This window comes from Agromyces sp. NPDC058136 (assembly GCF_042884375.1).
Lineage (GTDB): Bacteria > Actinomycetota > Actinomycetes > Actinomycetales > Microbacteriaceae > Agromyces.
Genome location: NZ_JBHVUA010000001.1, coordinates 566,756 through 621,057 on the forward strand (window position 1 = coordinate 566,756; position 54,302 = coordinate 621,057).

The window sequence follows — 54,302 nt, forward strand, 5'->3', positions numbered from 1 at the left end:
CACGGGCTCGCCGATGGGCAACGCCTGCGCGGTGATCGCCCGCCACGAGACGAGCGCGCGCGGCTACTACGCGGGCGTCCTCGCCCGCTTCACGCCGACCGCGCGGGGCTACGACCTCGACGCGCCGATCCTCATCCGCACCGCCTACCTCGACGCCGCAGGCACGGTGCGGGTGCCAGTCGGTGCGACGCTCGTGCGTCACTCCGACCCCGACGGCGAGGTGGCCGAGACGCACGCGAAGGCGGCCGGGGTGCTCACCGCGATCGGCGCGCTCCCCCGCCAGGATGCCTCGCGGCGGGCGCCGCACGATGGCGAGACGGCAGGCGACGGCTCAGGGGCATCCGCGACGCACCCGCTGCTCACCGCCCGCAACGCGCAGCTCGCCGCCTTCTGGAGCACCCCGCAGCCGGCCGCCGCGCCGCGCGGGGCGCGGGCCCTCGTGGTCGACGCGGGCGACGACTTCACGACGATGCTGGCCCACCAGCTGCGCCACCTCGGGCTCGACGCGCGCATCGTGCCGTGGCCCGCGGCCCCGACGGTCACCGAGGCGGAGCTCGTCGTCTTCGGCCCCGGCCCCGGCGACCCGCGCGACCGCACCGACCCGCGCATGGCACGCCTGCACGAGCTCATCGCCGCGCGGCTCGAGCAGGGCGCCCCGCTCCTCGCGGTGTGCCTCAGCCATCAGGTGCTCGCCCGTCTCGCGGGGCTCGCGGTCGCGCCGCTCGCGACGCCGCGTCAGGGCGTGCAGCGCCGGGTCGACGTGTTCGGCGAGGACGCGACGATCGGCTACTACAACACCTTCTCGGCGTTCGACGCGGGCCTCACCGCGACGCCGCGCCACGGCTTCGAGATCGCCGCGGAGCAACGCACCGGCGCGGTGCACGCCCTGCGCGGGCCGGGCGTCGCCTCGGTGCAGGGGCACCTCGAGTCGGTGCTCTCGATCGACGGGCTCGCGACGCTCGAACGGCTCGTCGACGGGGTGCTCGGGACCGTCGCTCAGCCGAGCGCGATGAGCGCGCGCAACTGCTCGTCGTCGAGCGCGCGGTCGGCGTAGATGCGCCGTTCGAGTGCGGCGGCGCCGGTGCTTCCCCCACCGGTGCCGCCCCCGCTCCACCGCAGCTCGAGTCCGAGCCGCTCGAGCACACGGATCGAGGCGGGGTTGCCGACGAGCACCCGCGCGGTGAGCGTGCGAGCCGGCGCCGCCTCACCCGCCGCGGCGAGCACGGCTGCGGCGGCCTCGCTCGCGTACCCCGAGCCCCAGGCCGCGGGCGCGAAGCGGTAGCCGAGGTTCAGCATGCCGCCGTCGATCGCGGTGGCGGCGGCGGTACCGAGCACCGTGGCGGCGGACGCGCCGAGGCGCCGCGCCTCGGCGTCGTTGCGACGCACGACCCAGGTCCCGACGCCCGCCGCGCGCCAGCTCCGCGCCGACCGTTCGAGCATGGCGGCCGTCGTCGCCGCGTCGAGGTGGCGCCCGCTCGGCAGATGCCGCCACGTGTCGGGGTCGGCGTAGATGGCGTGCACTTCGGCGAGATCACGCTCGACGAGCGGTTCGAGTCGGAGCCGCTCGGTGTCGATCGGTCCGGCGCTCGCCGCGATCACGATGCCGCTGCGTGAGCCGGAGCGACCCGCCCGCCGAGTTCCGCCCACTCCTCGGCGAGGATCGCGTAGGTGTACCCGTCGATCCAGCCGAGTTCGGCGTGCCACGAGTCGCGCACCCCGTGCTGCTCGCGCCGCATGCCGAGCTTCTCCATCACCTTCCACGAGGCGGTGTTGTCGGCGTAGCAGCCCGCGGTGACCCGGTGCACGCCGAGCTCGCCGAAGGCGAGGTCGAGGAGGGCGCGGGCGATGACGGTCGCGTAGCCTCGGCCGGCGTGCGCCGGAGCGATGCCGTAGCCGATGCCCGCCTCGACCCCGGTGTAGTTCGCGGGGTCGCCGTGGGTCTGCCCCATCGCGTCGGTCACCCACAGCGAGCCGGTGCCGACGACCTCGTCGCCGAGCACCGCGATCGCGGAGTGGTCGCGCGGGTCGTCGATGCCGCCGAGCCACGTGTTCGTGAACGCCTCGGGCTCGACGACGGTGCGGAGGAGCCATCTCGTCACCTCGGGCCGGTTGCGCCAGACCAGCACCTCGTCGAGCAGTTCGCGCGTCGGCAGCCGGAGTTCGAGCGGGCCGGCAGGGCGGGGCCACGTCACCTCGGGAGTCGTCATCGCCCCAGCCTGTCAGAACGCGCGCCACCGCGGGCGCCGTCACATGCCGTCGCCGTCACGTCGGCGTCAGGTCGCCGTCAGGTCGTCGTCACTTCACGAGTCGCGAGCGCAGCCGGTCGGCGAGCGGCTTGCCGCCCGTCTGGCAGCCCGGGCAGTACTGGAACGTCGAATCGGCGAACACCACCTGCCGGATCGTGTCGCCGCACACCTCGCACGTCTCGCCGTTGCGCCCGTGCACGCGCATCGCGCGCCGCTTGGCGTCCTTCAGCTCGGCGGGCGGGCGGCCGGATGCCACGGCGACCGCCTCGGCGAGGGTGTCGCGCATCGCGCGGTACAGCCCCTCGAGCTGTGCGGGGTCGAGCTTCGCGGCCAGGAGGTACGGCGAGAGCTTCGCCGCGTGCAGGATCTCGTCGGAGTAGGCGTTGCCGATGCCCGCGAACACCGACTGGTCGCGCAGCACCCCCTTGATCTGCGTGCGGCGCCCCTCGAGGATGCGGGCGAAGTCGTCGAGGGTGAAGTCGTCGGCGGTCGGGTCGGGCCCGAGGCGGGCGATGCCGGGCACCTCGTCGACGCTGCGGACGACGTACACGGCGAGCGACTTCTTCGTGCCGGCCTCGGTGAGGTCGAAGCCCGAGTCGTCGTCGAAGCGCACCCGCAGCGCGAGCGGCGAACGGCCGGGCTTCACCGGGGTGGTCGGCACCGCGTCGTACCAGCGCAGCCACCCCGCGCGGGCGAGGTGGAACACGAGGTGCAGCCCGCCCGTGTCGAGGTCGACGAACTTGCCGTGGCGCCGCACCGCCTCGATGCGCTCGCCCTCGAGCGAGGCGAGCGGCGGGTCGAAGGTCTTGAGCGCCGAGATCGCGGCGACCCTGAGCGAGGCGAAGGCGCGGCCCGTCAGCCGCTCGTCGAGGAATGCGGCGAGCGCCTGCACTTCGGGAAGCTCGGGCACAGTGGCATCCTGTCACCGACGGCCGACAAGCGCACGCGCCGGGTGCCCCCGCACCCGGCGCGTGCCGCCCTCCTCGCTTACTCGGCCGCGAAGTCGAGGGCGGAGTCGGCGACGGCGATGACCGACCAGGTGCCGCCCTCGGCGTCGGTGAACTCGTAGGCCGGCACGACGAGCACGCTGCCGTCGGGCTGCCACTGCGTCGTGAGCCCGAGCCGCGCCTCGACGATCTCGACCTCGTTGACCGGCCAGGACACCTTCGCGCCGTTGCCGGGGGTCGCGGGCGGCGCGGTCGGCGGCACCCACTCCTCGACGACGGCGTCGCCGCCCTCGCGCGCCGCGAACGGCATCGCCGTCATCTGCGCGCCGAACCGCGGGTCGGAGAGCCGTTCGAAGCCCTCCTGCTCGCTCACGATCGGGTAGTCGCCGATCCCGATGATCTCGGCGAGCTGCCCGGATGCGCTGACGACGCCGCCCTCGGCGAGCTCGAGCGACCAGCCCCGGTCGAGGCGCTGCCCGTCGATGACCGGCCACGCCTGCGCGTAGCGGGTCGGCGAGCCCTCCCAGGTCTCGGAGGAGAACTCGAACGCGGCGGGGTCGGCACCGGTGGCGGCGATGAGCGAACGCAGGGCGTCGACCGCGGCCGCCTCGCCCGGCGCCGTGCCGCTCGGCTCGCACGGTTCGATCGGGTCGACGGGTGCGACGGGCTCGGTGCCCTCGGTGGTCGCCTCGCCGACGAAGGGCACCACCTCGCAGTTCCACGGGTTCGCGGCCGGGTCGTTGAACCAGAATCCGAGCGTGCCGTCGAGGCTCACCGAGAGCGACGGCGCAGTGCCGTCCTGCGGGCCGACGACCCAGTTGCCGTCGCGCAGCACGGGCTCGCCCTCGACGCCGAGCTCCGCGGCGAGCGCGGCGATCCGCGCCTCGGTGCCCGATGCGCTCGAGTCGTAGGCGTAGCCGCCGGCGGTGCCCGCCTGGCTCGAGAGCCCCGATGCGCTGAAGACGTTGCGCCCCCAGCCGTACGGGGCGATCATCGAGTCCATCGCGCCGCCCATCATCTTCTGGTCGAACCCGGTCGCCATCTCGGGCGCGCCGGCCGAGGCGTCGATCGCGGCGCCGTTCGCGGCACCGTTCGCCCCGTTGACCCCCTGCAGCGAGATCGGCGGCGCCGCGCTCGAGGCGAGGTTCGAGGCGCTCGTCGAGCTCCCGGCCCAGAACCCGACGGCGCCGACGATCGCGACCGATGCGGCGGCCGCCGCGATCGGCAGCCAGCGCGGCCGTCGGCGGGCGCGCTCGGCGCCGAGGTCGGCGACCGGGGCCGCGGTCTCTGCGGCGACGGGCGATGCGGTCGAGCTCTCGGATGCCACGGGCTGGACCTCGCCCGTCGCCCGCGCCACCACCTCGTCGGCGAACCCGGCGCGCGGTTCGACGCCGTCGGCGGGGTCGGCGGCGCGCAGCAGCTCGACGGGGTCGGTCTCGCGCCCGTCGGCACGCTCGTGCGGCTCGACGTCGTCGTGTTCGCGGTTCATCTCGATCGCCTCCGTGATGCGGTGTCAGCTGCACGCTGCGGATGACGCGTGCCTCTGAGATGGATGTGTGCGGAGCATCCGGAACCTTGCACCGACCGACCGATCAGAAGGTGAGTCGCTCGCCCCACGCCTCGCGCAGCCGCTTACGGGCGCGCGAGAGGGCGGCGTCGGCGCCCGAGCGGGAGATGCCGAGCACGGCTGCGAGCTCTTCGCCGTCGAGCCCCTCCCACGCGTGCAGCAGCAGGATTCGACGGTCGCGCTCGCCGACGCTCTCGAGCGCCCCGCGCAGTTCGGCGTCGAAGAGCGCGCTGAGCTCGGGGTCCGCGGCGACGCGGGCGGTGCGGCCGTCTTCGGGCACCTCCTCCACCGGGAGGTCGACGTGCTTGCGACGATGGTTCGCGAGCGTGAACCCGGCCGTGCGGTAGAGCCATGGCAGCACGGCCTCGCGGGGCACGTCGTCGCGGCGGCGCCACGCGGTCGTGAACACCTCGGCCGCGAGGTCCTCGGCGTCCTGCCGGGGGCCGCGTCGGGCGAAGTAGCGCACGAGCGCCCTCGAGTGCTCGTGCACGATCGCCGTGAACCACACGTGCTCGTCGTGCTCGCCGGCGGTGGCGGGCTCGTCTGCGGCGGGCTCGTCGGACGGCGCGCCCATCGCCACCTCCTCGCTCGCCTCGTCGTCGGCGGCGGCACTGGCTCTCGCGATCGTCACACCCTGCCTGTGTCGCCGATGGGGCGAGTCTTGCACGCGCGTCCGATTTCTTCGCGAGCGCCACGACGAGACGGATGCCACGGGGACTCCCCGTGACATCCGCCCGTCTCCCCTGTTCCCCCATCACACCTCGGGAGGTGCGACGCTCCCTTCGGTGCGGGTAACGCGCTCGCCCGCGACGGGGTCGGCGACCGAGCGGGTCTCCATGACGCTGCGCCGGCGGCGCACGGCGAACACGATGCCGAGCACCGTGACGATCGCCCCAGCCACCATCAGGATGATTCCGACGAGGCCGAGATCGATCCACTCGACCGTGATGTTCAGGGCGTACGCGAGTACGGCCCCGATCGCGATGAGCAGGATTCCGAAGCCGATGCTCATGGGGTCTCCTTCCTCGTTCGCACGACGATCACGCGATCAGCGTGCGTCGTCGACGGCGTCCTTGACCTTCTCGGCGGCTTGCTTGACGTCGGCCTTCATCTGATCGGCCTTGCCCTCGGCTTCGAGCTTCTCGTTGTCGGTGAGCTTTCCGACGCCTTCCTTCACCTTGCCGGTCATCCGTTCGGCGGCGTTTCCCAGGTCTTCGGTTCCCATCGGGTCCTCCTCGTGGGTCGATGTCGCTCAGCGCGATGCGGTCGCATCGCGTCATGCCTCAACGGTAGGCAGGGCGTTCCGCGCCCCTCAACGGGTTGACAAGGTCGCGGTCGGGATGCCTCGCGCGCGCGGCGCGCGCCCATGCCGCCCGCAGCGAACGGCCGATCATCGCGGTTTTCCGCAACTTGGATGCAACGGCGGGGCCGCCGGGTTAGGGTCGTGCCATGCGTATCGACGAGCGGAACGGAACCCGGGTGCTGATCCTGGCGGGCGAGGGGCCCGCCGTCTCCACTCCCGACGATGCGGCCGACCTCGTCGGCGACGCGTGGGCGCACGCCGCGACGGTCGTCGCGGTGCCCGTCGAACGGCTCGACCCCGCGTTCTTCGACCTCGCGAGCGGCGTGGCGGGCGGGATCACGCAGAAGCTCGTCAACTACCGACTGCGGCTCGCGATCGTCGGCGACATCGCCGAGCACGTCGAGGCGAGCCGCTCGCTGCGCGACTTCGTGTGGGAGTCGAACCGCGGCACGCAGGTGTGGTTCGTGCCCGACGAGGCGTCGCTCGCCGCGAAGCTCGGCTAACGACCCAGACTGAACCCCGGTTCTGCGACTGAAGTCGGCCCGGACTGAGTTCAGTCACAGATTCGGGGTTCAGCCATCGGAGCGCCGCGGGCGACCGTGCTCGGGCGGTTCGGCGGATCCGCTGCGGCCGCGCCGAGCGGATGTCGGTGGGTGCTGAGACACTCTCAGCATGGAGGTCGTCGAACTGCGACAGACCCGCGAGCTGCGGGTCGGTGACACGCTCGTGAGCGCAAGCGACCGCACCTACGAGGTGACGAAGCTCACCCGGGTGGGCCGTGGCATCCGCGTGCAGTACCTCACGCCCGAGGGCCACGCCGGCCGGTTCACCGCGGCACCCGAGGCGATCAGCCGTGTGCGCGTCGGCGGCGTGCCGCTCGCGGCCGCCTGACGGCGCGGCGCCCGACCTCCCGAACGTCCCCGCGCGGCCCTATGATCGCGACGTGGACCCGATCACCGCCCGCGCCGCCCTGCGCCTCGATCCCGCTGCGAAGCTGACCGCCGCGCAGGTCGACGCCGCCCACCATGCCGCCGTCTGGGCGCACCATCCCTCGCGCTACGTCGACCGCGCCGAACGCGCGGCCGCAGTGAACTGGGTGCATCAGCTCGACGCCGCCCGGGCGGTGCTGCTCGCCGAGTCCGCCGGCGCGACGGCGGAGGCTCCGGCGAACGAGGTGTCGGCGACTTCAGCGGGCTCGGCGACGACCGTCTGGACGCCGCCCTCGGGGTGGGCGACCGCGGTGGCCGCCGGCACCGGCTCGCCCGCGGGCTCCGCCGCCCCCGGCGCCCCGACGGCCGGCCCCGTCGCGATGCCGCAGGCCGCACCGGTGCCGAACCGCAGCCACCGCGGCGCGTGGATCGCCGGCATCGCCGGAGCCTGCGTGCTGCTCATCGGTCTCGTCGTCGGCATCGGCTTCGGGGTGGTCGCCCTCGGCGAGCGGCTCGCCGCCGAGGGCGAGGAGTTCGCCTCGGAGGAGCTGCCGGACTCCCAGACCTACACCGCCGAGGAGATGGGCTTCAACTTCCCCGCCGCGCTCGAGGTCTACTACGACGACCGATACGCGGCCGAGTGCCCGAGCGAGTTCGAGTACGGCTGCTGGCAGATGGCGCTCCTCCCCGAAGAGAGCTGCACTCGCGGCTGGGTGAGCTTGAGCTTCATGGACGAGGACGGTGAGCTGGTGGACACCGAAGAACACGAATACGAGCTCACCGCGGGCGAGCGCACGCTCCTCGTGTTCGGCGGCGACGACTACTACGAGGCGTGGATCGACGACGTCGTGTGCCTCGACCTGCGCCCGGCCGACTCGAATGCGAGCACGCAGACCGGTCAGGCGCGCTCCTTCAGCGGCAGCACCTCGCCGGCCGTCTGACACGTCGGGCAGTACTCGGCGGTCGTGCTCGCGAACGAGAACTCGCGCACGGTGCCGCCGCACACGGGGCAGGTCTCGCCCGCGCGGCCGTGCACGCGCATCGCCGCGACCTTCTCGGCCTTGAGCCGGTCGATCGGCACCCCGCGCCGTGCGGCGACCGCGTCGCGGACGACCCCCGTCGTCGCGGTGAAGAACCGGTCGAGCTCCGCCGCATCGAGCGTCGAGGCGTGCACGACGGGCGAGAGCTTCGCCGTGTGCAGGATCTCGTCGGAGTAGGCGTTGCCGATGCCCGCGAGCGACTCCTGCTCCTGCAGGATCGCCTTCAGCTGCTTGCGGCGCCCGACGACCGCCGCATCGAAGTCGGCCCTGGTGAACGTCGGGTCGGCCGGATCGGGCCCGAGCTTCGCCACCGCAGGCACCTCGCGCGGTTCGTCGACGACCCACACGCCGAGCGACACCCAGTCGCCCGCATCGGTGAGTTCGAGGGCGAGCCCGTCGAAATCGAGCGTCGCGAGCACGGCGGGCGGCGGGGCCTGATCGTCGCCCGGCACGGGCGGCGCGGATGACTCGGGCGGCGGTGCGCCCGCGGCATCCGGCCCGCCCGCGACCCACCGCGCCCAGCCGTGGCGACCGAGCGAGACGACCAGGTGCCCGGCTGCGCCGAACGCGAGGTCGAGCAGTTTGCCGTGGCGGGCGACGCCCGTGACGGCCTCGCCGACGAGTGACTCGGGCGGTCTCGCCCGCGTCTTCTCGACACGGAACTCGACGACGTCGACGCCCGTCAGCGCCCGACCGCGGAGCCGGGTGTCGAGTTCGTCGGCCAGTGCCTGCACTTCGGGAGACTCGGGCATGCGCACATGTTCGCACACCCCGCCGACGGCGTCAGCCCGCGAAAGAGATCACGAGCGCCGTCGAGCGCGAACCCGGGTCGCGCGCCTCGCGGGCGGAGCGGATCTCGCGGTAACGGTCGCCGTACTTGGCGGTCAGCGCGGCGTCCAGCACGGTGCGCACCTCCTCGGCGTCGTCGACGCGGGCGATCGCGTCGAGGTGCGACGCGTCCTCGGCGAACGCCCCACGCACATCCGAGGCTACGAGCGCGACCCGCTCGGTGTGCGCGAGCCGCTTGACCTTGCCCGAACCGGCGACCGTGGTCACGAGCAGGCGTTCGCCGTCCCGCACGATCCAGACCGGGGTGTGCACCGCGTCGCCGCTGCGACGGAACGTCGTGAGCCGCACGTAGTGCGCGTCACCGAGGGCGAGGAACTCCTCCCGGAGCCCGAGTGCCCCGCTCATGCCTCCGCCACCCGTCCGCCCTCGACGTGCCAGCGCCGATCGAGCTGCACGTGCTCGAGCATGCGGCGGTCGTGGGTGACGAGGAGCAGCGTGCCCTCGTAGCCCTCGAGCGCCTGCTCGAGCTGCTCGATCGCGGGCAGGTCGAGGTGGTTCGTCGGTTCGTCGAGCACGAGCACGTTGACGCCGCGCGCCTGCAGCAGCGCCATTCCCGCACGCGTGCGCTCACCCGGCGAGAGCTCGTCGACCGGGCGCAGCACGTGGTCGGCCTTGAGGCCGAACTTCGCGAGCAGGGTGCGCACCTCGCCCGAGCTGAGCTCGGGCACGAGCAGCTCGAACGCGTCGGCGAGGGGCGCGCGCCCGGCCAGCTGCGAACGCGCCTGGTCGATCTCGCCGATCGCGACCGAGGAGCCGAGGCTCGCCCGCCCGCCGTCGGGGGCGATGCGACCGAGGAGGAGCCCGAGGAGCGTCGACTTGCCGGCGCCGTTCGGCCCGGTGATGCCGATCCGGTCGCCCGCCTGCACCTGCAGGGTGACCGGCCCGAGCGTGAAGTCGCCGCGGGTGACCGTGGCGGCGTCGAGGGTCGCGACGACCGCCGACGAGCGGGGCGCCTGCCCGATGGTGAACTCGAGCTTCCACTCCTTGCGCGGCTCCTCGACCTCCTCGAGGCGGGCGATGCGGCTCTCCATCTGGCGCACCTTCTGCGCCTGCTTCTCGCTCGACTCGGTCGCGGCCTTGCGGCGGATCTTGTCGTTGTCGGGCGACTTCTTCATGGCGTTGCGCACGCCCTGGCTCGACCATTCGCGCTGCACGCGGGCACGCGAGACGAGGTCGGCCTTCTTGGCGGCGAACTCCTCGTAGTCCTCGCGGGCGTGGCGGCGCACCGTCGCGCGCTCCTCGAGATAGGCGTCGTAACCGCCGCCGTAGATCCGGTTCGAGTGCTGGGCGAGGTCGAGCTCGAGCACCTTCGTCACGGTGCGGGCGAGGAACTCGCGGTCGTGGCTCACGAGCACGACGCCGCCCCGGAGGCCTGCCACGAAGGACTCGAGCCGGGCGAGCCCGTCGAGGTCGAGGTCGTTCGTGGGCTCGTCGAGCAGCACGATGTCGAACCGCGAGGAGATGAGGGCGGCGAGCCCCACCCGGGCGGCCTGCCCGCCCGAGAGGCCGGTCATGAGGGAGTCGGGGGTGACGGCATGCGCGTCGCCCTCGCCGTCGCCGACCGCGAGCCCGAGTTCGGCGAGCACGGCGGGCAGCCGCTCGTCGAGATCGGCCGCGCCCGAGGCGAGCCAGCGTTCGAGGGCGACCGAGTACTCCTCGCCCGGGTCCACCCCGGCGGGCGGTTCGGCGAGCGCGAGCAGTTCGGCCGCGGCATCCAGACGGGCGGATGCCTCGGCGCAGCCGGTGCGCCGAGCGACGTACTGCGCGATCGTCTCGCCCTCGACGCGCTCGTGCTCCTGCGGCAGCCAGCCGACGAAGGCGTCCGACGGCGCAAGGGAGACGGTGCCGGCGAGCGGTGTGACCGCCCCGCCGAGGATGCCGAGGAGCGTCGACTTGCCCGCCCCGTTCGCGCCGACGACGCCGACCACGTCGCCCGGTGCGACCGTGAGGTCGAGCTCGTCGAACAGCGTGCGATGGGCGTATCCGCCGGCGAGGCCCTGGGCCACGAGTGTTGCAGTCACCGGACAACCCTAGCCAGCGCGGGCTGGGAGGACGGTCCCGCCTACGCGCGGGCGACGCCGGCGATGTGGGTGTTGAAGGGCAGGAACGGCGTGTGCACGCGGTAGCGCTCGACCTGGAGGTCGGCGAACCCCGCGTCGCGGAGCGAGCGCTCGAGGTCGCGCTCGCACGAGCAGCCCTCGAACGTCCAGGCCCATGGACGACGGAGCAAGCGCTGCGCCGCGCGCGTCGGCGTGCCCTCCTCGGCCGCGACGTGCTCGACGAAGCGATAGCCGCCGCCGGGCCGGAGGATCCGGCGGATCTCGGCGAGCACGACGGCCGGGTCGGCGACGGTGCAAAGCACGAGCGACGAGATCACGGTGTCGACGCTCGCGTCGGGCAGGCCGGTGTGCTCGGCGGTGCGGTCGCGGAGATCGAGCTGCACGCCGTGGCGGAGTGCGGCACGGCGCAGCGGCGCGTGCATGGCGTGGTTCGGCTCGATCGCGACGAGGGTGCCGCCGGCGGGCAGGTAACGGAGGTTGGCGCCCGCGCCCGAGCCGAGTTCGACGACCTCGTGCGGAAGGTCGGCGTACGCCGCGCGCTTGTGCGAGCCGAGGCTGCGCTCGAGGGTCGGGTCCATCACTCGGAAGAACGCGGCGTTGAACCGCCCGCGAACGGGGTGTTGCTCGAACTCGCCGTCGGGCGGAGCCTCGCCCTCGGTGTGGGTGTGGGTGTGGGTGTCGGTGTCGGTCATGGCCCCAGACTCGTCGGACCGGCCCGTGGACGCAGGCGTGGAACCACCCCTGTTCATCCCTTCGCCCGCGTCGAGAACCACGCCGCGATCTGGGCCCGCGAGCGGAATCCGAGCCGGAGCAGGATGCGTTCGACGTGCCCCTCGGCAGATCGCTCGTCGATGCCGAGTCGTGCCGCGACCTGCCGGTTCGTCAGTCCCTCGCTGACGAGTGCGGCGACCTCGACCTGCCGCGGGGTGAGCACCCGGGCGGCCCGGCGCGATGCGCGCAGGCCCAGGAACCGTCGGACCTGCGCGACGACGCTCGCCGAGTCTCCCTCGTAGGGCAGGTGCGACCGCCCCTCCAGCACGACGAGCCGGGAGTCAGGGATGCCGCGGGCGAGCGCCTCGCCCTGGGCGAGGGGCGCTGCACGGTCCTGGCGACGGTGGATGACGAGCGTCGGAGCCGCGACCCGTGGCAGCAGGTCGGCGACGTCGATCCGGTAACCCATCGCGAGCAGGGCCCTGGCCGTGGCGGCGTCGGAACTCGCGCGCTGGTACGCGGCGAACCGCTCGCGCGAGGCGCTGGGTGCATCCGGGGCGAAGATGTCGGTGAGCACGTCGGAGGCGAGGCCCCAGTGGGCGTCGATGAGTCCGAGCACGTGCGCCTGCACCGCGGGCGACGAGACCTCGGCGCCGGTCGCCCATCCCCCGTAGAGCACGAGGCGTCGGACGGTGCTCGGACGGGCGGCCGCCCACGCGACGGCCACCGGTGCCCCCATCGACACGCCCACGAGGTCGAACGGCTCAGGGCCGAGCGAGCCGACGACGACGTCGAGCTGCTCGAGCTCGCATTCCATCGACGGCGGCCGCGACGCCGGGCCCGAGAGTCCGCATCCTGCCCGGTCGTACCGCACGAGTCGCCCGCCCTCGGCGAGGCTCTCGAGGTAGGCCCGCTCCTCGGGCAGCTCCCAGCTCAGCGCGAGGTGGCTGAGCCATCCGCCCACGTACACGATCGGTCGGCCTGCACCGATGGTCGCGACCGCGAGTTCGGTGCCGTCGGCCATCGTCGGACGATCGATGTGCTGCTGCACGGCTCCATTATCGCGGCGGTGCCGGCCTGCGCCAGAGGTACGGCGTCGTCGTCGAGACCTTGACGAGTCCGGAGCGTTCGAGGATGGGACGGGAGAACTCCGTCGAGTCGCTGTGGATCAGCGTCTTGCCCCGTTCGAGCGCCGACCGCGCACGTGCCGCGGTGAGTGCACGGTAGATGCCCTTTCCACGCCAGGGCTCGAGCGTCGCACCGCCCCAGATACCGGCGAAGTCGGTGCCCGCGACCGGCTCGAGGCGTCCGGCGCTCACGATCTCGCCGTCGGCCGTCTCGGCGACCCAGAGCTCCATGCCGTCGTCGAGCGCGAGCCTGCGGAGGAGCGCGTCGGCCATGTGCTCCGAGACGGGGTCGCCGAATGCCTCGTCCTGCATGGCGCTCATCGCGCGCACGTCGGGCTCGTCGGTGACGCGTCGCACGGTCACTCCGGCGGGCAGGGGGACGTCGGCGATCAGGGCGGACGCCTCGCCGAGCATGATCGACTCGGGCTCGTCGGCCTCGAGCCCGTTCGCCGACAGCGCGTCGTGCAGGCCGGGCGCCCGGTCGTGGCCGCGGGTCTTCCACTCGAACCGGGTGATCTCGGGTGAGCTCGCGTAATGGGCCACCGCACCGGCGACGAGCTCGGCGATGGCGCCGGCATCCGCCCCTCCGAGGTCGCGATACGTGACGAACCCGCGGCCGCCCGCGAAGGTCACGAGCCGAAGCGGCCCGAGACGTTCGACCGCGATCGCGCTCGGAGTCTCGGCATCCGTGCGCAACTGGTCGTCGTACGCCTGCAGCAGGCGCGCTCGGTCGGCCGTCGTGTCGACGGTCATGCGAACACGGGCGCGAGGAAGCGGCGCTCGTACCGGCGGATGCACTTCGTCTCGACGGCGAAGCTGTACGCCTCGATGCACTCGGCGTCGTCGGCCGACGCGAGACGGTACTGCTCGTAGTCCGCGAGCGACGGGAACGTGAACAGGGCGAACGCCTCGTCGCTGTCGCCCTCGCTCGGCAGGAAGTAGCCGTGGTGCGTGCCCCCGAGACGGTTGACGAGCCGGATCCAGCGTTCGCCGTACTCGCGGAACTCGGCGAGCTTGTCGGGGTCGATCTCGTAGCGCAGGTGCACGGTGACAGGGTTGCTCATCCGAGACATCCTGCTGCATGCAAGGCGCCGCTCGCGAGCGCCGCTACGCATACCGACACAGACATATGCGATCGCATACGGTTGCCGGATGCTGCGTCGTCTCGTCTCCAGTGTCTACTGGGCTCTCAGCCGGTGGACCCTCGCGGGCGAGCCGGCCCCCACCCGCCCCACGGTGCTCGTCGGCGCCCCGCACACCTCCAACTGGGACTTCGTGCTCATGCTCGCCATCGCGTGGCGGAAGGGCATCGATGTGCGCTGGCTCGGCAAGAAGAGCCTGTTCACGGGTTGGCGCGGCCCGATCATGCGCGGTCTCGGCGGCATCGCGGTCGACCGCTCCGACCCGAGCCGCGTCGTCGGCGAGGTCGTCGAGCGGATCCGCGCCGGCGAGGTCTTCGGACTCGTCGTCACCCCCGACGGCACGCGCGGCGCGCACGAGTACTGGAAGTCGGGCTTCTACCGCATCGCCCGCGAGACCGGCATGCCGGTCACGCTCGGCTACGTCGACCGCACGACGATGACGACGGGCCTCGGCCCGACCATCGAGCTCACGGGCGATGTCGCCGCCGATATGGATGTGATCAGGGCGTTCTACGCCGACAAGGCGGGCGTTCGACCCGAGCAGCGCGTCGAGCCGCGCCTCCGCGAGGAGCAGCGCACCACCGACTGACGCGGCACCCGGGCCGCCCAGCCCGTTCCATTCTTTGCGCCCACTGTGTATCGTTTCTCGATAGATGACTACCGTTTATCGATAGGAACGCCATGCAACGGCCCACCATCCTCGCGCTCAAGGCGCTCATCGCACTGATGCTCGTCCTGCTCGTCTCGTGCCAGCTTTTCCTCGTGCCAGGCGCTGCCCGCCGGCTCGCGAGCGACTACCCCGAGCTCGCGAAGCTCGAGGTGCCCGGCATCGTCGTGGCCGTGCTCTTCCTCGTGTGCGTCGAGGTCGTGATGCTCTGCGTGTGGCGCCTGCTCTCGATGGTCGGCGCGCAGAACATCTTCACCACCGACGCGTTCCGCTGGGTCGACGTCATCCTCGGCGCGATCATCGTCGCGACGCTGCTCATCGCCGCCGCATGGGTGCTGCTGTTCACGGCCGAGGTCGCGAACCCCTCCGTGCAACTGCTCTGCGCGCTCGGCGTGGTCGTCGGCTCGGGCCTGGCCCTGCTCGTCGGCGTGATGCGCGGCCTGCTGAAGAACGCCGCCCAGTTGCAGCACGACCTCTCCGAGGTGGTCTGATGGCGATCGTCATCGATCTCGACGTGCAGCTCGCGAAGCGCAAGATGTCGGTCGCCGACCTCGCGGCCGCGATCGACATCACCCCGGTGAACGTCTCGGTGCTGAAGAACGGGCGCGCGAAGGCGGTGCGCTTCTCGACGCTCGACGCCATCTGCCGTGTGCTCGAATGCCAGCCGGGCGACATCCTGCGCTGGGTGCCCGACACGGCCGAGACCGCATCGGCTCCCGAATCGGAGGTCTCGGCATGACGCTCCCCCTGCCTTCCGCGACCCGCGCGTGGAGCGATGCCGCCGTCGACTACCTGCTCGACGCGTCGGCGTGCCCGGTCTGCGCCCGCGACCGGCTGCGCGACGGGCGGTGCCCGAACTGCGGGGCGACGATCGACGCGGCGCTCGGCGCCGAGCTCGCGTCCGCGTCATCGCACGCCGCCGCAGCGATCCGCGATCGGCAGGCGGTCGTCGAGCGGGTTCCCGTCCCGGTGGCCGCCACGCTGACGACGGCGGATGCCCCGGCGGCGCTGCCGACCGCAGGGGTCGGCGCCGTGGCATCCGCACCGGTCGCGACGCCCGCGTCGAGCGCCGCTCGACCCGCCCCCGCCACCGCGACCGCCGCACGACCCGAGTCGACCGCCACGGTGCAGTCGGTGCTCGCGGTCGCGGGCGCCGGGCTCCTCGCGGTCGCGGCGGTCGTGTTCGCGTTCTTCAATCCCGACCTCCGCGACGTCGGTGCGCGCAGCGCGATCATGGGGGCGGCGACGCTCGTGTTCCTCGGCGGCGCCTGGTGGCTGGCGCGCAAGCGGCTGCGCTTCTCGGCCGAGTCGGTCGGCGGGCTCGGGCTCGTCTTCGTGGCGCTCGACATCGCCTCATTCGTGGAGCTCACCGCCGCAGTGCCGAACGCCTGGCTCCCGGTGGCGATCGGCACGGCCGTCGGCGCGGTCACGATGGCCGCCCTCGGGCTGTTCGCCCGCATCCGCATCTGGGTGTGGGCATCGCTCACGGCGCTCGCGACCGTGCCGGCCATGTTCGGCTACGCGGGTGAGACCGCCGGTTGGGCGCTCGTCGGCCACCTCTCCGCAGCATTCGCCGCCTTCGCGCTCATCGTGTTCGCCCGCCGTGCCGCCGGCCGGTTCGACGGCGCGCTCACCGCCGAGCAGCGCACGCTGACCGCCGTGCAGATCACCGCTGCGGCGCTCGCGGTGCTCGTGCTGCCGTTCGTCGCGGTCCCGACGGAGGCGCTGCGCTGGCTCCTCGCCTCGGGCACGTTCGCGGCCGTCACGGTGCTCGGCGTGCTCTCGGCGCGCCACCCGGCACGCCGCTTCTGGAGTCTCGCGGCCGGATTCACCGGGGTCGTCGCGCTCGCGGTGCTGCCGTTCGCCACGGGCATCGGCGAGCGCCTGCCCGACTTCTGGATGTTCGCGGTGCTCGTCGCGGCGGCCCAGCTCGGCCTCGTCGGGGCGTGGGTGCTCGCGCCCCGGCTGCGTGCGGTCGCCGCGGCCCAGTGGAGCGTGGGCGCGCTGTTCGCGGCGGCCGGCTCGCTCATGATCCCGGTGGTCGCCGCGACCCTCACCGTGTTCAGCACGATCGTCGGCACCGTGGTCGATACACCTGCCACCGTCACGGTGCTCGGCACCAGCGACGACATGCTCGGTGCTGCGGTGGCCTGCGCGGCCGCAGCCGCCGGTCAGGCGGTCCTCTCGGCGGTCGTCGCCCGGCGACGTCTGCGCGCCCCGTCGGCAGCCGCGCCGGTGTCGCTCGCGCGCCTCGTCGTCGACGGCCCGTTCGGCACCATCGCCGCAGTGCTCGCCGTGCTCGCGTGGCTGCTGCTGGCGTGCCTCCCGACGCTCACGCTCGGTGCGCGCATCGGGCTCGTGCTGGCCCTCGCGCTCGCGGTCGCCGCACTCGAGCGATTCGTCGCGGTGCTGCGACCGGGCACCGCGGTCGGCGGCGCGCTGTTCGGCGGCGCGCATCTGGCGCTCGTCCTCGGGGCGCTCCTGGCCGGCACGGATGCCACCACGCAACCCTGGGCCGGCCTCGCCCTGCTCGTCGGGGTCGCCGCCCTCGCACTCGTCGCGTCGCCGCGCCTGCGGTTCCTCTACGTCGGCGCGGGGTTCGCCTACGCGCTCACGGTGGTCGCGACCGTGCTCGGCACCACGGAGCTCGCCGGGATCGCGCAGTGGTGCCTCACGACCGCCGTCGGCCTCCTCGTCGCGATCGTCGCCACCTTCCTCCCGCGGGTCGGCGCACGCTCGTGGTGGGCGCTGCTCGCGGTCGCCGCCGTGCCGTTCGGGATCGGCATCGTGCAGGTCGTGTTCGAACGCAGCGGCTGGACGGCGCTGTCGACCGGACTCATGCTGCTGCTCGCGATCACGCTCGTCATCACGCGCCGCCCCGGGCTCGGGATCGCGCTGCGCACGGCGGCGGCCGCGCTCGTCGTGCCGAGCGCCGCAGTGGTCGCGGTCTGCCTCGGGGCCGAGGTGCTCTCGGCGAGCGCCTCGCCGGTCGTGCTGCCCGTCATCGCCGCACTCGTCGCCGTCGTGCTGCCCGCGACCGCCGCGATCGGGCGCGCGCTCGCGCGTCACGGCGTCGGCGCCGTGGCATCCCGCGCCGCCCGCATCGCCATCGAGGTCTCGAGCCTCGCGACCGCGGCGATCGCGGTGCTGCTCTCGCTCGTGCGCAGCGCCGCCGGACTCGAGACGACGTTCATCGTCTTCGTGCTGCTCGGGCTCGGTGCGACGGCGCTCGCCGTCGTGCAGCACCGCCGGCTCGGTTGGTGGCTCGCCGGTGCGAGCTTCACCGGGGCGCTGTGGAGCGTGTGGGGGCTCGCGGGCGTCACCGAGGTGGAGGCGTACCTCGTGCCGCCCGGGCTCGCCGCCGCGCTCGTGGGCGCGTGGCTCACGGTGCGCGGTGCGCGCGGGGTCGCGCTCGTGGCATCCGGCCTGCTCGTCGCGATCGTGCCGACGCTCGCGGTGCTCGCCATCTCGGTGCTCTCGATCGCCGAGGGCGACGGCGCCTCGCTCGCCGCCGACGTGCGCGGCTGGGCGCTCATCGGCGCGGCCTGGCTGCTCGTCGGTCTCGGCCTGCTGCTCGGGCGCGGCGATGCGGGCGGTGCGGCCGCGCTCGCGGGCGCGGGCGGGCGGGCGGCTCGCGCTGCGCGGCTCGGGATGCTGCGGCCGACGCTCTTCGCGACCGCGATCGTCGCCGCGGTGGGCGCAGCCCTGCAGGGCGCTCGACTCGGCATCGACGGGATGCCCTCGTCGCCACTGCCGGGCGTTCCGCTTGCGCTCGTCTGCGCCGGCGTGGGCCTGCTCGGCGGCGCGGCCGCGTTCATCGCGGGGCGGGCGCTGCCCTCCCGCTCTCGCTGGCTGACGGCGCCCGCGTTCGCGATCCTCGCGTTCGCGGCGTGGCCGGCGATCCGCGCCGAGTGGCCCGAGATCTGGTCGATGTGGGCGCTCATGCTGGCACTGCTCGCGGTCATGCTGCTCGCGGCCGTGCGCTCGGTGCTCGCCCGCACGACGCTGCCGCCCGTATGGTTCCTGTTCGCGCTCGCCTTCGTCACCGCGGTCGTCGCGTGGAGCCCGCGCGAGCTGCGCGTCGAATGGTTCTCGGTGCCGCTCGGGGTGCTGCTGCTCGCGGCGGGGGCGGTCGCGCTGCGGCGGAGCGGCGAGAGCCCCGCGACCGGCGACTCCGGTGCCGGCACTTCGGATGCCGCAGTGTCCTTCTGGACCCGGCTGACGGCGTGGCCCGCCGCGTCCCGCGGATCGTGGGCGCTGCTCGCGCCCGGCCTCGTGGTGCTGCTCTCCGCGTCGATCGCGGCGACGTTCACCGACCCGCAGACCTGGCGGGCGATCCTCGTGATCCTGTTCGCGCTCACCGCGATCCTCGTCGGCTCGGCACGGAAGCTCGCGGCGCCGTTCCTCATCGGCATCGTCGTGCTGCCGATCGAGAACGTCGTCGTCTTCGCCGTGCAGATCGGCCGCGGCATCGAGTCGATGCCGTGGTGGATCACGCTCGCCGTCGTGGGCGCGGTGCTGCTCATCATCGCCGTCACCACCGAGCGCCGCACGGGCGCGCAGCAGGGCATCGCGGCGCGGCTCGGCGACCTGCGGTAGCTCAGGCGTCGCGGCGGCGGGCGAGGATCGACGCGAGCGGGCGGACGCCGGGATCGATGCGCGTGCGGGTCTCGACGATCTCGAAACCCGCCGCCCGCAGCGCAGCCTGCATCTGGTCGACGGGCCAGAACCACGCGGTGACCACCGCGTGGTCGAAGGGTTCGACGAGCGCTCCCTCGAAGAATCCGAGCAGCAGCGTCGCCCCTGGGCGCAGGCACCGGGCGAATTCGTCGAGGATCGCCGGGACGCCGTCGGGTTCGGTGTGGATCACCGAGAACCATGCGAGCAGGCCACCGAGCGAAGCATCCGCGACCGGCAGCGAGGCGAGTTCACCGACGCGGAACCCGACCTCGGGAAATCGCCGCGTCGCATCGTCGACGAACTCCGGGACGAGGTCGATGCCGATGACCTCGGCGCCTCGTTCGTGCAGGAACTGCGTCCAGTGGCCGGGCCCGCACCCGGCGTCGACGACCGGGCCGTCGACCGTGGCCGCCCACTGCGCGATCAGCTCGCGATCCTGCTCGGCCAACAGGTCGACCGCGCCGAGCAGCGCCGTGTACTCGGCCGCACGCGCCGCGTAGCGCTCGCGCACCGTCTGCACCGTCATCGCTCGGGTCGCGGGGTGCCGCGGGTGCCCGTCATCCCGCCGCTCGCCTTCTCGAACAGGGTGCCGCTCATTCTGCGAGCGTAGCCCGGCGTGCGGGCGACTCGCCCGCGTCCTCGACGGAGAACGCGTAACCTGAGGTGACCGCGAGTCGCGCGGACTGACGAAGGGCTCCCCGTGAAGATCGCCGATCTCCGACGATTCGTCGCCGTCGCCGAGGAGCTGCACTTCCCGCGCGCAGCCGAACGCCTCGGCATCCCGCTCGCCTCGCTCTACACCTCGATCGACAAGCTCGAGGCCGAGATCGGGCATCCGCTGTTCACGAAGAGCCCGACGAAGCTCACCGCCGTGGGCGCTGCCCTCCTCCCCGAAGCGGAGGCGCAGATCGCCGCGGCGCCCCCGCCGGTCGAGAAGTCGGCCGTGAAGACGGGCGGCAAGGCGAAGGCGTCGAAGGGCAAGGGGCGCGCGCCCATCGTGAAGGGGCAGCCGAAGCCCTACAAGAAGCGTCAGGGGCGCTGAGCTCAGGCCTTCACCCGGCACCGCGCATTCAGCTTTCTCACCGCATCCGCACAGCATCACCCCACGCGGCCCCGATACCGTCAGGCAAGACAGATCGGAGAACCCGGACGTGATTGCGAGCGACGACCCCGCCCTCGGCCTCACCCTGAGCGGCGGCGCCGCCTTCGGTGCCGCACACGTCGGTGTCCTCCACGAACTCGAGGACCGTGGCATCCGCCCCGATATCGCCGTCGGAACGAGCTCGGGCGCGCTCATCGCCGCGGCCTACGCCGCCGGTTTCGACGCGGCGGAGATCGAGCGCGTCGCCCTCGCGTTCAAGTGGCGCGAGATCGCCCGCTGGTCGTTCGCCCCGCGGCTCGCCCTCCTCGACTCGCGTGCGATCGAGGACGCCGTGCAGCGCGTGTTCGGCTGCGACCCCCTGATCGAAGACCTCCCCCGTCGCTTCGGCGCGGTCGCGACCGACCTCCGCACCCGCAAGGTGGTGACGATCGACCGCGGGCCGCTGAGCGTCGCGCTGCGATCGACGATCGCGATCCCGGGCCTCCTCGCACCCGTGCGCCGCGAGGGTGCACTGCTCGCCGACGGCGGCATGCTCGACAACGTGCCCGTCAACGCCGCGCGCGAGCTCGGCGCCGACCGGGTCGTCGTCGTACGCCTGCACGCGAAGTTCGAGAACGTGCGCATGATGCGCACCGTCAACCGCACCGCCGACCTCGTGCGCGACCCCTCGATCGTGCTCGTCCAGCCCGAGATGGAGGGCATGGCGCAGTGGACGATGTCGGACGCGCCGCGCCTCATCGCCGAAGGCCGACGCGCCGCGGCCGTCGCGCTCGACGAAGCAGCCGTGCTCGCGGCCGTCTGACGCGCGCTCAGCCCTCCCAGTCGCGCCGCAGCAGGCCGTACACCCACGAGTCGGAGACGTCGCCGTTCACGATGCAGTCCTCCCGCAGGGTGCCCTCGCGAAGGAAGCCGAGCTTCTCGAGCACCCGGGCCGACGCCACGTTGCGGGTGTCGGTCTCGGACTGCACCCGATTGAGGTCGAGCGCGTCGAAGGCCCACCCGAGGATGGCGCGCGCCGACTCCGTCGCGTAGCCGTGACCCCACGCCTCCTGGTTCAGGCAGTAGCCGAGGGAGGCGCTCCGGAAGTCGGGGTTCCAGCTGTTGAAGGTGGCCCAGCCGATGAACGTCCCGTCGTCGGTGCGTTCGATCGCGACACGCGCGCCGCTGCCCTCCTCCTCCATCCGGCGGCAGCCGTCCATGAAGCGCGCGATCGACGCGCGGTCGGTCCACGGCGGCGAGTCCCAGTAGCGCAGCACGTCGGCGTCGCTGTTCAGCGCGAAGAGCGGTTCGGCGTCGTCGGCCGTGAACGGGCGAAGGCGCAGGCGATCGGTTTCCAGGGTGGGTGTGGGCAGGGCCATCCGGCCATCCTTGCAGGTGGTGTCGTTCGCACGGTCGGATGCCACGCGCCGCAGGCGCCCGCCCTCGTTCAGACCTCGGCGAGGAACGCCTTCACCCGCTCCATCAGCAGCGCCGCCGACTCGGGGTCGTAGGCGTCGAGCGAGGAGTCGGCGAAGAGGTGCTGGTCGCCGGGGTAGACGAACAGTTCGGCGTCGCTCGTCGATGCGACGAGTTCGCGCGCGGCCGGCAGGTCTTCGTCGAAGAACTCGTCGCCCTCCTTGCCGTGGATCTGCACCGGCACCCCCTCCGGCCACGCTCCCCCGAACTCCTCGACCGGAATGCAGGAGTAGATCAGCAGCGCCCCGCGAGCACCCGGCCGGGTCTGTGCGAGGCGCTGTGCGATCGTGACCCCGAACGAGAACCCGGCGTAGACGAACCCCGGCCCGAGTTCCTCCGCCGCGGCCGCGCCGCGCTCGCGGATCGCCTCGAACCCGGTCTCGCGGGCGAACGCGAAGCCCTCCTCGATGCTGTCGAAGGTGCGGCCGTCGAACAGGTCGGGCGCGTGCACGGTGTGGCCGGCCTGCCGCAGCTCGTCGGCGAAGGCGCGCACGCCGTCGGTCAGCCCCTGGATGTGGTGGAACAGCAGAACTTCGGCCATGTCAGCGGCGTCCCTCTCCGATTGATCGACTATTCTGGATCATTCGACGATGCTAGTCTGTTCGGTCATGGCGGACAACCCTCCCGGCTACGAACTCGCCGATCGGATGGCGCTGACCGAGCCCGGCCAGGTGAAGGCCGTCGGCCACCCGCTCCGCACCACGATCCTGCAACTCCTCCACGAGCGGGCCGCGACCGTCACCGAACTGGCTGCCGCCGTCGAACGGCCCAAGAGCACGGTCGCGCACCACGTCGACGTGCTCGCCCGCAACGGGCTGCTCCGGGTCGTGCGCACGCGGAAGGTGCGGGCGATCGAGGAGCGCTTCTACGGGCGCACCGCTCGCCTGTTCTACGTGGCCGCCGAGACGGCATCCACCGGCGGCGAAGTCACCGGCGACTTCAACGACTTCGAGGTCGCCGCGCGCGAGTCGGCGGCGGCGTTCGAGCAGGGGCGCCTCTGGGGCTTCATCCGGCACGCCCGCATCTCAGAGGATCAGGCCTCCGAGTTCTGGGCTCGCATGGCTGCACTCGTAGAGGAGTTCGACCGGCTGCCCCGCTCTGGCGAAACCGTCTACGGCTTCGCGATCGGCGTCTACCCCACCGACTATCCGGCGTTGCCGGCGTCTGACTGAGCGCTCGCCGCCACCGGGTTCGCACCCCCGTCGACCGCGACCGTGCCGAAGGGCATCCGGGCCCCCGTCCTGCAGAACGCAGTCGCGTCGCCTGACGGCGGAGCCGCCTGCTACTCAGCCTCGAAATCAGAGTCGAGCTCGGGTGTGCGCCTGACGCGGATGAGCTGCCGGATGAACTGCACCTCCATCGCCGCCGCGCCGATCGCGACGACGAAGAACATGGGATCCTTCGCGATGCCGGCGCTCGCAGCGCCGAGGAGGATGCACGCGCAGATGATGATGTTCCACCATGCCTGAACGCGTCGGCCGCGGCCGGTCGTGACCCAGCCGATCGCGGAGTCGAGTCGACTCACCGAGTCGCTCCCGTGAGCGAGGCGATGACCATGGCGACGCCTGCGCAGACGATGACCGCGCCGCCGAACGCCATCAGCGCCGGCGACTGCGTGCGTTCGGTGAGCTTGATCCCCTGCTGCTCACGCTGCTTCCGCGCTGCCGCAGAGATGGCCTCCCGCTTCACGATGAACATCACGCCGAACGGGACGGCGAACAGACCCCCTACGAGAGTTGCGATCTGGTCTTCGGTCACGTCGGAATGCTACGGCATCATGACCGTCCAAGTGGGCCGCGCTGAGACGGAACTCCCGACATCTCCTCCGCTTGCCGTCGCGCGGCATCTCGGACTCCGCGGATCGATTCGTCCTCCTCGGCCTCGGCGTCGAGCCACCGAGCCAACAGCAGGCGATCGCGTTGGTCGCCGATGGCGTCCTGCAGCGCCGCGCCTGCGGCGGCGGCCTGTTCGTCGCCGATCGCTTCGGCGAGGTATCGCAGCGCCCGCGCGTGCTTGCGGACCTCGTGCCGAACCTCCCACACGTCGAGCCCGTCGACGGCCCCGCGTACGGCTTCGAGTCGGTCGACGAGCTTGCGGTACTTCGACCCGTCGAGGTAGTCGACCACATCGCGATGGGCGCGTCGTCGCGCTCGCTTGACCGTCTTCACCAACTGTCGGGGCGCTGCGTCCGACCCTCCGTCGTCGCCGAGCTCCGCCAGCAGCCGCTCCAGCAACCCCTGGCGCACTTCGAGGTCCCGAACCGCACCGAGCACGTCTCCGTAGCGCTCGAGGCCGGCCATCGCCTTCTCGGCGTCGCGGCCCGGGACGAGCGGAAGGAACGCGCGCAGCCGGCGCGTGAGCGTGCGCGCCCGGTGGACGGCATCGTCGGCATTCCGTCGAACCTCGGGCTCCAGCCCGATGAGCTCGGCGATCACGTCGGGGACCACGTCGCCGAGGAATGGCTCGGCAGTCATACGTCGATTCTGTCGGGAACGGCGCCCCCGGGGAATCCCCGGCGGTCGTACGCGAGGTCAGGCTGCACGGGTCTCGCGGAGCCCCAGAGGCTCGCACGTTGAAGCGGAACTCCACCACGTTCCGTCATCGGTAGACATCAGAAGTCGGCGTCGACGAGACCCAGCTCCTGCCACTTGGATGCCGCCTCAGCTGGCGGCAGCCATTCGAATTCGAACCTACGCGGCGGCCCAGGAACAGAACCCGCAAATCGCTTACCTAAGAACCGCTGCTCGCTCGTGACACTCGGCCCGTGATGCTGGAGGTAGCCAGCATCGAGCTCACGAACTTTCCACCAGTCGGGCCCGTAATCTTCGAACGAACTCTCCTTGACCCCGTCGACCCACACAACGACGAACCACGGCCATAACCGAGCTGATGGGAAACACATCTTGCCGACGATGCTTGCGAGATAGCCCTCGAGTTCTCCGTCAACGCGCAGCGTCCCCAACCCGCGATCGTAAGACCGAAGCTCGGGATCGGGAAGCACATACGCCGACGCCGCCTGCTTCTTGCCGCCACCCATCGCACCATTATGCGGCGTGGAAGACGCCGCCGATCAGGATTGTGTAAGTGGAAGGGCGATGGAGCGCTAGACGTTGAAGCGGAACTCGACCACGTCGCCGTCCTGCATGACGTAGTCCTTGCCCTCCATGCGGGCCTTGCCCTTCGCGCGGGCCTCGGCGACCGAGCCGGTCTCCACGAGGTCGGCGAAGGAGATGACCTCGGCCTTGATGAAGCCTCGCTCGAAGTCGGTGTGGATCACGCCGGCCGCCTGCGGGGCCTTGTCGCCCTTGTGGATCGTCCACGCGCGCGACTCCTTGGGGCCTGCCGTGAGGTAGGTCTGGAGGCCCAGGGTGTCGAAGCCGATGCGGGCGAGCTGGTCGAGGCCCGACTCGTCCTGACCGGTCGAGGCGAGCAGCTCTGCGGCGTCCTCGGGGTCGAGGTCGATGAGCTCCGACTCGATCTTCGCGTCGAGGAACACCGCTTCGGCGGGGGCGACGAGCGCCGCGAGTTCGGCCTTCTTGGTGTCATCCGTGAGCACCGACTCGTCGACGTTGAAGACGTAGATGAAGGGCTTCGCGGTAAGGAGGCCGAGCTCCTTGACGGGCGTGAGGTCGACCTTCGACGCCGACAGCGGCACGCCGGTCTGGAGCACGTCGCGGGCCTCGACGGCGGCGGCGAGCACCGAGGGGTCGAGCTTCTTGCCCTTGATCTCCTTCTCGTAGCGCGGGATCGCGCGCTCGAGGGTCTCGAGGTCGGCGAGGATCAGCTCGGTGTTGATCGTCTCCATGTCGGACTTCGGGTCGACCTTGCCGTCGACGTGCACGACATCGCCGTCCTCGAAACCGCGCACGACTTGCGCGATCGCGTCGGCCTCGCGGATGTTCGCGAGGAACTTGTTGCCGAGGCCTTCGCCCTCGGAGGCGCCGCGCACAATGCCGGCGATGTCGACGAACGACACCGCAGCCGGCAGGATGCGCTCGGACCCGAAGATCTCGGCGAGCTTCGCGAGCCGCGGGTCGGGCAGGTTCACCACGCCGACGTTGGGCTCGATCGTCGCGAACGGGTAGTTCGCCGCGAGCACCTGGTTCTTGGTCAGGGCGTTGAAGAGGGTGGACTTGCCGACGTTGGGCAGACCGACGATACCGATAGTGAGAGCCACGGGGGCACAGTCTACCGGGGCGCGCCTGCGCGCATCGTCGGCGTGCTCAGGGATGCCTCAGTCGAGCCGGGTGCGGAAGCAGCGGGTGAGGTACGGCACCTCGAGGGTCTCGGCGCCCGCGAGCTCGGGGTGCGTCGCGAACAGCGTCTCGAGCGCCGCGATCGTCGCCGCCTGCTCGGCCTCCCCCGCCTCGATGAAGTAGCTGCGCGAGCGCACCAGGTCGAGGAACCCCTCGTGCGACATCGGATTCGTCCACGCGACCGTGTGCTCCTCGATCGGGCCGAACGGGCTCCCGACCTTCACGTACGTCTCGAACGTGGCGCTCGCGTCGTGCCGCTCGTGCATGATCTCGCCGGCCTCCCGCAGCCAGTCGACGCTCGTGTCGCGCGAGTTCCAGACGAGTCCGAGCACCCCGCCGGGCCGAAGCACGCGCGCGATCTCGGGCACGGCGCGCTCGGGCATGAACCAGTGCCACGCCTGCCCCACGACGACGGCGTCGACCGAGGCGTCCTCGATGGGGATGTCCTCGGCGGTGCCCAGGATCCGCGGCACGCCGGGCACCGCGATCTCGAGCTCCTCGAGCATCTCCTCGACGGGGTCGACGGCGATCACCGAACGGTCGAGGGCGACGAGCGCCTCGCTCAGCTTGCCGGTGCCCGCCCCGAGGTCGAGCACGCGGCGCGCATCGCCGACGAGCCATTCGACGGCGTCGTGCGGGTACCCGGGTCGCACCTGGCGATAGACGGATGCCACGGAGCCGAACGATCTCGCGGCGCGCTGCGTCTCGGGGTCGCCGGGGTCGGCGACGAGCTCGCCCGCACCTCGATCGGGTGCCTCGGTCATGGGCTCGTCCTCTCGTCGCGCGGGTCGCGCGTCCATTCCAGCCCGCGCCGGGGCATCCGTCAACCGTCGCCGTCTTCGCAGCGATCTCGTGACCCGCCCGCATCGACGACGGGCGACGTCGCCGGCCCGTGGCAACATGTCTGCGTGCCTGTGGACTTCACCGCGATCGATTTCGAAACCGCCAACTCCTCGGGCGCGTCCGCCTGCTCGGTCGGGCTGGTGAAAGTGCGCGACGGTCGGGTCGTCGACCGGGTGCACTGGTACATCCGACCGCCGTTCCCGCACGACGAGTTCTCGGAGTGGAACGTGCGCGTGCACGGCATCACGCGCGACATGGTCGACGACGCCCCCGACTGGCGTACGCACCTGCCCGCGCTGCGGGAGTTCGCCGGCAGCGACGTGCTCGTCGCGCACAACGCCGGCTTCGACATGGGCGTCATCGCGAAGACCTCGACCGCGTGGGGGCTCGAGGTGCCCGACTACCGATCGCTCTGCAGCCTGCAGGTCGCGCGGCGCACCTACCACCTCGACTCGTACCGGCTTCCGGTCGCGGCGACGGCCGCGGGCTTCGAGGGCTTCTCGCACCACGACGCCCTCGCCGACGCCGAGGCGTGCGCCGCGATCATCGTGCACGCGGCCGAACGGCACGGTGCCGACGACGTCGAGCGGCTCGCGCACATCACCCGGGTGAAGCTCGGCTCGATCGGGCCGGTCGCGGTCGCCGCCGACCGCTCGGCGAACGGCCCGATGGCGCTGCAGTAGGCGCCCCGCCGCCCCAGCCGGTCGAGTAGCGAAGCCCCCAGCCGGTCGAGTAGCGAAGCGTATCGAGACCCCGCTCCGCCGCCCCGCCGCCCCGCCCGCGGCCCGATGTCGGCGGCTCCTGCGACACTCGAAGCATGGAGATCCTGCTGCTCGTCATCGGCCTCATCGTGGGCGTACTGCTCGGCGCGCTCGGCGCCTGGTTCCTCGCCCAGCGCCGCGCATCGACGGGCGCCGACGAGACGGTCGTCCTCGAAGACCCGGCTCTCGTCGAAGCACGTCACCAGCAGGCGCTCACCGAGCTGAGGGCGGCATCCGAGTCGCAGCTCGCGCTCGCCCTCGCCGACGAGCGATCGAAGCAGGCGTCGCTCGGCGCCGAACTCGCCGCCGTCGAGGCGACCGCCGCGGGCCTGCGCGAGCAGATCGAAGCGGCGCGCACCCAGTATCTCGAACTCGTCGAACGCCAGCGTCACGAACAGCGCGAGCGCGAGGCCCGCGAGACGGCCGACAGCAAGGTCCTGCAGGCGCTCGCGCCGGTCAAGCAGACCCTCACCGACATGCAGTCGAAGGTCGCCGAGCTCGAGACGCAGCGGCACCGTCAGCACGGCGAACTCAGCCAGCAGCTGAAGACGGCCGCCGAGAACGAGGAGCGACTGCGTTCGACGGCCGAGACCCTGGCCTCGGCGCTGCGCTCGAACAGCACCCGCGGCGTCTGGGGCGAGACCCAGCTGCGCAGCGTCGTCGAAGCCGCAGGCCTCATCGAACGCGTCGACTTCGACACCCAGCACTCGGTCACGACCGACGCGGGCGCGGGCCGCCCCGACATGGTCATCCACCTCCCCGGCGGCAAGCACATCGCCGTCGACGCGAAGGTGCCGTTCAACGCGTACCTCGAGGCGAGCCAGATCCCCGCGACGGCGTCCGGGGCCGAGGGCGCCAAGCGCGAGAGCCTGCTCAAGGGGCACGTCAAGGCCGTGCGCGACCACATCACCGCGCTCGGCGGCAAGACCTACTGGGAGGGGCTCGGCGCCTCCCCCGAGATGGTGATCGCGTTCATCCCGAGCGAGTCGCTCATCTCGAGCGCACTCGAGGCCGACCCGTCGCTGCTCGAGTTCGCCTTCTCGAAGCGCGTCGCACTCGCCTCCCCCGTCACCCTGTGGTCGGTGCTCAAGACGGTCGCGTTCAGCTGGCAGCAGGACGTGCTCACCAAAGAGGCGAAGACGCTCTTCGACCTCAGCCGCGAACTCTACGCGCGCCTCTCGACCACGGCCGGGCAGATCGAGAAGCTCGGCCGCACGATCGAACGCACCGTGAAGGACTACAACACCTTCGTCGGCTCGCTCGAGACGCGCGTGCTGCCGACGGCCCGCAAGCTGAAGGCGCTCGACGAGACGAAGGTGCTCGCCACGCTCGAGGGCATCGAAGAGAGCCCTCGTGAGCTCACCGCGTACGAGTTCACCACCGCCGCCACGGCCGAGCAGCCCCTGCTCGACGAGGCGGGCGCGGTCGACGCCGAGATCGAGGCCGAGATCGAGGAGCCGCACGACGGACTCCTCGCTGACATCGACCCCGAGATCCGCAACAGCCTCTGACGGCGGCGTCGGCGCTCCTCAGCAGCCGACGACGGCCCGTCGCTCCAGAACGACGAAAGCGGGCTCCGCACCGACCCGGGGTCGGTGCAGAGCCCGCTTCGCGTTGCTCGGCTCAGATGTCGGCGTCGGGCAGCCACTTCTCGATGAGGTGATCGGCGACGATGCGGCGGGCGGTGCCCGACTTGCCGCGGAGCACGATCGACTCGGTGCGGATGATCGGGCCCTTCTTGCGCACGCCGTCGACGAGTTCGCCGTCGGTCACACCCGTCGCGACGAAGAAGGTGTTGTCGCCGCGCACGAGGTCGTCGAGCTCGTACACCTTGTCGCAGTCGAGGCCGGCGGCCTCGCCGCGGGCGCGCTCCGCGTCGTCCTTCGGGGCGAGGCGCCCCTGCATGAAGCCGCCGAGCGCCTTGATCGCGCACGCGGTCGTGATGCCCTCGGGGCTGCCGCCGATGCCGACGCACATGTCGATGCGCGACTCGTAGCGGGCGGCGTTGATGCCGCCGGCGACGTCGCCGTCGCTGATGAGGCGGGTACCCGCGCCCGCGGCGCGGATGTCGGCGATGAGCTGCTCGTGGCGGGGGCGGTTGAGCACGGCCACGCGGAGCTCGCCGACCTCCTTGCCCTTCGCGGCGGCGAGCGCACGCAGGTTCTCACCGATCGGCTTGCGGATGTCGACGACGCCGATGCCCGCGGCATCCGTGACGATCTTGTCCATGTAGAAGACGCTCGACGCATCGAGCATGCTGCCCCGGTCCGAGACCGCGATGACCGAGAGGGCGTTCTGGCGCCCGGCGGCGGTGAGCGAGGTGCCGTCGATCGGGTCGACGGCGATGTCGCAGGCGGGGCCGCGACCGTTGCCGACGCGCTCGCCGTTGAAGAGCATGGGCGCTTCGTCCTTCTCGCCCTCGCCGATCACGACGACGCCGTCGAAGTTCACCGTGCCGAGGAACGCGCGCATCGCGTCGACCGCCGCACCGTCGGCGGCGAGCTTGTCGCCGCGCCCGATCCAGGGGTACGAGCGGATCGCCGCCGCCTCCGTCGCACGCACGAGCTCGAGTGCGATGTTGCGGTCGGGGTGCAGGAACAGGCTGGCGGTATCGGTGCTCACCATCGAGGGGTCCTCCGGGGTTCAGGCGGTCGGCCTCAATCGGAAGCCGACGGTATGCGGACGATCGTCCGCCTCCAGCCTAGGCAGGATGCGACGGAGGAGACCGGGTTTTCAACCCTCAGCCGGTGAAAGAATGTGCATTCTTAAGCCGCGTTCACCCGTCGAGCAGATCTGCCCAGCCGTGCCCGCCCGGCGCGGACCACCAGTGCACCCGGGTTCCGGCGGCTTTCAGCTCGGCACCGGGCAGCGCAAGCCCCAACTCGCACGGGGTCACCGCGGCGAGCACGAGCGCAGCTGGTCCGGCGCAGAGCATGTCGAGATCGACGAGCGCATCGACCGCCTCGAGCGGGTGCGCTCCCGACGAGGCGAGGTGCGCAAGTACCCGCCCCCGTTCACCCTCGGACTGCGGCGCGAAGCGCGCGAGCATCGAGCCGCCGAGCGCCCGCACGGCGCCCGACACGATGACCCCCTCGGGCGCCCCACCGATGCCGACGACGGCGTCGAGTCGCGGCGGCACGGGGCGAGGGTCGGCCGCGGCGCCCGGCAGCGCCTGCAGGCTGCGCTCGATGTCGCCGTGCTCGAAGAGCTCGGCCTGGGCGCCCGCCGCGCGCACTGCGTCGACGTAGGGGCGGTTGCGCGGGCGATCCTGCACGGCGATGCGGATCTCACCCGGTGCGACCCCGCGCGCGAGCGCAGCCTCGGCGACCAGCGAAGGGACGAGTTCGAGCAGAGGCCGCCCCGCGACCCGGTCGCCGGCGCCGCCGACCCCGAACCCAGGCACCCAGGTCACGAGCTTCTCGAGGTAGTGCGCTGGTCCGAGGTCGAAGAACGCCCCACGGGGCGCCGCCGCGATCACGGCCATCGCGCCGGGTCGACCGGCCGCAGCGAGCCGGGTGCCGTCGACGGGATCCACGGCGACGTCGATCGCCGGGTCGCCCGCGGCGGCGCGCCCGAAGGGTTCGCCGAGGTGCAGCATCGGCGCCTCGTCCTTCTCCCCCTCGCCGACGACGACACGGCCGTCCAGCGCGAGATCGGCGAGCGCGGCCCGCATGGCGGCGACCGCGGCACCGTCGAGCGCGTCGCCGTCACCGCCGCCGACGAGCGGCAGGCACGCGGCCGCCGCGGCGACCACCGCAGGGCGCAGCATCGAAGCGAGGGCGGCGGGTTCGATGGCTCCGTGCATCCCCCTATCCTGCCGCTCGCGCGCGCTGTCACCCGTCCACACACCCCACGCCCAACACACCCAACACGCCCAGCCCACCTGCCCCCACCCACCCACTCACCCGCCCCGCAGCATCCGAGATGACACAAGTGGTCGCTCTGCGCGGGCGACAGCGACCATTTCTGTCATCTCGCGGCCATCAGGCGGGAGAGAGGAGGGGGCGAGGCGCGATGAAGCGGGAGTGGAATGGGCAGTGCGGCGCGTGCGCGTCACGACACCTGAGCCGTGCTCGACAAGTCGATAGACTCGTGGCGAACCCACGCTGTCGTCACCGAAGGAGCACCATGCCCATCGCAACCCCCGAGCAGTACGCCGAGATGCTGGACACCGCGAAGGCCAAGGGCTTCGCGTTCCCCGCCTTCAACGTCTCGAGCTCGCAGACCCTGAACTCGGTTCTCCAGGGCCTCACCGAGGCGGGTTCCGACGGCATCATCCAGGTCACCACTGGTGGCGCCGACTACTTCGCCGGCCACACCGTGAAGGCTCGCTCGACGGGCGCCCTCGCGTTCGCCCGCTTCGCGCACGAGGTCGCGAAGTCGTACCCGATCACCGTCGCGCTGCACACCGACCACTGCCCGAAGCCGGCCCTCGCCGACTTCGTGCTCCCGCTGATCGAGGCCTCCGAGGCCGAGGTCAAGGCCGGCCGCAACCCCATCTTCCAGTCGCACATGTGGGACGGTTCGGCCGTTCCCCTCGACGAGAACCTCGAGATCGCGAAGGAGATCCTCCCCCGCATGAAGGCGATCAACGCCATTCTCGAGGTCGAGATCGGCGTCGTCGGCGGCGAAGAGGACGGCGTGAAGCACGAGGGCTCGAACGAAGCGCTCTACACGACCCTCGATGACGCGATCGCCACCGTCGAGGCGCTCGGCCTCGGCGAGCAGGGCCGCTACATGGCCGCCCTCACCTTCGGCAACGTGCACGGCGTCTACGCGCCCGGCAACGTGAAGCTGCGCCCTGCGCTCCTCAAGGAGATCCAGGACGGCCTCGCGGCGAAGTACGGCACCGGCGCGAAGCCGCTCGACCTCGTCTTCCACGGCGGCTCGGGCTCGACCGACGCCGAGATCGCCGAGGCCGTCGCGAACGGCGTCGTGAAGATGAACATCGACACCGACACGCAGTACGCCTTCACGCGTTCGGTCGCGGGCTACATGTTCCAGAACTACGACGGCGTGCTGAAGGTCGACGGTTCGGTCGGCAACAAGAAGCAGTACGACCCGCGCGCGTGGGGCAAGGTCGCCGAGTCGGCGATGGCCGTGCGCGTCGGCGAGTCGACCCGTCAGCTGGGTTCGGCCGGCCAGTCGATCACCTCGGCGTAAGGCAGCATCGGATGACTCGTGACGAGGCCGCTCGGCCGCTCGACGGCAACTCGGCTGACGACGCAACGCCCGCCACGGCTGCCCCGCAGCCGCCCGCAGGGCCCGCGGCGCCGCCCGCCGACGAGCGGCCTCGTCCGAGGTACGGCGAGTACGCCCCCGAGGGGTGGACCTGGCAGCCGCCCGTCGACCCGAACGCGGCGTCGACGCCCGACGCCGGCGCTCAGGCGGGCGCCGCATCCGCAGGCGCGTACGGCGCCGGCGTCGCCGGACCCCTCGCTCCGAACTCCGCGTTGCCCGGCACCACGACCCGCCCCGCCGACCGCGCCTGGACGGTCGCGCTCCTCGTCTTCGGCGCGATGGGCGCCGTCTACAACGTGCTGTCGATCATCGGCCTGCCGTCGAGCGTGATCGAGTCGCTGAAGCTGTCCGCGTCGATGCTCGGCACGACGCCGCCGACCGAGTTCACCCCCGGCCCTGCCGTGCCCGTGGCCGTCGCGGTCGGCGTGATCGCGCAGCTCGCGCTCTGGGTCGGCGCCCTGCTCTGGTCGCGCGCCCGCATGCGCGCGGGTGCGAGCTCGTGGTGGATACCCCTGCTGGCGGGCGTCGCCGCCTTCATCGTCGTGATGATCGTCGCCTCCGTGGTACTCACGAGCGACCCCGCGATCGTCGAGTTCCTGCAGACGCCGCCGACGCTCTGAGCGGCCGACCGGGCCGGCGACCCGGTCCTCACCCGATCGCCTCGATCGCCCCCGTCTGCGGCTCGGCCGTCGCCGACTCCACGGCCTCGGCGTCGCGTTCGTCCTCCCGCGCCGTCTCCTCCTCGCCGTCCGCCGGCGCTGCGAACTGCGCCTCGTAGAGGCGCGCGTACGCGCCGCCCGCGGCGAGCAGCGCCGTGTGCGTGCCCTGCTCGACGATGTGCCCCGCCTCCATCACGAGGATGAGGTCGGCGTCGCGGATCGTCGAGAGGCGGTGCGCGATGACGAACGAGGTGCGGTCGGCCCGCAGCGCGTTCATCGCGTGCTGCAGCAGCAGCTCGGTGCGGGTGTCGACGGAGCTCGTCGCCTCGTCGAGGATCAGCACCGACGGCTGCGCGAGGAACGCCCGCGCGATCGTCACGAGCTGCCGCTCGCCCGCCGAGAGGTTCGAGGCCTCGTCGTCGAGCACGGTGTCGTAGCCGTCGGGCAGCGTGCGCACGAAGCGGTCGACGTAGGTCGCGCGGGCCGCCTCGAGGATCTCCTCCTCCGTGGCATCCGGCCTGCCGTAGGCGATGTTCTCGCGGATGGTGCCCGCGAACAGCCAGGTGTCCTGCAGCACCATGCCCATGCGGCCGCGCAGCTCGTCGCGCGTCATCTTCGTGATGTCGACGCCGTCGAGCGTGATGCGGCCCGCATCGAGCTCGTAGAACCGCATGATGAGGTTCACGAGCGTCGTCTTGCCGGCGCCCGTCGGGCCGACGATCGCGATCGACTGGCCGGGCTCGGCGGTCAGCGAGAGGTGCTCGATGAGCGGCTTCTCGGGGTCGTAGCTGAACGAGACGTCGTCGAAGACGAGACGGCCGGATGCCTCGCCCGCGCCCCGTTCGGGCGCCTCGGGCTCGACGGGGTCGGGCACCTGCTCGTCGGCGTCGAGGAGCTCGAACACGCGCTCCGCGCTCGCGACGCCGGACTGCAGCAGGTTCGCCATGGAGCCGAGCTGGCTGAGCGGCTGCGTGAACTGGCGCGAATACTGGATGAACGCCTGCACGTCGCCGAGCGAGATCGACCCGCCGGCGACCATGAGGCCGCCGACGACGGCGATCGCGACGTAGACGAGGTTGCCGACGAACATCATCGCGGGCATGATGATGCCGCTCACGAACTGGGCGCCGAAGCTCGCGGCGTAGAGCTCCTCGTTCTTCTCGTCGAAGCCCTGCTCGACCTCGCGGCGGCGTCCGAACACGCGCACGAGGGCGTGGCCCGAGTAGGCCTCCTCGATGCGTGCGTTGAGCGTGCCCGTGTGGGTCCACTGGGCGACGAACTGCTTCTGCGAGCGCTTCGCGATGACCGCGGTGATGAGGAGCGTCAGCGGGATGGTGACGAGCGCGATGAGCGCGAGCACGGGCGAGATGACGAACATCATGACGAGCACGCCGACGACGGTGAGGAGCGAGGTGAGCAGCTGGCTCATCGTCTGCTGCAGCGTCTGCGAGATGTTGTCGATGTCGTTCGTCACGCGTGACAGCAGCTCGCCGCGCTGCATCTTGTCGAAGTACGACAGGGGCAGCCGGTGGATCTTCTCCTCGACCTCGCGGCGCAGCCGGTAGACGGTGCGCTGGGTCACCCCGTTGAGCACGTACGCCTGGGCCCAGCCGAACAGCGAGGCGAGCACGTAGAGCAGCAGCACGAGCCCGAGCACCGCGGCGAGCGCGCCGAAGTCGATGCCCTGCCCGGGCACGATGCCCTGCATCGAGGCGACCATGTCGGCCTGCTGGGTGTCGCCGGAGGCGCGCAGCTGGTCGACGACCTGCTGCTGGGTGACGCCCGACGGCATCTGCGACGAGATGAAGCCCTCGAAGATGATGTTGGTCGCCTCGCCGAGGATCTTCGGGCCGAGGACGCTGAACACCACGCTGACGATGCCGAGCAGGAACACGAACACGACGAGCGGGCGCTCGGGCTTCAGCCGGCCGATGAGGCGCTTCGCGCTCGGTCCGAAGTTCATCGACTTCTCGGCGGGCATGCCCATGCCGCCCATCGGGCCGCCGCCCATCGGTCCGCGCCGCACCGGCGGGCGGGGCGTCGCGGCGGGGGTCGCCGCCGTCTCGGTCTTCTGCTCGCTCATGCTGCCGCCTCCTCCGCGCTCAGCTGGCTCTCGACGATCTCGGCGTACGCCTGCGACGTCTCGAGCAGTTCCTCATGGGTGCCGCGTGCCGTGATCCGGCCGTCCTCGACGACGAGGATCAGGTCGGCCCCGGTGATCGTGGCCACGCGCTGCGCGACGACGATCATCGTCGCGTCGGCGACGTCGCGGTCGAGCGCGGCCCGCAGCCGCTGGTCGGTCGCCGTGTCGAGCGCCGAGAACGAGTCGTCGAAGAGGTAGATGGGGGGCCGTTTCACGAGCGCCCGCGCGATCGAGAGTCGCTGGCGCTGGCCGCCCGAGACGTTGGTGCCGCCCTGCGCGATGGGGGCGTCGAGCCCGTCGGGCATCGCCTCGACGAAGTCACGGCCCTGCGCGGTCTCGAGCGCGGCCCACAGCTCGTCGTCGGAGGCATCCGGGTCGCCGTACCTCAGCGTCGACGCGACAGTGCCGGCGAACAGGTAGGGCCGCTGCGGCACGAGGCCGAACTGCGCGTTGAGCACCTCGGGATCGAGGTCGCGCACGTCGACGCCGCCGACGAGCACGCTGCCCGAGGTCGCGTCGAAGAGACGGGCCGCGAGGTTCACGATCGTCGTCTTGCCGGCGCCGGTCGAGCCGATGATCGCGGTCACCTCGCCCGGTCGGGCCGTGAAGCTGAGCTCGTGCAGCACCGGGTCCTCTGCGCCGGGGTACGCGAAGCTCACGTTGCGGAACTCGACCGTGCCGGGCGCCGTGAGCCGCTCGACCGGCTGCACGGGGTCGTGCACGGTCGACTCGGTCTCGAGCACCTCGCCGATGCGTCCGGCCGAGACGACGGCGCGCGGCAGCAGGAACGCGATCATCGTCGCCATCATGACCGCCATGAGGATCTGGATGAGGTAGCTGAGGAACGCCGTGAGCGAGCCGACCTGCATCGAGCCGTCCTCGACGCGGAAGGCGCCGAACCACAGCACGGCGATGCTCGAGAGGTTGAGCACGAGCATCACGATCGGGAACACGAGCGCGAAGAGCCGGCCGGCCTTGAGCGCGGTGTCGGTGAGGGCGTCGTTGGCGTCGTCGAAGCGTGCGGACTCGACCCCCTCGCGCACGAACGCGCGGATGACGCGGATGCCGGTGAGCTGCTCGCGCAGCACCCGGTTGACGCTGTCGATCTTGCGCTGCATCGACTGGAAGAGCGGCACCATGCGGCTGATGATGAGCCCGACCGAGATGAGCAGCACGGGCACCGCGACGACCATGATCCACGAGAGGGCCAGGTCCTCCCGGAGCGCCATGATGACGCCGCCGATCGCGAGGATCGGCGCGGAGACCAGGATGGTGCAGCTCATGAGCACGAGCATCTGCACCTGCTGCACGTCGTTCGTCGACCGGGTGATGAGGCTCGGCGCGCCGAACCGCGACACCTCCTGCTCGGAGAAGTCGGCGACCCGGCGGAACACCGAGCGCCGCACGTCGCGGCCGAGGCCCATCGCCGTCTTCGCGCCGAAGTAGACGGCGGTGATCGAGGCGGCCACCTGCAGCAGCGTGATGCCGAGCATGAGCCCGCCCGTCGACAGGATGAAGCCGGTGTCGCCGGTGGCGACGCCGTCGTCGATGATGTCGGCGTTGAGGCTCGGCAGGTACAGGGACGCGATCGACTGCACGAGCTGGAAGAAGATGACGGCGACGACGAGCCACCGGTACGGGCGCAGGTACGTCCGCAGCAGTTTCAGCAGCATGGTTCGGTTCCCCTCGGGGCGGTTGACTGGGCGGATGCCTCGGCGGCGGTGCCGCGTCGGCCGATGATGCCGTGCACGATGAGGTCGGCGAGCCGATCGGAGTCGAGGCCGGTGGTCTGGGCGAACTGCGGCATGGCCGACGAGAACGCGATGATGCGCACGAACGCGAACACCTCGGCCGGCGGCACCCGCAGCCGCTCGAGTTCGGGGGCGAGCAGGTGCTCGAAGATGGCGACGACGGCACCGGGGTCGATGGTCTGCGGCGGCCGCGGCCGGGCGCCGAGCGCGGCGAACACGCCGAAGATGCCGCTGAAGCGGTCCTGGAAGCGGTCGATGACGAGCTGCATCTTGAGCTCGAGCGGCAGGCTCGGGTCGATCCGCCGCAGGGCGTCGCGGAACGGCTCGGGGTCGAGGAACACCTCGACGGCGGCGTCGATGATCGCATCCTTGCTGTCGAAGACGCGGAAGAGCGTGCCCTCGGCGACGCCCGCCGCCTCGGCGATCTGCCGGGTGGTGACCTCGCGCCCGTGGATCGAGAGCAGCGGCACGGTCGCTGCGGCGATCGCGGCCCGGCGGGCCTCGACCGACATCGGCTTCGCGCGCCCCTGCCTGGGCGGCGCGGAGGCCGCGGCCGGGGTCGGCGTCGTGGTGGTCATGCGCGTGAGCGTAGCACTGAGTGAGCACTCACTCATCGGCTGTTCGCCGAGGGCGAGCGACCCTGCCGCCCCTGCTGCGCTACGGTGGCGATCGTGCCGAGCCGCGACCTCCCCGCCGACCGCATCGCCCGCATCGCCTCGCGGGTCTCGACGGTCGAACTGCTGTTCGATCTCGTGTTCGTGTTCACCATCAGCCGCGTCGCCGAGATCGTCGTGCACCGTCCCGATGCGACCGGCATCGCGCAGGCCGCGCTCGTGCTCGGCCTCGTGTGGTGGATGTACGACGCGTTCGCGTGGCTCACGAACCAGGCCGCCCCCGACACGACGTTCGTGCGCATCGCGCTCATCGGGGCGATGGCCGCCTTCCTCGTGATGTCGCTCGCGATCCCCGAGGCGTTCGGCGCGACCGGGGTGCTCTTCGGGGCGAGCTACATCGTCGTCGCGGCGATCCACGCGGCCCTGTTCATCCATCGAGGTGGTCGCGCCGCCGCCCGGCGCATGCTCGTCGTCGGGCCGTCGAACGTGCTCGTCGGCGTGCTGCTCGTCTGCTCGGGATTCGTCGAAGGCCCCGTCGACTGGGTGTTCTTCGCGCTGCCCTTCGTCGCCTTCTTCATCTCGGCGGCGCTGAGCGCGCGCGGCGGCTTCGACCCCGGCGCGACGCACTTCGTCGAGCGCCACGGGCTCGTCATGATCATCGCCTTCGGCGAGTCCATCGTCTCGGTGGGCGTCGGCGCCACCGGGCACGAGATCGAGCCCGCGCTCATCGCCGGGGCGGTGCTCGCGGTCGGGCTCGTGGCGGCGCTCTGGTGGTGCTACTTCTCGGGCGACGACGAGCGCGCGGAGCGGGCGATCGCCGAGGCTCCGGCGGAGGCGCGCACCCGCCTCGCGCTCGTCGCCTACTACCTCGAGCACCTCGCCATGATCTTCGGCCTCGTGCTGCTGGCCGCAGGCCTGCACGAGGTGCTCGGCCACGCGTTCGCGCCGGTCGAGGCATCCGGCGCCTGGCTCGTGGCCGGCGGCACCGCCGTCTACCTCGTCGCCGACGCGAGCTACCGACGCACCCTCTCGCTCGGACCGGTCACGTGGCGCCTCGCCGGGGCGGCCGTCGCCCTCGCGACCGTGCCGCTCGGCACGGCGCTCTCGGGCGCCGCGCAGCTCGCCGCAGTCATCGTGATCGTCGCCGCCGCCCTCGCCGTCGAGAGCGCGTCGCTGCGGCGTCCCGCCGCATCACTCGCCTGACCCGGCGAGCGCGAGCGGTCAGGCGTCGGCGGAGCGCCGACCGCCGAGCGCCCGCGCGTCGCGGTTGCCCTGGAGGTCTTTGCGGAGCTCCTTCGGGAGGGAGAACATGAGGTCCTCCTCAGCGGTCTTCACCTCGGCGACCTCGCCGTAGCCGGCGTCGGCGAGCTCGAGCAGCACCTCTTTCACGAGGCCCTCGGGCACGGAGGCGCCGCTCGTGACGCCGACGGTCGAGATGCCGTCGAGCCACTCCTGACGGATCTCGCTCGAGTAGTCGACCCGGTACGCGGCCTTCGCCCCGTTCTCGAGCGCGACCTCGACGAGGCGCACGCTGTTCGACGAGTTCGCCGACCCGACGACGATCACGAGCTCGGCCTCCTGGGCGACCTTCTTGATCGCGACCTGGCGGTTCTGCGTGGCGTAGCAGATGTCGTCGCTGGGCGGGTCCTGCAGGTTCGGGAACCGCTCGCGGAGCCGCCGCACCGTCTCCATCGTCTCGTCGACCGAGAGGGTCGTCTGCGAGAGCCACACGACCTTGTCGGGGTCGCGGACCTCGATGTTCGGCACGTCGTCGGGGCTGTTCACGAGGGTCACGTGGTCGGGCGCCTCGCCCGCGGTGCCCTCGACCTCTTCGTGCCCCTCGTGGCCGATGAGCAGGATCTCGAAGTCGTCGCGTGCGAAGCGCACGGCCTCGCGGTGCACCTTCGTGACGAGCGGGCAGGTCGCGTCGATCGCGTGCAGTCCGCGGTCGGATGCCGCGTTCACGACCGCCGGCGAGACGCCGTGCGCGCTGAACACGATGTGGGCGCCCTCGGGCACCTCGTCGACCTCGTCGACGAAGATCGCGCCCTGCTTCTCGAGCTCGGTGACGACGTGGATGTTGTGCACGATCTGCTTGCGCACGTACACCGGGGCGCCGTAGTGCTCGAGCGCCTTCTCGACGGCGATCACCGCGCGGTCGACGCCCGCGCAGTAGCCGCGAGGGGCCGCGAGCAGCACCCGCTTGGCACCGTCCACCGGGTTATCCTTGAGCCGGCCTCGCACGCTCGGGATTCTGGGCATGCCGAGGTCGATCCGCGGGGCATCAGTCAAGCTCGTCACGATGCCAATCCTACGCGGCGCAACCTGGGCGGGCGGTCGGGAGGCCAGCGTGAGCGACGCACCGGCACCGCACGACGGCCCCGCGACGCGCGAAGCACCCTGGCCCGTCGGCCAGCTCTCGGCGAAGCTCAAGGGGTACATCGACCGGCTCGGCACCGTCTGGGTCGAGGGCGAGATCACGCAGTGGGGCGTCTCGGGCGGCAACGTCTACGGCAAGCTGAAAGACCTCGACGCCGACGCGACGGTGTCGTTCCAGATCTGGTCGTCGGTGAAATCCCGGCTCGGCGGCGACTTCAAGCAGGGCGACCGCGTCGTGGCGCTCGTGAAGCCGAACTGGTGGGTCAAGGGCGGTTCGCTCTCGATGCAGGTGTTCGAGCTCAAGCACGTCGGCCTCGGCGACCTCCTCGAACGGCTCGAGCGCCTCCGCGCGCAGCTCGCCGCCGAGGGCCTCTTCGACGTCGCGCGCAAGCGCCGGCTGCCGTTCCTGCCCGGCGTCGTCGGCCTCATCACCGGCAAAGACAGCGATGCCGAGAAGGACGTGCTGCGCAACGCCCGCCTGCGCTGGCCCGCGGTCGAGTTCCGGGTCGTGCACGCCGCCGTGCAGGGCGACCGCACGCCCGGCGAGGTCGTCGCCGCGATCGAGCGACTCGACGCCGACCCCGAGGTCGAGGTCATCATCGTGGCCCGCGGCGGCGGCGACTTCCAGAACCTCCTCGGCTTCAGCGACGAGCGCGTCGTGCGGGCCGCGGCCGCGGCATCCACCCCCATCGTCTCGGCGATCGGCCACGAAGCCGACCGCCCCCTGCTCGACGAGGTCGCCGACCTCCGCGCCTCGACGCCCACCGACGCGGCGAAGCGCGTCGTGCCCGACGTCGGCGAAGAGCTGCTGCGGGTCGAGCAGGCGCGCGCTCGCATCGCGCTGCGCCTGCGCACGCTCGTCGCGCACGAGATCGACCGCATCGGGCACCTGCGCACCCGCCCGGCCCTCGCCGACACCTCGTGGATCGTCGACCGCCGCTCCGAGGACCTCACCCGCTGGGTCGCCCGCGGCGCCGAACTCGTCGAACGTCACATCGAACGGCAGACGCTCCGCTTGGGCGAGCTCCGCGGCCACCTGCGGGCGCTCTCGCCGCAGGCGACCCTCGACCGCGGCTACGCGATCGTGCAAGGCCCCGACGGCCACGTGCTGCGCGGCCCCGCGGGCGCCCCCGAGGGCGCGGCGCTCCTGCTCACCCTCCCCGAGGGCCGTCTCGCCGCCCGCTCCGAGGGCGAAGCAGCTCCGATCGGCTCCACAGGCGACGCCGAATAAGATGGGGGCCATGCCCTCCCCCACCGAACTCGACGTGGCCGCGCTGAGCTACGAGCAGGCCCGCGACGAACTGGTGCGCGTCGTCGGCGAACTCGAACAGGGTTCGGCGACGCTCGAGCAGTCGCTCGCCCTGTGGGAGCGCGGCGAAGCGCTCGCCGCCCGCTGCGAGGAGTGGCTCATCGGCGCGAAAGCACGCCTCGACGCGGCCCGCGCGGGCGCCGTGGCATCCGACGCGCCCGTCGACGGCGGCGCCGCCTGATGGCCGCCCGCGAACGCGCCCCCCGCGTCGTCGCCGAACTCGGCCGGCCCGAGACGCCTGAAGAGACCGCGGCCCGCAAGGCCGAGAACTCGATCAAGCACCGCCAGCGGCAGACGACGAAGAACCTCGTGCTCGCGCTCGGCGCGAGCCTCGCGCTCGTCGTCGTGATCGTGCTGCTCGTGCCCCGCAGCGACACCCCGCTCGAACGAGACGTCGACGTCGCGCAGGTCGCCGAGCAGGCGCAGATCGCCACCGACGACCCCATCGTCGTGCCCGAGCTCTCCGAGGGCTGGCGGGCGAACGCCGCCGAGCTGCGCACCAGCCAGACCGACGGCGTGACCGCCTGGTACATCGGCTACCTCACCCCGAGCGACGAGTACCTCGGCGTCTACCAGGGCTTCGACGCGAACCCGACGTGGGTCTCCGAGCTCCTCGCCCGCACGCTCGCGACCGGCACGACGACGATCGACGGCATCGAGTGGACGATCTACGACAACCGCGACACCGACGACGACGTCGGCAACGCGCGGTACGCACTCACCACCGAGTCGGGCGGCAGCACCTTCGTGCTGCTCGGCACGGCCACCCCCGACGAGTTCACCGAACTCGCGACGGCCATCGCCCCGACGGTCGACGCGCAGGACTAGCCCGCACCACGACGAGGAGCCACGTGACCGAGCAGCAGAACGTCCCGACCGCCCAGCGGCCCGACACCCCGGCGGCCACGTGGCGCGAACTGCGTCTCGGCAACGAGCGCTTCATCTCGGGCAAGCCCGAGCACCCCCGTCAGGACATCGACCGGCGCACCTCGCTCGCGCACACCCAGCGCCCGATGGTCGCGATCTTCGGGTGCAGCGACTCGCGCCTCTCGGCCGAGATCATCTTCGACGTCGGCCTCGGCGACGCCTTCGTCGTGCGCAACGCCGGGCAGGTCGTCTCGCCGTCGGCGCTCGGCTCGCTCGAGTACGCCGTCGGCATCCTGCACGTGCCCGTCGTCGTCGTGCTCGCCCACGACGAGTGCGGCGCGGTGCGCGCAGCGATCGACTCCCAGGCGCCCGACGCGGCGCCGCTGCCCTCGTTCATCGGCGGCCTCGTCGAGAAGATCGTTCCCGCCGTGCGCAAGGTCGCAGGCAGCAGCACCGACGCCGACGGCGCGATCGACCCCGCGCACGTCGACGCCGGCTACGTCGGCCGCGAGCATCTGCGCAACACCGTGACCGAGCTGGTGGAGAGCTCCGAGATGATCAGCGACGCGATCGCAGCGGGTACGCTGGCTATCGTCGGCGCGAACTACCGCCTGTTCGAGGGTCGCGTCGAGACCGACATCGTCCTCGGTCGTATCTGACGCCGCTTCGAGCGTCTCCCCGCCGGCGCGGCCGGCACCGAAGCCTCCGAAGCACTGCAGCTACCGAAGCATCGCAACCGAAAGGGAACACACCGTGGTGGACAACGCCGCCGACTACCGCATCGAGCACGACACGATGGGCGAGGTGCGGGTTCCCGCCCGCGCCCTGTACCGCGCGCAGACGCAGCGCGCCGTCGAGAACTTCCCCATCTCGGGGGCCGGTCTCGAGCCGCAGCAGATCCAGGCGCTCGCGCGCATCAAGAAGGCCGCCGCACAGGCGAACGCGCAGCTCGGCGTGCTCGACGCGGGCATCGCCCAGGCGATCGCGGCTGCGGCCGACGAGGTCATCTCGGGTGCGCACGGCTTCACCGAGCACTTCCCGGTCGACGTGTACCAGACCGGTTCGGGCACGAGCTCGAACATGAACATGAACGAGGTGCTCGCGACCCTCGCGACCACCAAGCTCGGCAACCCGGTGCACCCGAACGACCACGTCAACGCCTCGCAGTCGTCGAACGACGTGTTCCCCACCTCGGTGCACATCGCCGTGACGGCCGCCCTCATCGACGACCTCATCCCCGCGCTCGACCACCTCGCCGTCGCCCTCGAGGCGAAGGCCGTGCTCTGGGCCGACGTCGTCAAGGCCGGCCGCACCCACCTGATGGACGCGACGCCCGTCACCCTCGGCCAGGAGTTCGGCGGCTACGCCCGCCAGGTGCGCCTCGGCATCGAGCGCGTGCGCACGGCGCTCCCCCGCGTCGCAGAGGTCCCGCTCGGCGGCACCGCCGTCGGCACCGGCATCAACACCCCCGCGGGCTTCCCGCAGCTCGTCATCGAGCTGCTGCAGCGCGACACCGAGCTGCCCATCACCGAGGCGGCCGACCACTTCGAGGCGCAGGCCAACCGCGACGGCCTCGTCGACGCGTCGGGCGCGCTGCGCACGATCGCCGTGAGCCTCACGAAGATCGCCAACGACCTCCGCTGGATGGGCTCCGGCCCGAACACCGGTCTCGGCGAGCTCCACATCCCCGACCTGCAGCCGGGATCGTCGATCATGCCGGGCAAGGTCAACCCCGTCGTCCCCGAGGCCGTGCTCATGGTGTGCGCGCGCGTCATCGGCAACGACGCGACCATCGCCTGGGGCGGCGCCTCCGGTGCGTTCGAGCTCAACGTGCAGATCCCCGTCATGGGCACCGCGCTCCTCGAGTCGATCCGCCTGCTCGCCAACTCGGTGCGCGTGCTCGCCGACAAGACGATCGACGGCCTCGAGGCCAACGTCGAGCGTGCGACCGCCCTCGCCGGCATGTCGCCCTCGATCGTGACCCCGCTCAACAAGCTCATCGGGTACGAGGCCGCCGCGAAGATCGCGAAGCACTCGGTCGCCAAGGGCATCACCGTGCGCGAGGCCGTCATCGACCTCGGTTACGTCGAGCGCGGCGACCTCACCGAAGCGCAGCTCGACAGCGCCCTCGACCTCCTGTCGATGACGCGCCCGCCGCAGGCGAAGTAGCCTTCGCAGCATCTCGGATGCCCCGTGCCGGTCTCGGCACGGGGCATCCGTCGTCTCGGGGTGTCGTCGGCGACCTCCGCCTCAACCGACACCGATGGCATCGAGGTCACCGTCGACGAACCGGAGGATCTCAGGGGCCGCATCGGCGAGCGTCGCGAAGTGACGGTGCGCGCCCTCGATCGGGACGGCGCGATTCACGCTCCAGACGGTCATTCGGGCCGCGAGACCGGCCGCGACGCCCGACGGCGAGTCCTCGACGACGAGGCAGTCGACCGGGCGCGCGTCGAGCCGCTCGGCGGCCAGGAGGTACGGGTCGGGCGCGGGCTTGCCTCGCCCGGTCGCGGCGTTGTCGACGACGACCGTCGGCGCGGGCAGCCCGAGCCGGGCGAAGCGCCGCACGACCCGGCCCTCGGCGTTCGACGTGACGACGGCCCAGGCTCCCCGCGGCAGCGCGGTGAGCAGTTCGTCGGCCCCCGGGATGCCGCAGAGCTCGCCGTGTTCGGCCTCGGCGTCTTCGAGCGAGTCGAACTCGGCGATGCTCGCCGCGACCTCGGACGCCGGCAGGAACTCGGACGCCGTCTCGAGCGGCCGGGTACGGAGGGCGACGTCGTAGACCCGATCGGGGTCGAGACCGCGCTGCTCGGCCCAGGCCCGCCAGATGCGGCGCTGCCCGTCGAGCGCGTCGAGCAGGGTGCCGTCGACGTCGAACAGCACCGCCCGCGCGGGACCCCTGGTGCCCGCCTCGTGGTGACGCTCGCTCACTCGGCGTCGATCATCGGCTCGACCCACGGGCGCCGCCACTCCGGCGCCGGGTCACCGCCCCGCGTCGTCCAGTACTCGCGGCCCTCGGTGATGAGCCCGTCGCGCACCCGCCAGAAGGAGGCGGCGCGGAACACGCCCACGCCCTCGTGCGGCACCTCGACCTCGGAGACCACCCGGTCGCCGTCGGCGACGATCGACAGGATGCGGATCGACCAGCCCTCGGGGTACTCGGCGTTGACGGCGACGAAGTTCTCGGCGCCTGCGATGCGCTCGAGCGAGGCATACCAGTCGACCACGAGTTCGTCGGAGAGCAGGGCGCGCACGCCGAGCCAGTCGCGGGCCTGCATCCTCGTCCAGAAGGCCTCGATCACGTCGGCGGGTATCGGGTCGGGCTCCATGCTCCCATCCTGTCGCGCCCCGCCGACATCGCGCCGACGACCGTTGCGCGCGCGCGTCGACCGCCGCGACCCGGGCGTCGGGCTCAGGCGGTCGCCGCACGACGACGCGCGAGCGCGACGAGCGCCGCGCACCCCGCGACGACCAGCAGTGCGACACCGGCCCCTGCGAACACGCCGATGGTGGTGCCCCGCGAGCCGGCGAGCGGCGCGTACCCGCCGTCCTCGGCGATGAAGTAGAAGGTGAAGCCGAGCGGGAACGCGGCGACGAACGCACCGAGCGCGACGAACCCGAGGAGTCCGGCGATGATCGCCACGGCACGTGCTGGGCCCGGCGACCGGCCGAGCGCACGAACCGCGACGACCGTGAGCGCGATCGCGCCGGCGACCCAGAGCAGCACGAACAGGGAGCCGCCCAGGATCTCGCCCGCCCCGTCGGCATAGAGGCGCCCGAGATCGGCGGTGACCGTCTCGGCCGGCTCGACGAGGTAGATCGCGATGAGCCCCGCCGCCAGCAGCACGCCGACGATCACGGCGAGCGGCACGGCGAACGGCGAACGGGGCTGGCGCGAGGCATCCGGCATGCCTCACCGTACCAACCCGCCCGGGAGGAGTTCGCACGATCGGGAGGGCCCGATCGGCGAACCGCTCCTCACGATCGTGCGAACTCCTCCGAACCGCGCGCCGTGAGGCCCCGCCCCTACGTCAGCTCGGCCCCGTCGAGCACCTCGGCCACGAGGGCCGCGATCGCGGAGCGCTCGCTTCTCGTGAGCGTGATGTGGGCGAAGAGGGGATGCCCCTTCAGCGTCTCGATGACGCTCGCGATGCCGTCGTGGCGACCGACCCGCAGGTTGTCGCGCTGGGCGACGTCGTGGGTGAGCACGACCCGCGAGTTCTGGCCGATGCGGCTGAGCACGGTGAGGAGCACGTTGCGTTCGAGCGACTGCGCCTCGTCGACGATCACGAAGGCGTCGTGCAGCGACCGCCCGCGGATGTGCGTGAGCGGCAGCACCTCGAGGATGCCGCGGTCGACCACCTCGTCGAGCACGTTGTCGCTGACGACCGAGCCGAGGGTGTCGAACACCGCCTGCCCCCAGGGGTTCATCTTCTCGCCCTGGTCGCCGGGCAGGTAGCCGAGCTCCTGGCCGCCGACCGCGTAGAGCGGGCGGAACACCATGATCTTCTTGTGCTGCTGCCGTTCGAGCACCATCTCGAGCCCCGCGCACAGTGCAAGCGCCGACTTTCCGGTGCCTGCCCGCCCGCCGAGGGAGAGGATGCCGACCTCGGGGTCGAGCAGCAGGTCGATCGCGAGCCGCTGCTCGGCCGAGCGGCCGTGCACCCCGAACACGTCGCGGTCGCCGCGCACGAGCTTCACCTCGCGTTCGCCGACGACGCGGCCGAGCGCCGACCCCCGGTCGGAGTGGATGACGAGGCCCGTGTTCACGGGCATCCCCTCGACCTCCTTCGTGGTCATCGACTCGTGCTCGTACAGCGAGGCCATCTCGTTCGAGCCGAGGGAGAGCTCGGCCATGCCCGTCCAGCCGGAGTCGAGGGCGAGCTCATGCCGGTACTCCTGCGCGTCGAGGCCGATCGAGGCGGCCTTGACGCGGAGCGGCAGGTCCTTCGAGACGACCGTGACGGGCACGCCGTCCTGCTGGAGGTTCGCCGCGCAGGCGAGGATCCGGGAGTCGTTGTCGCCGAGCTGGAGCCCGCTCGGCAGCACCTTCGGGCTCGAGTGGTTGAGCTCGACGCGGAGCGAGCCGCCGTCGCCGACGGGGATCGGGAAGTCGAGCCGCTCGTGCGCGACGCGCAGCTCGTCGAGGATCCGCAGCGACTGCCGCGCGAAGTAGCCGATCTCGGGGTCGTTGCGCTTCGCCTCGAGCTCGGTGATGACCACCACGGGCAGCACCACCGCGTGCTCGGCGAAGTTGAAGAGTGCACGCGGATCGCTCAACAGCACAGAGGTGTCGAGGACGTACGTGCGCTCGGCCTGTGCGACGCGCTCGCGCGCCTCGGAACGACCGACCGATTCAGGAGAAACCGATGACGCCACAACCGCTCCCGCCCCGAGCCTCAGCCCGGTTCACAAGTCGACCGGCGATTCCTCCGTAGTCGGTTTCGAGGCCGACTCGAACGGGCGATCTGCCCGTTGAGCCGAACCTACGTCTGCGGCGCCCGAACCGCGGAAGCGACACGCGGAACGTCATCTGCAGTTCACATTCGGCGCGAAGCGCACGGGCGGATGCCACGGGGCCGGCCCCGTGGCATCCGCCCGTCGGTTTCGCGGCTCAGTAGCTGGCGGCCGTCGAGTACGAGACGAACGCGGCGCGCAGCATCTCGAAGGTCTCGTCGCTGGTCGCGGCGTGGATCGAGAGGCGAACCTGCCCGAGGCGGGTCGTCGCGGTCACGCCGTGGTTGTGCAGCGACGCCGAGAGCAGGGTGACCTGCTCGGCGGGCGGCTCGAGCACGACGATTCCGGCGCGCTCCTGCTCGTCGCGCGAGGAGACGACGGCGATCGCGTACTCGTCGGCGAGTTCGATCGCCCGGCTCACCCGCTCGGCCATCGCGGCGTTGATTTCACCGACGCCGGTGGCGTGGATCTCTTCGAGCGCCGCGGCGAAGCGGGCCTGCGCGAGGGGGTCGGGGTTCGAGATGCGGTAGGCGCGCGCGTCGGGCGCAGGCGGCGGCACATGGCCCCACGGCATCGGCTCGTCCGTCCCGCTGAAGCCCGAGAACACGGGCACGAGCCGTTCGAGCGCCCGGTCGGAGAGGGCGAGGAGGCCGGTGCCCCACCCGGCGCGGCACCACTTCTGCCCGCCGGTGACGACGACGTCGGCGACCTGCCATGGAGCATCCACGACGCCGAAGCCCTGGATCGCGTCGACGATGAGCAGCCGGTCGCCGATCACCTGGCGGATGCCCTCGATGTCGCAGAGGTAGCCGGTGCGCGAGTCGACGAGGCTCACCGCGACGGCGGCGACGTTCTGCTCGAGCTGTTCGCGGATCTGCCCGGGCGTGACCTTGCCGTGGTCGGTCTCGAGCCACACGGGCTGCACGGTGTGCAGCGCTTCCTGCGCGCGCACGGCGCCGATGGGCAGGCTCGGGAACTCCTCGGCCGAGAGCAGCACTCCCCCGGTGAGGCCGAACATGGCGTGCATGACGCCCGTGGTGGTGTTCGGCTCGAAGACGATCTGCTCGGTGGTGAAGCCGGTCACCGCGGCGGCCGCGGCGCGCACCCGGTCGTCCTGCTCGGTGAAGGCGTCCAGGCTGCCGTGCCGGGCGCGCTGGAGCACCTGCGTGAACGCGAGCACCTCTTCGGCGGCGGCCGTCGACATCGGCCCCACCCGGCCGTAGTCGAGGTAGCCGGGTTCTTCGGTGAACCCGTCGTTGAAAGCTTCGATGGTCACGTGAGGTGCCCCCTTCTCCGTCGAACATCCTTGCAGAACAGGGGGATGCCCCGCAGCATCGCCCGTCGAAGGATCGCCGGGTCACCCGCCGAATCGACGGTGGCGCTTGGTGTAGTCGCGGAGCGCGCGAAGGAAGTCGACCTTGCGCAGATCGGGCCCGAGCGCCTCGACGAAGTAGAACTCGCTGTGCGCCGACTGCCACAGCATGAAGTCGCTGAGCCGCTGCTCGCCCGAGGTGCGGATGACGAGGTCGGGGTCGGGCTGGCCGCCCGTGTAGAGGTGCTCGCCGATGAGGTCGGGGGTGAGCCGCTCGGCCAGGTCTTCCAGGCTGCGCCCCTCGGCGTGGTGGGCGGCGACGATCGACCGCATCGCGTCGGTGATCTCGGTGCGGCCGCCGTACCCGACCGCGAGGTTGACGTGGAGGCCGTGCTTGTCGTCGGTGCGGTGCTCGGCGGCGTCGAGCGCGGCCACGAGCGGTTCGGGGAGCCCGGCGTCGCTGCCGACGTGCTGCACCCGCCAGTCGCGGTAGTGGCTGAGCTCTTCGGCGAGTTCGGCGATGATCTCGATGAGATCGGCGAGCTCGTCGCTCGGGCGGTTGCCGAGGTTGTCGCTCGAGAGCAGGTAGAGGGTGACGACCTTGACGCCGAGATCGTCGCACCACTCGAGGAACTCGCGCATCTTCGCCGCACCGGCGCGGTGCCCGTGCGCGGCGCTGTCGAAGCCGAGCTGCTTCGCCCAGCGGCGATTGCCGTCGATGATCATCGCGACGTGGCGCGGGAGGGCTGCGGGGTCGAGTCCGCGACGGAGCCGGTTCTGATAGAGCCGGTAGAGGATCCCGCGACCGAGGGGCTGATCGCTCGTCTGCACGGGACTACGCTACCCCCTTACGCCCGGCGCCGAACTCACAGCCGGCCGTGACCGGCGAGGCTCTACGCTGTGACCATGACCCCCGAGCGCCGCCGCGAACCCGCCGACTTCGTCGAAGGGTTGACGCGCCCGGTCGCCCCCGACGACCCCGCCGACGCGGCCCTCGACCCCGAGCAGCACGGCCCCGATCTGCCGAACATCCCGCTGCTCGACGACTCGCTCACCCACGCCGCCGAAGAGGTCAAGCCGACCTGGCGCGGCTGGATCCACGCCGGGACGTTCCCGGTGACGATCGTCGCCGGCATCGTGCTCATCGTGCTCGCCGAAGGCGCCCCGGCGAAGTGGGCCTCCGCGGTCTTCGTGCTCTCCTCGATGCTCCTCTTCGGCAACTCGGCGCTCTACCACCGCATCAACTGGAAGCCGAAGACGAAGCTCGCGCTCAAGCGCGTCGACCACGCCAACATCTTCCTGCTCATCGCCGGCACGTACACGCCCCTCGCGGTGCTGGCGCTGCCGCCCGAGAAGGGGTGGCTGCTGCTCGCCGTCGTCTGGGCCGGGGCGCTCGCGGGCATCTGCTTCCGCGTGTTCTGGATCACGGCGCCGCGCTGGCTCTACGTCGCGCTGTACCTGCTGCTCGGCTGGGCGGCCGTGATGTACATGGGCGACCTGCTCGCGGCGAACCTCGCGATGATGGTGCTCGTCATCGTCGGCGGACTCTTCTACACCGGCGGCGCGATCGTGTACGCCCTCAAGAAGCCGAACCCGTGGCCCGGCGTCTTCGGGTTCCACGAGATCTTCCACACCTGCACGGTGCTGGCGTTCATGTGCCACTGGACGGCGACGCTGCTCATCGCGATGGCACCGGCGTACCACCTCGGCTGAGGTTCGATCGGCCCTTGCCGGGTCTTTCGCGACCCTCGGCCGGGTCAGCCCCGCTCGGGTCCGTCGCCCTCGCCCGGCAGCTCGCCCGAGGCATCCGTCGCCTGGCCGTCGGCGCCGCCGAACGCCGCTTCGTCTGCGGCGGCAGCCTCGGCGGCCGCCTCGGCCTCGAGCTCGGCCCGCACCTGCGCACGGTAGTTGGTGCGCCGGATGCGCCGCACCATGTCGAGGATGAGCAGCAGCACCACGACCATGATGACGAACGTCACGACGAAGCCCCACACGCCGGGGGTGACCGTGTTCGGGTCGAACTCGTCCTTCTCGGAGGCGAGAGCGCTCATCGGGAGGAGCGCAGAGCGGACGGAATCGACGAGCATCGGGAGCCTTTCAAGGACGGACACGGCTTTCAGGGGGCGGCGTTAGGCTTGATGCAGCCTAGTCGATCCACCTCTGAAGGAGCCCGGGTGCCCACCCAGACCGACGCACCCGCGAGTGCGCAGCTCGACGATCGCTACGGACGCAACCGTCGCAACCGCTCCCGCGACCGCTTCCTGCTCATCGGCGGTGCGATCGCGTGCGCGATCGTGCTCATCGCGTGGGTCGTCTGGGCCGGCCTCGACGGGCAGAAGCCGCAGGTCGAGGTCACCGACACCGGCCACCGCCTCATGAACGACGAACGCCTCGTCGAGGTGAGCTGGAACCTCTCGGTGCCGCCCGGCAACGAGACGGCCTGCATCGTGCAGGCGCTCAACGAGGATTTCACGGTCGTCGGCTGGCGGGTGATCGAGGTTCCGGCCTCCGATCAGCACATCCGTGCGCTCACCGAGACCGTGCGCACCGCTCAGGAGGCGAACACGGGTTTGATTTACCGCTGCTGGCTCACCTAACATGGGTCATTCGCCCTGAACGTTGTTCGGGGCGACACGTCTATCCGGCGTGCCGACGCCCGAATCGGGCTATCCCTACACAGGAGTGTGCATCATGGCGCAGGACGCCACCGTCACCTGGCTCACCCAGGAGGCCCACGACCGCCTCGCGGCGGAACTCGAGCAGCTCTCGACCTCGGGTCGTGAAGAGATCGCGAAGCGCATCGAAGCGGCACGCGAAGAGGGCGACCTCAAGGAGAACGGCGGCTACCACGCCGCGAAGGACGAGCAGGGCAAGATCGAGGCCCGCATCCGCCAGCTCAAGGGGCTGCTGAAGACCGCCGAGGTCGGCGACGCTCCCGCGTCGAAGGGCATCGTCGAGTCGGGCACCGTCATCACCGCGATCATCGCGGGCGACGAAGAGACCTTCCTCATCGGCAGCCGCGAGATCGCGGGCGACTCCGAGCTCGACGTGTGGAGCGAGCAGTCGCCGCTCGGCGCGGCGATCCTCGGCCTCGCGGTCGGTGCGAAGACGAGCTACACCGCCCCGAACGGGCGCGAGATCGCGGTCGAGATCACGGCCGTCGACACCTGGGGCGGCCAGTAGGCGGCGCCTCACCCCGAGTACGCGAAGAGCGGATGCCACCGGCATCCGCTCTTCGTCGTTCAGGAGACCGCGTGCGACCCCCGGCAACCGCGCGCGGTCAGTCGTCGAGGACGACGGGGTCGTAGCCGGCACGGCGCAGCGTCTCGACGACCTCCGCGCGGTGCGCGGGGCCGCGCGTCTCGACCGAGATGTCGATCTCGACCTCGGAGATCTGCATGCCGCGACCGTGCCGCGTGTGCATGACCTCGACGACGTTCGCGTGCGTGCCCGCGACGAGTTCGGCGACGCGCACGAGCTGCCCCGGGCGGTCGGGCAGGCCCAGCCGCACCGTGAGATAGCGGCCGGAGGCCGCGAGGCCGTGCGCGATGACGCGCTGCATGAGCAGCGGGTCGATGTTGCCGCCCGAGAGCACCGCGACCGCGGGGCCGTCGTTCGGCACGGCGCCCGTCATGATCGCCGCGACGGCGACCGCGCCGGCCGGCTCGACCACGAGCTTCGCGCGCTCGAGCAGCACGAGCAGTGCGCGGGCGATGTCGTCCTCGCCGACCGTGACGACCTCGTCGATCGTCTCGCGGATGATCTCGAAGTTCAGCTCGCCGGGGCGGTACACCGCGATGCCGTCGGCGATGGTCGGCACGACGGGCACCTGCTGCGGCGATCCGGCCGCGAGGGATGCCACGTAGGGGGCCGCGTTCTGGGCCTGCACGCCGATCACCCGGATCGTGCGGCCTTCGGCCGCGGCGCGCTGCTTCACGGCGCTCGCGATGCCGGCCGCGAGACCGCCGCCGCCGATCGGCACGACGATGGTCGTCGCGTCGGGCGCCTGCTCGAGGAGTTCGAGGCCGAGCGTGCCCTGGCCCGCGACGACGTCGTGGTGGTCGAACGGCGGGATGATGACGGCGCCCGTCTCGTCGGCGAACGCGGCCGCCGCATCGAGCGTCTCGCCGATGGAGGCGCCCGCGAGCACGACGTCGGCGCCGTACGCGCGGGTCGCCTCGAGCTTCGGGAGGGCGACGCCGACGGGCATGAAGATCGTCGCGCGGATGCCGAGCTCGCGCGCGGCGAACGCGACGCCCTGGGCGTGGTTGCCGGCCGAGGCGGCCACGACTCCCCTGCCCCGCTCCTCCTCGCTCAGTGCGGAGAGGCGGTTGTAGGCCCCGCGGAGCTTGTAGGAGCCGGTGCGCTGCAGGTTCTCGCACTTGAGGCGCACCGGCGCGCCGAAGAGGCGCTCGAGGTGCCTCGACGACTCCATCGGCGTCTGCCGGGCGACTCGCGCGACGACCGCGCGCGCGGCTTCGAACTCGGCGAGGCTCGGCCCCGCGACGGTGGTGCTCAACTCGTTGGTTCTCCTCGGAATCCGGGCCGCTGGGGCACGGTGCGCCAGAGCGGAGATCGCACGTCGGCGGTGGACGGTGGCGCGTCGTCCTTCCACGCCCCGCCGGAGACGTAGAGGATCATGACGTTGACGACGGCGGCGACGGGCACAGCGAAGAGCGCACCGGGGATGCCGGCGAGCAGCGACCCCGTCGCCACCGCGAGCACGACGCCGAGCGGGTGCACCTTGACCGCGGTCCCCATGATGAGGGGCTGCAGCACATGGCCCTCGACCTGCTGCACGAGCAGCACGATGCCGAGCATGATGACGGCGGGCCAGAGTCCGTTGTAGACGAGCGCGACGAACACCGCGAGCGCGCCCGTGACG

At 71.7% G+C, this 54,302-nt stretch carries 62 protein-coding genes (2 of these 62 running past the window's edge); 24 read left to right on the forward strand and 38 right to left on the reverse strand.

All coding sequences use genetic code 11. The annotated features are described in order from the left end of the window. Positions 1-1,054 carry the 3' portion of a chorismate-binding protein gene (locus tag ACFVTX_RS02580; RefSeq protein ID WP_386897768.1) on the forward strand. Its footprint begins 860 nt before the window's first position, so 1,054 of the gene's 1,914 nt are visible here — the last part of the coding sequence; the start codon falls outside the window, past its left edge; the stop codon is at positions 1,052-1,054. Here the strand turns inward: ACFVTX_RS02580 and ACFVTX_RS02585 are convergent. The 7 genes from ACFVTX_RS02585 to ACFVTX_RS02615 form a co-directional block, all read right to left on the reverse strand. Then, positions 997-1,599, reverse strand: a complete 603-nt coding sequence (locus ACFVTX_RS02585; RefSeq protein WP_386897770.1) for a GNAT family N-acetyltransferase — start codon at positions 1,597-1,599, stop codon at positions 997-999. The genes ACFVTX_RS02580 and ACFVTX_RS02585 overlap by 58 nt on opposite strands. After that, a complete protein-coding gene (locus tag ACFVTX_RS02590; RefSeq protein WP_386897771.1) occupies positions 1,596-2,207 on the reverse strand; it encodes a GNAT family N-acetyltransferase in 612 nt (203 codons plus the stop codon). Before ACFVTX_RS02590 ends, ACFVTX_RS02585 begins: the two co-directional genes overlap by 4 nt. An 88-nt stretch (positions 2,208-2,295) precedes the next feature. Beyond that, a complete protein-coding gene (locus tag ACFVTX_RS02595; RefSeq protein ID WP_386897773.1) occupies positions 2,296-3,156 on the reverse strand; it encodes an Fpg/Nei family DNA glycosylase in 861 nt (286 codons plus the stop codon). Positions 3,157-3,233: 77 nt separating this feature from the next. Beyond that, entirely contained in the window at positions 3,234-4,682 is a 1,449-nt protein-coding gene (locus tag ACFVTX_RS02600; protein WP_386897775.1) for a hypothetical protein, read from the reverse strand. 103 nt (positions 4,683-4,785) lie between these two features. Next, a complete protein-coding gene (locus tag ACFVTX_RS02605; protein WP_386897776.1) occupies positions 4,786-5,391 on the reverse strand; it encodes an RNA polymerase sigma factor in 606 nt (201 codons plus the stop codon). A gap of 123 nt (positions 5,392-5,514) precedes the next feature. Then, positions 5,515-5,772: a DUF6458 family protein gene (locus ACFVTX_RS02610; RefSeq protein WP_386897778.1), complete on the reverse strand. Its 258-nt coding sequence runs from the start codon at positions 5,770-5,772 to the stop codon at positions 5,515-5,517. 36 nt (positions 5,773-5,808) lie between these two features. Then, on the reverse strand, positions 5,809-5,985 hold the full coding sequence (locus ACFVTX_RS02615; protein WP_386897779.1) for a CsbD family protein: 177 nt from the start codon (positions 5,983-5,985) through the stop codon (positions 5,809-5,811). Between the two features lie 224 nt (positions 5,986-6,209). On the opposite strand from ACFVTX_RS02615, the gene ACFVTX_RS02620 reads away from it, so the two are divergent. The 3 genes from ACFVTX_RS02620 to ACFVTX_RS02630 all read left to right on the forward strand — a co-directional run bounded on the left by ACFVTX_RS02620 (position 6,210) and on the right by ACFVTX_RS02630 (position 7,933). Beyond that, positions 6,210-6,566, forward strand: coding sequence for a DUF4180 domain-containing protein (locus ACFVTX_RS02620; protein ID WP_386897781.1), 357 nt, complete (start codon positions 6,210-6,212; stop codon positions 6,564-6,566). A gap of 169 nt (positions 6,567-6,735) precedes the next feature. After that, positions 6,736-6,954, forward strand: coding sequence for a hypothetical protein (locus ACFVTX_RS02625; protein WP_386897783.1), 219 nt, complete (start codon positions 6,736-6,738; stop codon positions 6,952-6,954). A 52-nt stretch (positions 6,955-7,006) separates the two neighbouring features. Then, the gene (locus ACFVTX_RS02630; RefSeq protein WP_386897785.1) at positions 7,007-7,933 is read left to right on the forward strand and encodes a hypothetical protein; all 927 of its coding nucleotides are present in this window, start codon (positions 7,007-7,009) and stop codon (positions 7,931-7,933) included. Here the strand turns inward: ACFVTX_RS02630 and ACFVTX_RS02635 are convergent. Genes ACFVTX_RS02635 through ACFVTX_RS02665 form a run of 7 tightly spaced genes read right to left on the reverse strand, consistent with a single transcriptional unit; the run spans position 7,891 to position 13,843 of the window. Further along, the gene (locus tag ACFVTX_RS02635; RefSeq protein WP_386897787.1) at positions 7,891-8,784 is read right to left on the reverse strand and encodes a DNA-formamidopyrimidine glycosylase family protein; all 894 of its coding nucleotides are present in this window, start codon (positions 8,782-8,784) and stop codon (positions 7,891-7,893) included. The two genes, ACFVTX_RS02630 and ACFVTX_RS02635, sit on opposite strands and share 43 nt — an antisense overlap. 31 nt (positions 8,785-8,815) lie before the next feature. Then, on the reverse strand, positions 8,816-9,226 hold the full coding sequence (locus tag ACFVTX_RS02640) for a PPOX class F420-dependent oxidoreductase (RefSeq protein ID WP_386897788.1): 411 nt from the start codon (positions 9,224-9,226) through the stop codon (positions 8,816-8,818). Continuing rightward, complete coding sequence (locus ACFVTX_RS02645) at positions 9,223-10,902, reverse strand: ABC-F family ATP-binding cassette domain-containing protein (RefSeq protein ID WP_386897790.1); 1,680 nt, start codon at positions 10,900-10,902, stop codon at positions 9,223-9,225. The genes ACFVTX_RS02640 and ACFVTX_RS02645 overlap by 4 nt, the downstream gene beginning before the upstream one ends. 41 nt (positions 10,903-10,943) lie before the next feature. Next, complete coding sequence (locus ACFVTX_RS02650; RefSeq protein ID WP_386897792.1) at positions 10,944-11,633, reverse strand: class I SAM-dependent methyltransferase; 690 nt, start codon at positions 11,631-11,633, stop codon at positions 10,944-10,946. A gap of 53 nt (positions 11,634-11,686) precedes the next feature. Continuing rightward, complete coding sequence (locus ACFVTX_RS02655) at positions 11,687-12,703, reverse strand: alpha/beta fold hydrolase (RefSeq protein ID WP_386897794.1); 1,017 nt, start codon at positions 12,701-12,703, stop codon at positions 11,687-11,689. A gap of 7 nt (positions 12,704-12,710) precedes the next feature. Next, complete coding sequence (locus ACFVTX_RS02660) at positions 12,711-13,532, reverse strand: GNAT family N-acetyltransferase (RefSeq protein WP_386897795.1); 822 nt, start codon at positions 13,530-13,532, stop codon at positions 12,711-12,713. Beyond that, positions 13,529-13,843 carry an NIPSNAP family protein gene (locus ACFVTX_RS02665; protein WP_386897796.1) on the reverse strand — a complete coding sequence of 105 codons (315 nt, stop codon included), beginning with the start codon at positions 13,841-13,843 and terminating at the stop codon, positions 13,529-13,531. The genes ACFVTX_RS02660 and ACFVTX_RS02665 overlap by 4 nt, the downstream gene beginning before the upstream one ends. A gap of 88 nt (positions 13,844-13,931) precedes the next feature. Here ACFVTX_RS02665 and ACFVTX_RS02670 point away from each other — a divergent pair, with 88 nt between their 5' ends. The 4 genes from ACFVTX_RS02670 to ACFVTX_RS02685 all read left to right on the forward strand — a co-directional run bounded on the left by ACFVTX_RS02670 (position 13,932) and on the right by ACFVTX_RS02685 (position 19,187). Beyond that, positions 13,932-14,510, forward strand: coding sequence for a 1-acyl-sn-glycerol-3-phosphate acyltransferase (locus tag ACFVTX_RS02670; RefSeq protein WP_386897798.1), 579 nt, complete (start codon positions 13,932-13,934; stop codon positions 14,508-14,510). A 92-nt stretch (positions 14,511-14,602) separates the two neighbouring features. Beyond that, complete coding sequence (locus ACFVTX_RS02675) at positions 14,603-15,079, forward strand: DUF2975 domain-containing protein (RefSeq protein WP_386897799.1); 477 nt, start codon at positions 14,603-14,605, stop codon at positions 15,077-15,079. Continuing rightward, positions 15,079-15,327: a helix-turn-helix domain-containing protein gene (locus tag ACFVTX_RS02680; protein WP_386897801.1), complete on the forward strand. Its 249-nt coding sequence runs from the start codon at positions 15,079-15,081 to the stop codon at positions 15,325-15,327. The genes ACFVTX_RS02675 and ACFVTX_RS02680 overlap by 1 nt, the downstream gene beginning before the upstream one ends. Then, positions 15,324-19,187 (forward strand): SCO7613 C-terminal domain-containing membrane protein, encoded by a 3,864-nt coding sequence (locus tag ACFVTX_RS02685; protein WP_386897803.1) that lies wholly within the window; start codon positions 15,324-15,326, stop codon positions 19,185-19,187. The genes ACFVTX_RS02680 and ACFVTX_RS02685 overlap by 4 nt, the downstream gene beginning before the upstream one ends. 1 nt (position 19,188) lies before the next feature. Here the strand turns inward: ACFVTX_RS02685 and ACFVTX_RS02690 are convergent, their stop codons facing one another. Beyond that, on the reverse strand, positions 19,189-19,794 hold the full coding sequence (locus ACFVTX_RS02690; protein WP_386897805.1) for a class I SAM-dependent methyltransferase: 606 nt from the start codon (positions 19,792-19,794) through the stop codon (positions 19,189-19,191). A gap of 174 nt (positions 19,795-19,968) precedes the next feature. Between ACFVTX_RS02690 and ACFVTX_RS02695 the strand changes: the two genes are divergently transcribed. Further along, positions 19,969-20,310 (forward strand): LysR family transcriptional regulator, encoded by a 342-nt coding sequence (locus tag ACFVTX_RS02695; protein ID WP_386897806.1) that lies wholly within the window; start codon positions 19,969-19,971, stop codon positions 20,308-20,310. Between the two features lie 109 nt (positions 20,311-20,419). After that, positions 20,420-21,172 carry a patatin-like phospholipase family protein gene (locus tag ACFVTX_RS02700; RefSeq protein ID WP_386897808.1) on the forward strand — a complete coding sequence of 251 codons (753 nt, stop codon included), beginning with the start codon at positions 20,420-20,422 and terminating at the stop codon, positions 21,170-21,172. Between the two features lie 7 nt (positions 21,173-21,179). Here ACFVTX_RS02700 and ACFVTX_RS02705 read toward each other — a convergent pair whose 3' ends face one another. Next, positions 21,180-21,728, reverse strand: a complete 549-nt coding sequence (locus tag ACFVTX_RS02705; protein ID WP_386897810.1) for a GNAT family N-acetyltransferase — start codon at positions 21,726-21,728, stop codon at positions 21,180-21,182. 68 nt (positions 21,729-21,796) lie between these two features. Continuing rightward, the gene (locus ACFVTX_RS02710; RefSeq protein WP_386897812.1) at positions 21,797-22,366 is read right to left on the reverse strand and encodes a dienelactone hydrolase family protein; all 570 of its coding nucleotides are present in this window, start codon (positions 22,364-22,366) and stop codon (positions 21,797-21,799) included. Positions 22,367-22,433: 67 nt separating this feature from the next. On the opposite strand from ACFVTX_RS02710, the gene ACFVTX_RS02715 reads away from it, so the two are divergent. Further along, on the forward strand, positions 22,434-22,997 hold the full coding sequence (locus ACFVTX_RS02715; protein WP_386897813.1) for an ArsR/SmtB family transcription factor: 564 nt from the start codon (positions 22,434-22,436) through the stop codon (positions 22,995-22,997). A gap of 110 nt (positions 22,998-23,107) precedes the next feature. On the opposite strand, the gene ACFVTX_RS02720 is transcribed toward ACFVTX_RS02715, so the two are convergent. The 6 genes from ACFVTX_RS02720 to ACFVTX_RS02745 all read right to left on the reverse strand — a co-directional run bounded on the left by ACFVTX_RS02720 (position 23,108) and on the right by ACFVTX_RS02745 (position 26,845). Next, a complete protein-coding gene (locus ACFVTX_RS02720; RefSeq protein WP_386897814.1) occupies positions 23,108-23,350 on the reverse strand; it encodes a hypothetical protein in 243 nt (80 codons plus the stop codon). Beyond that, positions 23,347-23,583, reverse strand: a complete 237-nt coding sequence (locus ACFVTX_RS02725; protein ID WP_386897816.1) for a hypothetical protein — start codon at positions 23,581-23,583, stop codon at positions 23,347-23,349. The genes ACFVTX_RS02720 and ACFVTX_RS02725 overlap by 4 nt, the downstream gene beginning before the upstream one ends. A gap of 17 nt (positions 23,584-23,600) precedes the next feature. Next, positions 23,601-24,260 carry a CHAD domain-containing protein gene (locus ACFVTX_RS02730; protein ID WP_386897817.1) on the reverse strand — a complete coding sequence of 220 codons (660 nt, stop codon included), beginning with the start codon at positions 24,258-24,260 and terminating at the stop codon, positions 23,601-23,603. Positions 24,261-24,436: 176 nt separating this feature from the next. Further along, entirely contained in the window at positions 24,437-24,862 is a 426-nt protein-coding gene (locus ACFVTX_RS02735; protein WP_386897819.1) for a hypothetical protein, read from the reverse strand. A gap of 66 nt (positions 24,863-24,928) precedes the next feature. After that, positions 24,929-26,002: a redox-regulated ATPase YchF gene (ychF, locus tag ACFVTX_RS02740; protein ID WP_386897821.1), complete on the reverse strand. Its 1,074-nt coding sequence runs from the start codon at positions 26,000-26,002 to the stop codon at positions 24,929-24,931. Positions 26,003-26,059: 57 nt separating this feature from the next. After that, on the reverse strand, positions 26,060-26,845 hold the full coding sequence (locus tag ACFVTX_RS02745; RefSeq protein ID WP_386897822.1) for a class I SAM-dependent methyltransferase: 786 nt from the start codon (positions 26,843-26,845) through the stop codon (positions 26,060-26,062). 144 nt (positions 26,846-26,989) lie between these two features. Between ACFVTX_RS02745 and ACFVTX_RS02750 the strand changes: the two genes are divergently transcribed. Together ACFVTX_RS02750 and rmuC are read left to right on the forward strand one after the other, a co-directional pair. Continuing rightward, entirely contained in the window at positions 26,990-27,607 is a 618-nt protein-coding gene (locus ACFVTX_RS02750) for a 3'-5' exonuclease (protein ID WP_386897824.1), read from the forward strand. A 134-nt stretch (positions 27,608-27,741) separates the two neighbouring features. Beyond that, positions 27,742-29,196 carry a DNA recombination protein RmuC gene (gene rmuC / locus ACFVTX_RS02755; RefSeq protein ID WP_386897826.1) on the forward strand — a complete coding sequence of 485 codons (1,455 nt, stop codon included), beginning with the start codon at positions 27,742-27,744 and terminating at the stop codon, positions 29,194-29,196. Positions 29,197-29,308: 112 nt separating this feature from the next. Here the strand turns inward: rmuC and glpX are convergent, their stop codons facing one another. Both glpX and ACFVTX_RS02765 read right to left on the reverse strand, forming a co-directional pair. Continuing rightward, on the reverse strand, positions 29,309-30,310 hold the full coding sequence (gene glpX, locus ACFVTX_RS02760) for a class II fructose-bisphosphatase (RefSeq protein WP_386897828.1): 1,002 nt from the start codon (positions 30,308-30,310) through the stop codon (positions 29,309-29,311). A gap of 151 nt (positions 30,311-30,461) precedes the next feature. Further along, the gene (locus tag ACFVTX_RS02765) at positions 30,462-31,490 is read right to left on the reverse strand and encodes a fructose-bisphosphatase class II (RefSeq protein WP_386897830.1); all 1,029 of its coding nucleotides are present in this window, start codon (positions 31,488-31,490) and stop codon (positions 30,462-30,464) included. 323 nt (positions 31,491-31,813) lie between these two features. On the opposite strand from ACFVTX_RS02765, the gene fbaA reads away from it, so the two are divergent. Together fbaA and ACFVTX_RS02775 are read left to right on the forward strand one after the other, a co-directional pair. Beyond that, complete coding sequence (fbaA, locus tag ACFVTX_RS02770; RefSeq protein ID WP_386897832.1) at positions 31,814-32,848, forward strand: class II fructose-bisphosphate aldolase; 1,035 nt, start codon at positions 31,814-31,816, stop codon at positions 32,846-32,848. A gap of 11 nt (positions 32,849-32,859) precedes the next feature. Beyond that, positions 32,860-33,546, forward strand: a complete 687-nt coding sequence (locus ACFVTX_RS02775) for a DUF6264 family protein (RefSeq protein ID WP_386897833.1) — start codon at positions 32,860-32,862, stop codon at positions 33,544-33,546. Positions 33,547-33,574: 28 nt separating this feature from the next. Here ACFVTX_RS02775 and ACFVTX_RS02780 read toward each other — a convergent pair whose 3' ends face one another. The 3 genes from ACFVTX_RS02780 to ACFVTX_RS02790 are packed head-to-tail and all read right to left on the reverse strand — an operon-like array spanning position 33,575 to position 38,057. Next, a complete protein-coding gene (locus ACFVTX_RS02780; protein WP_386897835.1) occupies positions 33,575-35,668 on the reverse strand; it encodes an ABC transporter ATP-binding protein in 2,094 nt (697 codons plus the stop codon). Further along, on the reverse strand, positions 35,665-37,401 hold the full coding sequence (locus ACFVTX_RS02785; RefSeq protein ID WP_386897837.1) for an ABC transporter ATP-binding protein: 1,737 nt from the start codon (positions 37,399-37,401) through the stop codon (positions 35,665-35,667). The genes ACFVTX_RS02780 and ACFVTX_RS02785 overlap by 4 nt, the downstream gene beginning before the upstream one ends. Beyond that, positions 37,392-38,057 (reverse strand): TetR/AcrR family transcriptional regulator, encoded by a 666-nt coding sequence (locus tag ACFVTX_RS02790; protein WP_386897839.1) that lies wholly within the window; start codon positions 38,055-38,057, stop codon positions 37,392-37,394. Before ACFVTX_RS02790 ends, ACFVTX_RS02785 begins: the two co-directional genes overlap by 10 nt. A 93-nt stretch (positions 38,058-38,150) precedes the next feature. Between ACFVTX_RS02790 and ACFVTX_RS02795 the strand changes: the two genes are divergently transcribed. Next, a complete protein-coding gene (locus ACFVTX_RS02795) occupies positions 38,151-39,296 on the forward strand; it encodes a low temperature requirement protein A (protein WP_386897841.1) in 1,146 nt (381 codons plus the stop codon). Between the two features lie 18 nt (positions 39,297-39,314). On the opposite strand, the gene ACFVTX_RS02800 is transcribed toward ACFVTX_RS02795, so the two are convergent. Next, the gene (locus ACFVTX_RS02800) at positions 39,315-40,355 is read right to left on the reverse strand and encodes a 4-hydroxy-3-methylbut-2-enyl diphosphate reductase (RefSeq protein ID WP_386898730.1); all 1,041 of its coding nucleotides are present in this window, start codon (positions 40,353-40,355) and stop codon (positions 39,315-39,317) included. A 40-nt stretch (positions 40,356-40,395) separates the two neighbouring features. On the opposite strand from ACFVTX_RS02800, the gene xseA reads away from it, so the two are divergent. From xseA to ACFVTX_RS02825, 5 genes are all read left to right on the forward strand, one after another. After that, positions 40,396-41,703, forward strand: coding sequence for an exodeoxyribonuclease VII large subunit (gene xseA / locus ACFVTX_RS02805; protein WP_386897843.1), 1,308 nt, complete (start codon positions 40,396-40,398; stop codon positions 41,701-41,703). Position 41,704: 1 nt separating this feature from the next. Beyond that, positions 41,705-41,962 carry an exodeoxyribonuclease VII small subunit gene (locus ACFVTX_RS02810; protein WP_386897845.1) on the forward strand — a complete coding sequence of 86 codons (258 nt, stop codon included), beginning with the start codon at positions 41,705-41,707 and terminating at the stop codon, positions 41,960-41,962. After that, entirely contained in the window at positions 41,962-42,609 is a 648-nt protein-coding gene (locus tag ACFVTX_RS02815) for a DUF4245 domain-containing protein (protein WP_386897847.1), read from the forward strand. The genes ACFVTX_RS02810 and ACFVTX_RS02815 overlap by 1 nt, the downstream gene beginning before the upstream one ends. A 23-nt stretch (positions 42,610-42,632) precedes the next feature. Further along, complete coding sequence (locus ACFVTX_RS02820) at positions 42,633-43,307, forward strand: carbonic anhydrase (RefSeq protein ID WP_386897849.1); 675 nt, start codon at positions 42,633-42,635, stop codon at positions 43,305-43,307. 94 nt (positions 43,308-43,401) lie between these two features. Continuing rightward, a complete protein-coding gene (locus tag ACFVTX_RS02825) occupies positions 43,402-44,817 on the forward strand; it encodes a class II fumarate hydratase (RefSeq protein WP_386897851.1) in 1,416 nt (471 codons plus the stop codon). Positions 44,818-44,898: 81 nt separating this feature from the next. On the opposite strand, the gene ACFVTX_RS02830 is transcribed toward ACFVTX_RS02825, so the two are convergent. The 6 genes from ACFVTX_RS02830 to ACFVTX_RS02855 form a co-directional block, all read right to left on the reverse strand. Continuing rightward, positions 44,899-45,579 carry an HAD family hydrolase gene (locus tag ACFVTX_RS02830; protein WP_386897853.1) on the reverse strand — a complete coding sequence of 227 codons (681 nt, stop codon included), beginning with the start codon at positions 45,577-45,579 and terminating at the stop codon, positions 44,899-44,901. Continuing rightward, on the reverse strand, positions 45,576-45,977 hold the full coding sequence (locus ACFVTX_RS02835; protein ID WP_386897854.1) for a nuclear transport factor 2 family protein: 402 nt from the start codon (positions 45,975-45,977) through the stop codon (positions 45,576-45,578). The genes ACFVTX_RS02830 and ACFVTX_RS02835 overlap by 4 nt, the downstream gene beginning before the upstream one ends. A gap of 83 nt (positions 45,978-46,060) precedes the next feature. Next, complete coding sequence (locus ACFVTX_RS02840) at positions 46,061-46,558, reverse strand: hypothetical protein (RefSeq protein ID WP_386897855.1); 498 nt, start codon at positions 46,556-46,558, stop codon at positions 46,061-46,063. A gap of 116 nt (positions 46,559-46,674) precedes the next feature. Then, a complete protein-coding gene (locus ACFVTX_RS02845) occupies positions 46,675-47,934 on the reverse strand; it encodes a PhoH family protein (RefSeq protein ID WP_386898731.1) in 1,260 nt (419 codons plus the stop codon). Between the two features lie 328 nt (positions 47,935-48,262). Continuing rightward, a complete protein-coding gene (locus tag ACFVTX_RS02850; protein WP_386897857.1) occupies positions 48,263-49,381 on the reverse strand; it encodes an aminotransferase class V-fold PLP-dependent enzyme in 1,119 nt (372 codons plus the stop codon). A gap of 81 nt (positions 49,382-49,462) precedes the next feature. Beyond that, positions 49,463-50,248, reverse strand: a complete 786-nt coding sequence (locus ACFVTX_RS02855; RefSeq protein WP_386897858.1) for an isoprenyl transferase — start codon at positions 50,246-50,248, stop codon at positions 49,463-49,465. 75 nt (positions 50,249-50,323) lie between these two features. Here ACFVTX_RS02855 and ACFVTX_RS02860 point away from each other — a divergent pair, with 75 nt between their 5' ends. Beyond that, positions 50,324-51,130 carry a hemolysin III family protein gene (locus ACFVTX_RS02860; RefSeq protein WP_386897860.1) on the forward strand — a complete coding sequence of 269 codons (807 nt, stop codon included), beginning with the start codon at positions 50,324-50,326 and terminating at the stop codon, positions 51,128-51,130. Positions 51,131-51,174: 44 nt separating this feature from the next. Here the strand turns inward: ACFVTX_RS02860 and ACFVTX_RS02865 are convergent, their stop codons facing one another. Next, positions 51,175-51,468: a hypothetical protein gene (locus ACFVTX_RS02865; RefSeq protein WP_386897861.1), complete on the reverse strand. Its 294-nt coding sequence runs from the start codon at positions 51,466-51,468 to the stop codon at positions 51,175-51,177. 123 nt (positions 51,469-51,591) lie between these two features. Between ACFVTX_RS02865 and ACFVTX_RS02870 the strand changes: the two genes are divergently transcribed. Both ACFVTX_RS02870 and greA read left to right on the forward strand, forming a co-directional pair. Next, positions 51,592-52,014: a DUF4307 domain-containing protein gene (locus tag ACFVTX_RS02870; RefSeq protein ID WP_386897863.1), complete on the forward strand. Its 423-nt coding sequence runs from the start codon at positions 51,592-51,594 to the stop codon at positions 52,012-52,014. A 94-nt stretch (positions 52,015-52,108) separates the two neighbouring features. Next, positions 52,109-52,600 (forward strand): transcription elongation factor GreA, encoded by a 492-nt coding sequence (gene greA / locus ACFVTX_RS02875; RefSeq protein WP_386897865.1) that lies wholly within the window; start codon positions 52,109-52,111, stop codon positions 52,598-52,600. 97 nt (positions 52,601-52,697) lie between these two features. Here the strand turns inward: greA and ilvA are convergent, their stop codons facing one another. Both ilvA and ACFVTX_RS02885 read right to left on the reverse strand, forming a co-directional pair. After that, positions 52,698-53,936 (reverse strand): threonine ammonia-lyase, encoded by a 1,239-nt coding sequence (gene ilvA, locus ACFVTX_RS02880; protein WP_386897866.1) that lies wholly within the window; start codon positions 53,934-53,936, stop codon positions 52,698-52,700. Further along, a protein-coding gene (locus ACFVTX_RS02885) for an AI-2E family transporter (RefSeq protein ID WP_386897867.1) crosses the window boundary here: on the reverse strand, positions 53,933-54,302 show its 3' portion. The gene runs 872 nt beyond the window's last position; the window shows 370 of its 1,242 coding nt (coding positions 873-1,242); its start codon lies beyond the right edge, outside the window; the stop codon is at positions 53,933-53,935. The genes ilvA and ACFVTX_RS02885 overlap by 4 nt, the downstream gene beginning before the upstream one ends.

Coding starts and splice junctions, on each gene's coding strand:
- ACFVTX_RS02860 (WP_386897860.1), top strand. CDS start 50,324: ATGACCCCCGAGCGCCGCCGCGAACCCGCCGACTTCGTCGAAGGGTTG.
- ACFVTX_RS02635 (WP_386897787.1), bottom strand. CDS start 8,784: ATGCCCGAGTCTCCCGAAGTGCAGGCACTGGCCGACGAACTCGACACC.
- ACFVTX_RS02670 (WP_386897798.1), top strand. CDS start 13,932: ATGCTGCGTCGTCTCGTCTCCAGTGTCTACTGGGCTCTCAGCCGGTGG.
- ACFVTX_RS02590 (WP_386897771.1), bottom strand. CDS start 2,207: ATGACGACTCCCGAGGTGACGTGGCCCCGCCCTGCCGGCCCGCTCGAA.
- ACFVTX_RS02600 (WP_386897775.1), bottom strand. CDS start 4,682: ATGAACCGCGAACACGACGACGTCGAGCCGCACGAGCGTGCCGACGGG.
- ACFVTX_RS02780 (WP_386897835.1), bottom strand. CDS start 35,668: ATGAGCGAGCAGAAGACCGAGACGGCGGCGACCCCCGCCGCGACGCCC.
- glpX (WP_386897828.1), bottom strand. CDS start 30,310: ATGGTGAGCACCGATACCGCCAGCCTGTTCCTGCACCCCGACCGCAAC.
- ACFVTX_RS02610 (WP_386897778.1), bottom strand. CDS start 5,772: ATGAGCATCGGCTTCGGAATCCTGCTCATCGCGATCGGGGCCGTACTC.
- ACFVTX_RS02815 (WP_386897847.1), top strand. CDS start 41,962: ATGGCCGCCCGCGAACGCGCCCCCCGCGTCGTCGCCGAACTCGGCCGG.
- ACFVTX_RS02705 (WP_386897810.1), bottom strand. CDS start 21,728: ATGGCCCTGCCCACACCCACCCTGGAAACCGATCGCCTGCGCCTTCGC.
- ACFVTX_RS02840 (WP_386897855.1), bottom strand. CDS start 46,558: ATGCCGGATGCCTCGCGCCAGCCCCGTTCGCCGTTCGCCGTGCCGCTC.
- ACFVTX_RS02625 (WP_386897783.1), top strand. CDS start 6,736: ATGGAGGTCGTCGAACTGCGACAGACCCGCGAGCTGCGGGTCGGTGAC.
- ACFVTX_RS02620 (WP_386897781.1), top strand. CDS start 6,210: ATGCGTATCGACGAGCGGAACGGAACCCGGGTGCTGATCCTGGCGGGC.
- ACFVTX_RS02745 (WP_386897822.1), bottom strand. CDS start 26,845: ATGACCGAGGCACCCGATCGAGGTGCGGGCGAGCTCGTCGCCGACCCC.
- ACFVTX_RS02660 (WP_386897795.1), bottom strand. CDS start 13,532: ATGACCGTCGACACGACGGCCGACCGAGCGCGCCTGCTGCAGGCGTAC.
- ACFVTX_RS02775 (WP_386897833.1), top strand. CDS start 32,860: ATGACTCGTGACGAGGCCGCTCGGCCGCTCGACGGCAACTCGGCTGAC.
- ACFVTX_RS02835 (WP_386897854.1), bottom strand. CDS start 45,977: ATGGAGCCCGACCCGATACCCGCCGACGTGATCGAGGCCTTCTGGACG.
- ACFVTX_RS02615 (WP_386897779.1), bottom strand. CDS start 5,985: ATGGGAACCGAAGACCTGGGAAACGCCGCCGAACGGATGACCGGCAAG.
- ACFVTX_RS02765 (WP_386897830.1), bottom strand. CDS start 31,490: ATGCACGGAGCCATCGAACCCGCCGCCCTCGCTTCGATGCTGCGCCCT.
- ACFVTX_RS02665 (WP_386897796.1), bottom strand. CDS start 13,843: ATGAGCAACCCTGTCACCGTGCACCTGCGCTACGAGATCGACCCCGAC.
- ACFVTX_RS02810 (WP_386897845.1), top strand. CDS start 41,705: ATGGGGGCCATGCCCTCCCCCACCGAACTCGACGTGGCCGCGCTGAGC.
- rmuC (WP_386897826.1), top strand. CDS start 27,742: ATGGAGATCCTGCTGCTCGTCATCGGCCTCATCGTGGGCGTACTGCTC.
- ACFVTX_RS02690 (WP_386897805.1), bottom strand. CDS start 19,794: ATGACGGTGCAGACGGTGCGCGAGCGCTACGCGGCGCGTGCGGCCGAG.
- ACFVTX_RS02685 (WP_386897803.1), top strand. CDS start 15,324: ATGACGCTCCCCCTGCCTTCCGCGACCCGCGCGTGGAGCGATGCCGCC.
- ACFVTX_RS02675 (WP_386897799.1), top strand. CDS start 14,603: ATGCAACGGCCCACCATCCTCGCGCTCAAGGCGCTCATCGCACTGATG.
- ACFVTX_RS02680 (WP_386897801.1), top strand. CDS start 15,079: ATGGCGATCGTCATCGATCTCGACGTGCAGCTCGCGAAGCGCAAGATG.
- fbaA (WP_386897832.1), top strand. CDS start 31,814: ATGCCCATCGCAACCCCCGAGCAGTACGCCGAGATGCTGGACACCGCG.
- xseA (WP_386897843.1), top strand. CDS start 40,396: ATGCCAATCCTACGCGGCGCAACCTGGGCGGGCGGTCGGGAGGCCAGC.
- ACFVTX_RS02735 (WP_386897819.1), bottom strand. CDS start 24,862: ATGGGTGGCGGCAAGAAGCAGGCGGCGTCGGCGTATGTGCTTCCCGAT.
- ACFVTX_RS02640 (WP_386897788.1), bottom strand. CDS start 9,226: ATGAGCGGGGCACTCGGGCTCCGGGAGGAGTTCCTCGCCCTCGGTGAC.
- ACFVTX_RS02710 (WP_386897812.1), bottom strand. CDS start 22,366: ATGGCCGAAGTTCTGCTGTTCCACCACATCCAGGGGCTGACCGACGGC.
- greA (WP_386897865.1), top strand. CDS start 52,109: ATGGCGCAGGACGCCACCGTCACCTGGCTCACCCAGGAGGCCCACGAC.
- ACFVTX_RS02785 (WP_386897837.1), bottom strand. CDS start 37,401: ATGCTGCTGAAACTGCTGCGGACGTACCTGCGCCCGTACCGGTGGCTC.
- ACFVTX_RS02650 (WP_386897792.1), bottom strand. CDS start 11,633: ATGACCGACACCGACACCCACACCCACACCCACACCGAGGGCGAGGCT.
- ACFVTX_RS02790 (WP_386897839.1), bottom strand. CDS start 38,057: ATGACCACCACGACGCCGACCCCGGCCGCGGCCTCCGCGCCGCCCAGG.
- ACFVTX_RS02800 (WP_386898730.1), bottom strand. CDS start 40,355: ATGCCCAGAATCCCGAGCGTGCGAGGCCGGCTCAAGGATAACCCGGTG.
- ACFVTX_RS02865 (WP_386897861.1), bottom strand. CDS start 51,468: ATGAGCGCTCTCGCCTCCGAGAAGGACGAGTTCGACCCGAACACGGTC.
- ACFVTX_RS02715 (WP_386897813.1), top strand. CDS start 22,434: ATGGCGGACAACCCTCCCGGCTACGAACTCGCCGATCGGATGGCGCTG.